Genomic DNA, 56108 nt, shown 5'->3' with positions numbered 1-56108 from the left:
ATGACCGATTTATCACCATACCTCGACGTTGAGCAAGCAGTCATTGTGCATTGCTGGCTGGATAAAGTCCTGGCGATTGTCGATATGGCCAGAATTGATGCGGAGGTCAGGGTATGAGCGATATGCAGCTTATTGATGCCCAATGTCGTGTTGAACAAGCACAGGCACTGCTCTCAATATGGTTAGAGGGCACGAAAGCATCTGAACGGGATATGCAGTTAATTTGTGCTCTGATCTCGTTACTCCAGGATGTACCAGAAACGATTAAAACGGCGGATGAAGAACTTGCTGATTACGTCTTGCGTGCACATCGGGAGAAGCGTCAATGAAACTGGCACCTAACCTGAAACATTTGCCAAAAGAAAAATTTACTGAAGCAGTTATTTTTGCTGGAACCGATGCGTATGCACATGCAAAAGGGTGGGAAGAGGGCATGGGTAAACAAGTCGCTGAGGACAGAACACCTCCCATTTATCTTGGACCGAAGCAGCTGGCGGAACTGGAGAACCTGCAAATTATTGATAAAGGGCGTCGCAGTGCTCGTGTTTATCTGGCTGGAAGCATTGAGCCAATAATGATTAATGCCATTGGGGAAAAACTTGCACAGGCAGGTGTACTGGAAGCGAAATTATATAAGGGAATTCCTGACCAAAAACCGGAAAACTGGAGGCAATATCTGGCCAGGCTCAGAGAACAGGGCGAGCACACAACGACATCAATTCTGAAAGCCAATAAATCTGCGAATAGTGACAACCTGAAGCCACATGTTGAAAGCCGAGCTGACGGTATTTTTTGGGTTGAACCCAAATCAGACAAAGATACCGGGGAAATAACTACCCGTGAAAGCTGGCTGTGTTCTGCTCTGGAGGTCATAGGCACTGGCATAGATGACAGTAAAACCCGGTATCTGATCCTGCGCTGGCGCCCATTCGGTTCGAATGGGGATACTGTCCAGGCAATACCATTTGCTGATATTGGTGAACGCGAAGGCTGGCGAACGCTTAAGGCTGGTGGGTTGAACGTCACAACCAAAAGTGGTCTACGTGCAACGTTGGCCGACTGGCTGCAGAGCTGTGCCAATGGTGAGGTATGGCGCATTGCGCATGCTACGGGCTGGCAGTGTGGCGCCTACATCATGCCGGATGGCGAGATCATTGGTACTCCAGATCAACCGGTGCTGTTTAACGGACGAAGTTCTGCCGCATCCGGTTATACCACCAGCGGTACTGTTGAGAGCTGGCGAGAGAGCGTTGGACGTCTGGCCTTTGGCAACTACTCGATGATGACTGGCGTGGCCGCAGCGCTGTCAGCTCCTTTGATTGGCCTTGCCGGCGCTGATGGTTTTGGTATCCATCTCTATGAGCAGTCGAGCGCCGGTAAGACCACCACTGCCAATGTGGCATCCAGTCTCTACGGCAATCCTGATGTATTGCGCCTTACCTGGTACGGTACCGCGCTGGGGCTGGCGAATGAAGCTGCCGCACACAACGACGCGCTGATGCCGCTAGACGAAATCGGGCAGGGCGCTGATCCGGTGGAGGTCTACAAATCTGCCTACGCGCTATTTAATGGTACGGGTAAGCTGCAGGGCGCGAAGGAGGGGGGAACCGTGATCTGAAGCGCTGGCGTACTGTGGCCATCAGTACCGGTGAGATGGATCTGGAAACCTTCATTGCGAGCGCCGGTCGCAAGGCTAAAGCAGGCCAGCTGGTTCGCCTGCTGAATATCCCGATGCGCCGGGCTGTTCGTTTCCATGAGCATGCCAACGGCAAACACCATGCCGATGCCCTCAAAGATGCATACCAGCATCACCATGGAGTGGCTGGGCGTGAGTGGGTGAAATGGCTGGCTGACCACCAGCAAGAGGCGGTGAACGCCGTCAGAGCAGCGGAAGAGCGCTGGCGTAGTCTGATCCCGTCGGATTACGGGGAGCAGGTCCATCGTGTTGGCGCCCGGTTTGCCATTCTGGAAGCCGCACTATTGTTAGGTAATGTGATCACCGGCTGGGATGAGCAGACGTGTCGGGATGCTATTCAGTACAGCTATAACGCCTGGCTGCGTGAATTCGGTACCGGCAACAAAGAGCATCAGCAAATTATTGAGCAGACAGAGGCATTCCTGAACGCTTACGGCATGAGCCGCTTTGCACCGTTCCCGTATGACCCGACCAGTCTCCCCATCTCCAACATGGCGGGATACCGGCAGAAGGGCGGTCATGAGACTGACCCGATGGTGTTCTACACCTTCCCGGCAGCCTTCGAAGGGGAGATCGCCCGCGGCTTTAACACTCGTCAGTTTGCGGAGGTATTGAAGAAAGCTGGCATGCTGACACCGCCGACTTCAGGCCGGGGGTTTCAGAGAAAGTCACCACGCATTGATGGGCGACAGATTCGGGTTTATGTCCTGCAGTATCTGCCGGACGATGGCCAGCCAGAGTAAAAGCACTCTTTCATGTGTGTAGATTAAGTGTTGGTTCAGTTGGTTCAGTTGCCTCAGTAGTTATATATATCTGTTTAATAAGGTTTCATGTTTAAAAAATGAACCAACATTGAGGCAACAAACTACCAGTTTGAACCAACACTGAATCAGGTACAGGGTATCAGAAGAGAGGATCACTGCGATGACAGCTCAAATTTCAGCGTATGGCCGGCTGGTGGCCGACCCGCAGACCAGAACAACGGGAAAAGGTACGAACATGACAATGGCCCGCCTGGCGGTAGCTCTGCCCTGTAATGCGGCAGATAACGGAGAGGCTACTTTCTGGTTGGGCGTGATTGCCTTTGGTAAGCAGGCTGACGCGCTGGCCAAACACCATAAAGGCGACCTTGTCAGCGTGGCGGGCAATATGCAGCTCAATCAGTGGACTGGTCAGGATGGTGGTATGCAGCAAGGTTATCAGGTTATTGCGGACAGTGTACTCAGCGCCAGAGCGGTCCGCCCAGGCGGTAAAGTAGGTCAACAAGGACAGGCTACTGATGCCCTGCGCCGGGCCCAGGAGCAGCAACCGCCCGCGAACGGGTATGAAGGATACGACCAGACACCTCCGTATGACGATGATTTTTGACATGGGTATGGATCAGTAACATGCGACTGACTACAGAACAGAAGGCGGAAATCGCTCGCCTCAAACGTAGTGGTGTAGGGTATCGCACCATCGCGAATAAAATGGGACTTAAGCCCAGCACTGTGAGTAGCTTCTGCCAGCGCAGTGGATTGTTCGCTGATAATCCGGCTCACAAGGTTCTTTTCACTATCCCTGAGGCGCGCTTTTCGAACGTACCTGCGTTAACAAAGGCACTGCCGCCCCAAAAGGTCATCACTGGTCATAAGCAGACCGATGCTTATTTGTGGGTGCTGGAAGTGATTAAGCTGAATGAGCCAGCACATCTGGATGCTGCAGAGGTAGCACTTGAGAAGCTTACCATTAGCCCAAAAGACGTAGAGAAACGGTATCGTGACTGGATGGTCGCTAATGGTGCTGACATATTGCAAGCCGCTTTCGGTACCTTTTTCATGGATGATCCTCAGCACTACCTCAAGCTTGCCAGGGAGAATATCAGGAAGGCCAGCGAAGTTCGTGCTGTGTTTGGTAGTTATGAAGCTGCTATGGAACCAGTAGAAGCAGAGTTACTCATCTCACGATCTGCATTTCTGGTAGATGAGGATTTTGGGCTGACGAGGGAAGAAGTCGCCGATGGAAGTATTTCAGGTATCGAGCGATATCTGGAACTGGATGATGCTCGGAAAGATGCACATCATGGTTTCACGGATGTACTGCCTTCACCTCACACACTATCCGATGTTGTCCGCGAATTTGATTACTGGACGTGGCTTTATTGGATACGCGATGCTGCTGGGCGAGAGTTAGGTCACCAGTATTCTGAAGGGCTGAGTCAGGAGGTCTATGATCGAGAGGACTGGCTTGATACCCAACTTGCTACGATCAGTCCTATCCACCAGCAGGAGGCTATTGATGTGCTGAAATGGCTACTCAAAAGTGACCGACACGAAGGGCGAGATGAGATGGATGCTATACTGATGAACCTTATTGGTAAAGACTATTACCAATAATAGATATTTGATAAGCCCGCGAATATTCGCGGGTTTGAATTTTGCAATGTTTATTTTTTTATCTCTTTAATAAACTTGATTTGTAGGTTTCTCAGTAGCTCGTTTGTCCTGATTGTTGCTACACCAAACTTATCACATATATCGGGGATTTTCGGTTTGAAACTCCCGTTCCCAGCTCTCACTTCATGGGTAACGAGTGTAGCAGAAAGAGTTTTTGCTTTTGCAATGAGCCAAGGATCCGCTACGCTTAAGAATGATGCAATATTAGGGTTGTTAGGCTTTCTTGAAGAATACTCTTTCTGAACGTAGTTTGCTATGGCAGCAAAATTTTTCTGTGTATTCTCATCATCAACACTATCGAAATAATGCTTGCGATCTCTAAGCCAATCGAATATGACATCATCTTTATTAGCAATCTCATCGTATACATTGCGTATGCTAATGAGTTCACCGGAATGAAATCGTTCAGAAAGGAAATCCCAAAAACCAGGACAGATATCAAAGCAGTAGTAAGTGTTCTGCGCTTCGATAAATATGTTTGAGTCGATGATGTATGTCAAAGCCCTAGTTCCTTCTGCGCAAATTCATTTAATTTACTGGGTCTGATGCCAGTTAGCCTTTGGGCTTCACGAAGAAGTAATTTACCTTCAAGAGCTTGTGTGACAACAGCTTTTGCGAATGTTTCACTGACCCTACCTTTTTGTGTTCTCGGATAGCTACCCCCACCACCGGGAGTCTTATCGTTAATCCTTCTTACATAAGACAAATATTCATCATCTCTGATATAGCCAAGAGACAAAGCTCTCCTTGCAACTACCCAGCGACTAACTTTGAAAATATTTATTAAATGAGGAATGTTCTCCTCCCAGTCTTCTGTACGAACCCATTGCTCTTTGAAAATAGACTCAGGAACTAAATACTCTGCTGCTACAGCATTACAAAGAACTTCTTCACTAGACTTAGCTTGATATGCCAGATCACTGATAGCAGATTCACCGATCATCAAATGAGATAATTCGTGAATTAGGGTGAATAGTTGGGCGGATTTTGCATCATTATTGTTAATGAATATCACCGGAGCTCGTTTATCTGCTATGCAGAACCCGCGAAAATCATCAACACTAATAGGCCTATGAGTGTTGTTTTTTACAACACCATTTTTCATAACTAAGATGCCATTCCTTTCAACTTCTTTTATTAAAGTTGAAAAAAAGTCCTCCCATTTTCCTGAACGAGGTGGGATCGTGACCCTAAGCTTATGTCTCAGTTCGTTAACAAGCGTGGTATATGCTGTGTTTTTATTGTACTTTCCTACTAGTTCGACAGTATCCAGCCCACTCTCAATAGAGTATTCCTTGTACCAGTCAATTTTAATCATTACATCGCTAAGGGTATCCCTTAACTCAGCAGAGACATCAATGTCTCTGCTGCCTACCGTCCGACGGTCTGGTATTGGCAGTGTTTCAACGGTTGGCTCATCCAGATAAAGACATCCAAAAGGGGTGTGAGTCAAATCGGCAAATTTTTGTGCTTCGTTAAAAGTGATGGGGCGTGTTCCATTCTCCCATCTCTCGATGAGCTCAGGATCTTTTTTCATTTTTAATGCTATATAACTAGTTGAAAGATTGGCTCTTTCTCTAGCCCATGTCAGCATTTTTGTATTTATAAACGCCTGCGCCATGCTTCACCAATTTCTATTAACATCCATTAACCGCAATTCATTCTGGTTCAATAGCAAAGTAGCGTCAACTTGGCTCAATCTCAAAATGACCAAATTTTCTCATCTTTTGTAAGACACATAAACGCACCTAGCCAGCCAAATCACTATGCATACCAGCCCCATCAGTCAGATGAAACTCCTCACTAAGATTAAGATCCTGGATTGGCATAACCACTCAGAATGAACCACGCCAGAAACACGACGGCAACGATAAACACGATCACCGGGAAGGCAATGCCTATCCTCATAGATCCTCCTTGAATCGATTAATTTAAAGCAGGATTCCAGCACCATAACTCTCATAGCGAGTACCACATAGCAATGCAGAGAACCACGATTTTGAGCTGGCGCAGAAGAACAGTCAGAGCTATGCGTACGGGGTATGCAGATGATATAGCTCAATATTAGATCGGAATCAGGAGTGGCGATACCTGTGTATTTATCAGGGGTACGTGTTAACGCCGTGCTACATCGACACGGTGATCCATTCGTTTCTACCTACTACAGGAATTGGCGGTGATTTTTTGCTGCTTCGATTGATGTTAGGATAAATCCGAGGTGACATAATGAGATTAGGGATATGAAAAAGACACTTTTAGCATGCGTTATTGCCACTAGCCTCTTGGCTGGGTGTGGGCCAAAGGATTTAACCCCTGAGCAGAAGCAGGAAGTTGCAAGTCTCCGTAGCGAACTAGCTAAGGCTGAACAAGAAATTGTCGAGGCTAAATCACAGCAGGGGCAGTATACTGGGGGGTTAATTAGAAATCTTATAACAGCCAGGCTTGAAGTCTTAGGGACTAATAAAGCCCTTTTGGAGCAGCGTATTAACGCGATTGAGTCGGGGGCTAAGATTGAGATATCTGTTAGCGGTGTTAAACCAAATCCTGAAGCAGCGGCGGCATTAAAAACTGAAATTGAAACTCTTGATACACAGATTGCCGATGCTAAGAAAGATGCAAGTCAGTACAGTGGTGGTCTGCTACAGGCACTGAAACTATCTGCTATTGCGACGCAGGAGCAAACAAGGGCGATGCTTCAACAGAGATACCTTTCGGCAACGTATGGGTTAGCTGAAGTGAAAGTACCTAATGAGCAAGCAAACGAAGCAATCACAGAAAAACAAGCAGACAAAGCAGAACCCCATTCCACCAGAACGCCGTTACTTCCACCAGGTGAAGGACCATTCGGTTTAGAGGCCGGTTTGTCTAAGAAAAATATTGAAGACATGATTGGTGAAGAGCTTGAGCCAATGGCGAATAATGTCAATCTTTATACGGCTAACTCTTTACCCAAAATGAATGCTGGCTTTGATGCGTATGGGCTGTTGATATCTCCAACAGTAGGGCTATGCCAAATAAGAGCTCTTGGGAAAGATATTGATACAGATAGTTATGGCTTTACTATCAAGTCAAGATTTAAAGAGCTCATGGAGTCACTATCTTCTATCTATGGAAAGGCCAAGGAAAATGATTTCCTTCTGGCCGGTTCAATATGGAAAGACCCCAGAGACTGGATGATGGGATTGTATAAGCATGAAAGATATTTGTCAGCTGAGTGGAAAGGAACTGCAGAGGCTCCACTAAAAAGTAAATTAACTTCCGTATCGATCGAAGCTAGAGCAAACAGTTCTGATAAAGGATATATCTTCCTTCAGTATAATTTCAATAACTATGATGTTTGTGAAGCTGAGGTTGAAGCAGCGAAAAAAAGCTCTCTTTGAATAACCAGAAAAATGCGAGCCCTGTTATCACAGGGCTCTGATTATGTTTTGCTAATTAGCCTGTTATGTGTTCGGTAGTTACAAAAACCCTGAAAGAAAAAGAGATATAAGGTTTGACAAAGGATTACCTGATAGCGGCCTACTTGTCAGCAATTGCTATCTGGCCAGTCACACTGGCGTTAATTGGTCTCTCTGCAGGAGCGGCATTCTATATGAGACGCAGGGGGCTGGGCGTAGTCCTCGTCGTTCTGTTCATGCTGGTGACCATTGCTGCGCGACAGTTTGAGCATCACATGTAGAATCATACCGCCCCATGAAAATGCTCATATCTTATTTATAGGCAGAAACGGTGTGTTCTGGCTATGTATGGCAGAAATGGTGTGTTCTGCCTATAAGGGCAGATAGCGCTCGAAAATGGTCGTAGAGAGCGTGCTATGGCAGGAGATGTTTAAGCGCCCACCAGCCCGCGCAGAAGATTTCGGTGGGCTTCACAAGGCAGCGAAGGAGACCCAGCACCGCATGGGAATAGCTCAGCCCAATGGGGAAGCGTTCAGGTTAAAAACAAGCCGATGAAAGTGATTGTATTGGATTAATCTTCTTCGATGTTACGATAATACTTTATTTACTTTTGGGGATAAGTTGATGTCAGTATGGAACATCATTGTTTTGATATTCGCTATTATTATCTATGTTCTTCCCGGCGTTATCGCCAGTTCAAGGGAGCATAAAAACTCAACGGCAATATGGGTGCTAAATATTGTCTTGGGCTGGAGTTTCTTGGGGTGGATAGCCGCGCTTGTATGGTCTTTCACAAGCCCAGGAGTGGTAAAGATAGAACCGCAGGCATTTGGCGTAGAATCTATAGATGCCGGTTCAGTAGATGATACTAAAAAATGCCCGTATTGCGCCGAAACAATAAAAAAAGAAGCAATATTGTGCCGATTTTGCGGAAAAGACCTACCATAAGTGTTAATCATCCAGAAATAGAACCCCGCTTCGGCGGGTTTTTTTGTACCTTTGTGTTTCACAAAACGCAATGCTTGCCATTTATGTTGCATAAACTACAATACAAATTGACTGTATAAATATCAGGGGTAAGCAGATGAACCGATCACAAATCACGGTAGCACTTTGCCGGGAGCATCTTCAGTCCATTCGTGAAATTCAGGAAGAGGAGCGCAAGCGTTCTCCGATTGGTGTAGCACCAACGGTAAACGCTATTGCCCGCGCATTGGTCGCTAAGGGCCTTGAATCCGTTAAGCGGGGTGGGTGATGGAGCAACTACAGAGACTGGCTGAAGTTATTGCCGAAACCTATATTCGCGATCTGCGCCGGGAAACTGGCTCCAACATTCTTAGCATTGACGGTGTAAGTGGCAACGTTGAAAAACACCTGCTCGCCGCGGGGCTTGTCGATAACACAATATATGCCGCTAAAGATGAATATGGCGCGACATTTGAACGAGAAGCCTATCGCATGTTAATGAATTTTATATCATTTGATGGCCCTGAATATCGCCTTACCGAACATGGTCGATTAGTCATAACTCTTCTGAACACCAACGCTCTGAAAAAAAACAAAGTAAGAACCCTACACTGAGGCGCTCATGACAACTGATTTTGGCAAATACACCATTGAGATTGAAGCCGATGCGGCCAAACTGCTGGCTGGTCAGGCGAGCGCAGATACAGCTTTAAAGCAAATTGAAAACTCAGTCAAAAAGACAGCTAACTCTGCTGACAAGCTAGATAAAAGCCTGGATAACTTGGGCGGAGGGTTTTCGCGCCTTGCTGTGGCCGTGAAAGGATACATATCAATTCAGGCGTTGATAAAGCTCCAGCAGCTTTCTGAGGAATTCACGCTACTTCAGGCGCGAGTAACGCGTTTATCCTCTAGTTCAGAGGAAGGGGCGCGGAGCTTTCAGCAGCTTGTGAGTATTGCTTCGACAACCGGGGCCAGCCTTGGGGATACCGTCAACCTCTGGCAGCAACTCACCGCCACACTGAAAACCGTAGGTGCTACTAACAGCGATGTTAACCGGCTCGTGATGACGCTGCAAAAGATTGGCACTATCGGTGGCTCATCGGCTCAGGAAATGGCTAACGCTCTCAGGCAATTTATGCAATCGGTAGCGTCAGGAAGAATTCAGGCGGAAGAGTTTAACTCGGTACTGGAACAAATGCCTGAGTTGGCTCGACAGATTGCCGACGGCATGGGAATTCCGTTTAACGAGCTTCGACAATTGATGCTGGCCGGCAAGTTAGATATTGGTGAAGTTCTTGCGGCAATTGAAAAGCGTTCTGACGAGATCAACCAGCAGTTTGAGAAGATGCCTCGCACCGTTTCACAGGCTACTAATGCCCTGGTTACTCAATTTGGCGTAGCAGTGTCAAAAATAGATGATGCTATTGGGGCTTCTCGCTATTTGGCGAAGTTATTGGACGGAGCCGCGCTCAGTATCAGCGTCGCAACCGGAAGCGCTCCAGATGCTGTGATGCTGACTCAAAAGCTTGAGCAAAATACTGAGCAACTAGCTGTCGCTGAGTCTGATTTAGCTAAGGCGAGAAAGGCGGGCTTGGGCTGGGGAGTAAAACAAACTGAGCAAACGGTTAAGAGGCTTAAGGCGGAGCGTGCCTTGATCCTAATGGCTCAGCAGGCAAGTAAAGACTCACAAAGTGTATACACGCCGTCTAAAGGGGAAAAGCCAGCCTATATCACCAATCTCGAAAAGAAAACGGCAGAGAATAACGCGAACTCCATTATCAAATCAGGTCAAACAGTAGTTGATAAGCTCACCCAGCAGCGTGAACAGCTAAGCAAAGACAAGTCCAAAGGGCTAATTGATGATAAGAAATATGCTGATGCTGCTGCTGTTCTAGATAAGCAAATTGCGGACGCCAGAAAAAAACAGGATAAAACCCCGAAGAATGCCTTTGCTCGCGGCGACGATTCAATCGACAACCTGCAGCGGCAGATTGCCGTTTTGACAATGCGCTATGACGAGAACACCAGAGAGGCCGCGCAGTTTAATGCCGTGGCCGCTCTCGGAGCTAAGGCTACCGATGCACAGAAGGAAAGAGTGCGTGAGTTGGCCGGGCAGTTATTTGACGCTCAGCAGCGACAGAAAGACCTTAATGATGCGATCAGCAATGACCCGCTCAGGAAGGAAAATAAAGCCTATTCTGACGGCAGAGATCAACTTAAACGCCAGCTCGATGGCCAGATGATTGATCAGAAGACCTATAACCAGCAATCGGAGTTGATGGAACAGCAGCATCAGGTCAACCTAGCCAAAATTCGTGCGCAGCAGGTCGTTACGCCACAGCAACAGGCAGCCGGCGAGGTAGATCCAGTACAGCGCCTCGCTAACCAGCATGCTCAGGAACTTGCGCTTATTCAGCAGTTTGAACAGCAAAAGACAATCACTGAACAGGAAGCTTTAGCTCTCAGGAACGCTGCAAACAATACCTATGAAAAACAGCGAATTGAGGCTCAATGGGAGATATTCCGCAACCAAAGCACAACTAACGAACTTATGGCGGCGGCAGTTGATGGTTTTGCCAGCCAGGCCGCCAGTTCGATGACGGGATTAATCAACGGTACGCAAAGCGCCACAGAGGCTTTCAAGAATCTGGGGAACGCCATTCTTAATAGCGTCATTCAGGCTCTGGTTGAAGTTGGTATTCAATACCTGAAAAATGCTGCGATGGCGATGATAGCCGATAAGATGACATCTAACTCATCGCAACAGGCCGGTGCGCAAACTGCTGCCGCGTGGGCTCCTGCCGCAGCCGCAGCTTCTATCGCCACATTCGGTGGGGCTGCCATTGCCGGTATTGCCGGCATGGTAGCTGCGTTCGCCATCGGTGCCGCTCTGGCCGGCAAACGAAAAAATGGCGGGACGGTAGGCGCTGGTGGGGCGTATCAGGTTGGCGAAGGGAATATGCCTGAACTCCTGCAGACCAAGAACGGGTTAATTATGATTCCTGGCGACCGTGGCCGGGTGTTCAGCAATAAGGATGTTACCGGCAGTTCTCCGACGATCCAGAAGGCGTCTACAGGTAAGGAATATCTACCTGCTTCATCGGCATCATCCAGTCAATCGGGAGATAGCTCTAAACGGTCGATACAGGTAAATATCCAGCTGATAGATCAGACAACCGGCAGTCAGCACAACATCACGGGCACTGAAGCTTTCCAGCAAGGTGACGTGGTAACAGTTACTGGATTTCTCAATGACGTGGATACCGGCGGCCCAATGTCCACAGCGATCGCAGATGCGCACGGGCTTAGACGGCAGGCAAGGGGCGCCTTTTAATGTGCCCTAAGGGGGGGAGGTAAACCCTCTCCCTCATGCTTTACAGGACTGCCAGTTTAAGAGCATTTTCACCCGTCGGAAATAAGAACTTTTTTTCGTGTGAACGCAGCCAGTAAACAACCTACCCCATGAGAGTGTGACAAAAGTTGACATCGAAGGGCGATCCCGTGACTAACGACGAAAAGCGAAAACTATACCGTGCGTGGGCTGATGATATCGGCGGCGAAACACCTTTCCCGGAAGCCTGCAGGGATATGACGTGCGGAGCGACGACGAGGAAAGGGACACCGTGCAAAATGACGGCGCTCTACGCTTCTGGGCGCTGCAAGTTACACGGCGGCATGAGCACCGGCGCAAAGACGCCAGAGGGTAAGGCCCGGCAGTTAGAGGGATTCCGTCGCTGGCTGGAGAGACAGCGGCAGGCTACCAGCCAGGGTGACAATACGCAGTAAGGTTCGCGCTGATGGTACGCAGTACGCAGAAAGGTACGCAGCAGAATGGAGCTTTTTGCTGCGCGTACCTGGTAGAGATAAGAGGTGAAAAATGGGTATTAATGGCAGGGGCATGAACAACATCCGGCGCAACATGAATGCGCTGGTGAGGGACATTACTGGGCGGCGCTTACCTCGCGCAATGACAGCCGCTTTGCATGAGGCCGGACTCGTAGCCGCAATCTATACGCCAGTTGATACCAGCACGCTGATTAATTCGCAGTTTAAAGAGGTCATCACTAACGGGACGCGCATCACTGGACGCATCGGATATTCAGCAAATTACGCAATCTATGTAGCAGATCCGAATATCCCGCAGAAATTCACCCTCCCCAGGGCCAGGAAAGAGTTTTTGCAGCATGGCGTTGCTGATGCAAAACCGCAGATGGATGCTGCTTTCCTGCGGGAGTTATCAAAGCCATGATTGCGCAGAAAACGAAACCGATATATGCACAGAAACCGCTTACCCCGTGAGTGGTTAAGAATTGTTAATGTTGCGGAACTCATATTATTTCGTATTCATTTTCGGCTTTTTTTAGCGGAGATCTGAGGCAATGAGAGAGCCGACGCGGGTTTACACCTCTGCGCTACCACGGATTAACCTCCAGTTTCTGGCAGATATGCAAAGAAAGCTGGTGGATTCAAGCCCGAAAACACAGATTTTTTGTGACACCGAGAGCGGAAGGGTGTACTTCTCGATGGTCTCTGGTGGCTACAGCGCGACAATCAACGGGGTAATGCGGGTTATTGGCATCACGATCACCCGGGCAGGTTTTGGCTACCGGCGATGGTACATTTGCCCGCATTGTGGTGGCCGGGCTGCGAAATTATTCATTGGCCGGAAGGATGTAGGGTGTCGCAAGTGCTGGAGCCTTCACTATGCCAGCCAGAGTGAAGATGAGCTCGCTCGCTTACGGCGCAGCGTGTGGAAGCAGAGACATAATATTTGGGGGGGTGAGTACCCGCCCGCGGGCAGCCTGTTAAATAGCCCGCTAAAGTTTCCGAAGCCTGCCGGCATGCGATGGGAAACCTTCGAAAAAAAGCGCTCTCGGCTGCTAAAGACTGAATCAGCTTACTGGCGGTTGAAAGAACCGAGGGACGCTAAAGGGTTTGCCCGGGTGATGCGCAAAGCGGAGGCGTCAATTAGGTCATTTGAACGGGCATCCAAAAAGGCTACCCCATGAATACGGTAAGATCACGGTAAGGTAATTGTCTATCTGGTGTTTCAGCCAACAACAGAGAGCAAACTGCTAATGACAAGAATATCTGCCGTACCAGAATCACTAGTTGCTGGATTGCGCAGATGGCCAGCGTTTCCGACTCCTTTCCCTTCACCTGTTACTGAGATTGGTACTCCCAAAGGCGGCGCACTTTATCGCTATGAAGAGGTAATGGGTTTCTTCAGTAAAATGAAACTGTTGTAGCAAGTCTTAGAAATAACATCCACCAGCTGATATGCTTGCCTCGGGAAAAGTCAAAATTAGGTGTCATGCCTTACACAAAATTCGTCAAATTTTGATGTTATGTTCCTCAAAAATGCGTCAAAATTAGATCAACATAACGTCAAAAAAAACCGTCAGTTAAAGCCACCAGCCTTATACATAAATTCGTGCTTGATATCTGTGGAACCGCGCTAAATCTGGTCTGAGCATTTTTTTCTGTAAGGTATGACGGTAAACAACACTGCCGTTTGAAGCACGTAAAAATCAATCTTCCAGATTTTTTTTCTTGATCTCAGAATGAGACGGGTAAATGCCTTTGCTAGGCCGTGAGATAACAGAGCTAACAATACCCAGGCTGAACGGTGAAGTACTTGATAACCATACCCACTACACCATTCACAATGGGCCGGCACAGTCACTACAGACCAAAGAGCGCCACCGCCGCAGGATGGTAGCACTAGCCTACCAGTGGAAGAAAGCGAAGTATGATAGATAACCTCCTTTATAAAATTGGATTAATAGGCAAAAGTTATTGACTACCTTCTGTAGTAGTTAATTAGCTGAATAAAATCAACATATAGTGTTTTTACTGCATTTTTACTGTTATGTAGGCGGTAGAGGGGTTAGCATTTCGTGACATGTCACATTGACATACTGATATCTTCAGGTAGATTTACCAGCAACTGAGCCCGGCCCCCTGGCTTGATCTCATCCCAGATGAGCGATTGTTATGGCCGGGCCTTCTTATATCTGGAGGTAGGGATACTGTTGCATGGCTGATCCGGTTAAAGTTCATAAAGAATATGACGAACTTATCGATCTGTTACTTTCGCGTGGCATGGATGTGCCAGACCGGGATCATGCAATAAAGAAAATCTCTCAAGTAGGTTACTACAGACTCTCCGGATTTTGGTATCCGTGCCGAATCCCTCACATAACTCCCGAGAACATCAGGACGCGTTTAGATCAAGTACGCCCAGGTACGAACTTTCGGGCAGTATACGACCTATACTTATTCGATAAAAAAATGCGTTTATTGATGATGAATGCCTTGGAACGAATAGAGGTTTATGTCCGTTCTGTTATTGCGCATGAAATTGGTAAAATTTCACCTCTCGCATATCTTGATGACTCTTTAATAAATCCTAAGCATCTAAGAGGTCGTCCTCGTGGGCGGTGTAGCGCGAGGGAGGAGTGGCTTAGCAAGCACACAAATGAAATATCCAAAAGTCGAGAGGACTTTATAAAGTGGCATGAGGGTAAGTATGAGGGACTCCCATTCTGGGTTGTTATCGAGGTGTGGGATTTCGGTCTGATGTCGAAGTATTATGCGATGTTAAAAGACGGGCATCGTAACGGGATTCTATCTAGGCTGGGTATTGCTGCGGGTAATGGGGCTATTTTCCAGAACTGGCTCAGCGCCATGAATGTAATGAGAAATCGTTGCGCTCACCACTCACGTATCTGGAACAAGGTTAATGAGCCGAAGTTGATGCCCCTGCCAAATCATCCATATTTTGAACGCCTGAATATGAATGATGATGCCTATGAAAGAATGTACGGCATGATAGCAGTGCTATGGTTTTTGGTGAAAAAGATTGGCCCGGGCTCAAACTGGATTAGGCATGTCGCTGAATTAGTAGACAACAAGCCATATCTTCCCGGTTGTAACTTAACTGCGATGGGACTTCCTGATAACACAGGATTTCCAAGAGCTCTATTCGGTATCGAATAGTAGGGCACATTAAATAATTATGAATGCTACGATCATAGCGCCGCTACTATCTTCTCAGCATTGTGCCCCTGACGCTTCCAGGCGCTGTAAATGTCCTTATCCCACGCTTTGCCCGCTTTTGTCTGATAACCGGCCGCATTGAGCCTCTCAGCGATAATGCGGCCATTGTCGAACCCTTCCCGGATAGTATCAGCAACAATCCCGATAACAGCCGCTTCATTGTACAGGGTCGGCGGGATCCCCTGTTTGCCACCCGCCAGCGCAGCCGCCGCCATTTCCATTCGCTCCACCAGCTCAAGCATGCGCTGCTGTGGGTTGCTCTCTGGCTGGTTCAGTTTGCTGCGAAGGGCATCGAGAAGCCATGCTGTTTTGTCACCGCCCGCCGCCGCTACAGCCTGATTAAATGCGTCATGCAATTCAGCCGGAACGCGGAATGCTACAAGATTGGATTTGCTCATGAGGGGCCGCCATATCAGTGTTTTCGGTCTATACAGTATACAACTGTATAACGATGTTATACGGATTAGGTTTCGCATAACTGACTATTTTCTCCATCCATCCTAACCTTGGGTGTGAGGCGCTGGTGGTCATAAATTTTGGAATGCTTTGGAAATTTGATAACTACTGACGCAGAAGGAACCGCGCTGGCGATAGTCTGGAGTTGAAATACTTACAGGAGCATCCAAAAAAGATGCGTGTTAAATTTATACTGTTTGATACGGATTTGGATTGCGCTGATTGGTAAACGTGCGTCGTGGTTGGCGCTGCATACTATAGGGACGATCGGCCGTATTAAATTTGCCTGGCCCGTACATGCGGGAAAATCCCGGATGTAAGAGGGAACCTTCCAGGAGAACAGGGTAACCAACGGTTATCCTGTTGTTGGCTAGAGGTGGGAAAATATCACCTTTAGAGCCATATCTAGAGTACATGAAGGGCTGTCCCGTATGTAAAACCGACTTAGTCGGTACCTCTATCTCGATGAGATATATGCCCATTTATCCATGCCTCAATTTCATTAGATGGCCAGCGGACACTGCGCCCAATCTTCACTGGATAAGGGAAAGTACCTTTGCCCATCCATTTGTAGATAGCTGTCTTCCCAAACCCGGTTGCTTCACATACCTGTTTCAGGTCCATAAGATAAATTTTCATCGGTTTCACCTCATAAACTGGATGCATGTTGGTTCACTCAGCTAAATGTTGGTTCAAAATCTGGTGGTGTTGGTTCACTTTTTTGATAAATATCCAAATAAAACAATGGACTTTACGTTTTGAGGCAACTGAACCAACCGAACCAACACATTTTGCATGTATATAGAGAAATTTTTACCAAACTTACAGAAGGAGATCAGCACACCATCGCGAGGCGGATATGGCATTTTATCAAAGAGGCAACATTTGGTACGTTGACTATAAAAATTACGAAGGTAAGAGAGTCCGCAAATCTATGGGGACAACCGATAAAAAACTTGCTTCAGAGTTGTATGACAAAGTTAAGTACGAATCATGGTGCTCATCAAGGCTTGGATACATACCACGTGTAACTTTTGAAAAGGCATGCATACGCTGGCTGAAAGAGAAATCGGGTAAAAAAACGTTATGTGATGACAAAAAAAGAATTATGTTCTGGCAGGCATTCTTTGGGACAAGATACCTTGATGAAATAACAGTGGATATGATTTACCAAGCTGTTAACTCAATGATTAATCAGAAGTATGAACAGAACTGGAGAGCCAAGTATCTGGCTTGTAATGCCTCAGCACTGGCCCCATCAAAGTATGTTCCAAAAGCCGTCTCGATGGCGACAAAGAACACTCACCTTGCATTTATGAAGGCTCTACTTCGCAAATCATGGCTTGAATGGAGATGGCTCGAAAAAATGCCTTACATTCGTCTTTATCCTGTCAAGAATACTCGCGTACGTTGGTTGAAACCTTACGAAGCCAAAAAACTTATAAATGCTTGTAGTGAACCATTAAAATCAGTTGTTGAATTTGCTCTTGCAACAGGGCTTAGACGTTCAAATATCATTAATCTTCAGTGGCAGCAGGTTGACATTTCTCGTCGGGTCGCATGGATTCCATCTGAAGAGTCTAAGTCTGGTCAAGCAATTGGCGTGGCTTTGAATCAAAGTGCTTGCGATATCCTTGAAAGGCAGGCGGGAAAACATTCCCAGTGGGTGTTCGTTCACACCACGGCAAAACATCGACCGGATGGAACGCTGACGCCCGCAGTTAGAAAAATGCGGGTGGATGACAATAACGCCTGGCGCGCCGCGCTTAAAAAAGCGGGCATCGAGGATTTCCGTTTTCACGACCTCCGGCACACTTGGGCAAGCTGGCTTGTGCAAGCTGGCGTTCCACTTTCTGCCTTGCAGGAAATGGGAGGATGGGAAAGCATTGAGATGGTTAAAAAGTACGCTCATTTGTCTCCAACGCATTTGCTGATCTATGCTCAGAAACTGGATAGTATTTTACGTGAAGGTTGAAGCACCATTCAAAATCACGTACACAAGGGTGTACACAATTAGTTTATAAATAAAATAAAAATCATATTAATCAATGTTATTGGTGTTTTAGTTGTTTTTCACATCAAGAAAAGCAAATAATCATTAAACCCGCTTCGGCGGGTTTTTTGTGGCCGCCATGCCGGTAAATGTCAAAACCTTCCGCCATAATCCCGCGATACTTCGCCGGGAACAGAGCGGCTCAAAGGTGGACTTACTATGCAGATTGGTTTTATCGGCCTCGGCGCGGTGGTGGAAACCGCCTATTTACCGGCGCTGCGTCGCCTGGGGGACGTCATCGACCGCTGCCAGGGCTATGACCTGGACTGCAGCAGAGCGCTGCCGGGGATCCAGCGCTGTAGTTCGCTGTCGGCGCTGCTGGCCGAACCCCTGGATACGCTCTTCATTACCACCTCATCACTTCAGCATCTGCCCGTACTGGAGAGGGCGTTAGCCAGCGGCATTTCCCGCATCGTGGTGGAAAAGCCGATCGTGGCCAACCTTGAGCAGGCCGCCCGGCTGCGGGCGCTGCTGGCGCCGACTGAGCAGGCCGCGCGGGTGCTGGCTCTTGACCACTGGATGGCGCGAGGCGTTGCGCTGAACGCTCCTGGCCCGCTGTGGCGGGCGGAAGGGGAGGCCAGCGGCCTGCCTCCGCCGCACCTGTCAGCGCAGGATATCGTCTGGCTCGAAGGCTCTTTGCAGGAGCCAAGCGGCTTTAACAGCGCTGGTGAGCCGGTCGCACTCAATTTTGCCACCGGGGAGCTGGATACCCGGCAGCTGCGTCACCCTGATGGGGTGATCCTCGATATCGGCACCCATGTCCTGGCGATGCTCCGCGAAACCCTGCACGCCAGCGGAAGCGATACGGCGCTGAGCCTTTTCCTTCGGGTGGCGAAAGACCGCCTCGGCCATGACATTGCTCCAGGGGATACCAGCACTGCCGAGGGGGTGGCGCATCTGCAGGGAACCCTGGGCACTATCCCGCTCAATATCTGGCTCAACAAATACGCGGGTCCCGCGGGCGGGCAAAAGGGAATGCGAATAGGACTGCGGGACGGGCGAGTAATCACCCTCGATCGCGCCCCTGAGGGCGAAGTGGTGACGCTACAGGACGGCGAGCGGGTGCAGCGCTGGACCCGGCCCGGGGCGATCTATACGCACTGTCTTGATGAGCAGATCCTCGGCGCGGATAATCTGTTTATCCGGGCGCCGGACAGCGTGGCCGGGCTAACGCAGCGTAGGCTTGAGGAAGTGGAATGGCTGCTCAGGTTGCAGCAGCAATTACGCGGCCCGCATTAAACCCGGAACATGATAAAATAGGTGCAGATAAACGTTGAAAGGAATGGTTATGGAACTTGATTGCCCTCAGTGCCACGCGCCGTTAGATGTCAAAGGCAGTAGCGCGCATTGCGCCCAGTGCGAAAGGGTGTTTGCCCTCGAGGCCCGCTGCCCGGAATGCCACCAGCCGCTGGAGGTGCTGAAGGCGTGCGGCGCGGTGGATTACTTTTGCCAGCATGGGCATGGCCTGATCTCGAAAAAACGGGTGGAATTTATTCCGCTGGTTTAGTGGGCGAAGGCTTTCTGGCCCGCGTTTTTTTCACCGGCGCGATCTGCTTCACTTCGCTTTCGACCCAGCCGTCTTTCAGGCGGGTGGTGAGCCGATCGCCGGTTTTGACCTGTTTTGTCTGCTTCAGCACCGTACCGTCGCTCACCGAGGTGACGCTGTAGCCCCGCGCCAGGGTGGCTAAGGGGCTCACCGCCTCCAGATGGGTCACCGCGTTGCCAAACCGTTCACGCCGCTCGCTGAGGCGGCCACGCATAATTTCCGCCAGCCGGTATTCCAGCTGCTGGATCCACGACTGCGCGCGGTGGATCCGCGGCTGCGGGTTGTAGTGATTCAGACGCTGAACGGTGCGCTTTTGCCGCTGTTCTGCGCGCTTAAGCTGTGACTCCACGGCGATACGCATCCGCTGGCGCAGGCGTTCCAGGGCGGTCTGCTGGCGGGCCAAGCGCAGCTGTGGATGCTGTTGCTGCAGGCGATGGAACAGCTGGGTAAAACGGCGCTGGCGACTGGCGAGGAAATAGTCCATCGCCATTTCCAGCCGCTGCTGTCCGGACTGCAGCTGGCGCAGCAGCTCCTGCTGGTTGCGGCTGACGATTTCCGCGGCGGCTGAGGGAGTCGGTGCCCGCAGGTCGGCAACAAAATCAGCGATCGTGACGTCGGTTTCATGGCCGACGGCGCTGACGATAGGGATCTGGCTGGCGAAAATAGCCCGCGCCACCCGCTCATCGTTAAAACTCCACAGATCCTCCAGCGAACCGCCGCCGCGTCCGACAATCAGTACGTCACACTCCTGGCGCGCGTTGGCCAGCGCGATGGCGCGCACAATCTGCCCGGGGGCGTCGTCACCCTGGACCGCGGTTGGGTAGATGATCACCGGCAGCCCGGGATCGCGGCGCCTGAGGACATGGAGAATATCGTGCAGCGCGGCACCGGTTTTCGAGGTGATGACGCCGACGCAGTGGGCGGGAGAGGGGAGTGCCTGCTTATGTTTTTGCTCGAACAGTCCTTCCGCCGTTAACTGCGCTTTCAGCTGCTCATACTTCTGCTGCAGCAACCCTTCGCCGGCGGGCTGCATGCTTTCGACGATAATCTGGTAGTCGCCGCGCGGCTCATACAGCGTGATGTTGGCGCGAACCAGCACCTGCTGCCCGTGCTGCGGGCGGAACGTGGCCCGGCGGTTGCTGTTGCGGAACATCGCGCAGCGCACCTGGGCATTATCGTCTTTTAAGGTGAAGTACCAGTGGCCGGAGGAGGGCTGGCTGAAGTTAGAGATCTCGCCGCTGATCCAAACCCGGCCCATTTCGCGCTCAAGCAGCAGACGCACCGTCTGATTGAGGCGGCTTACGGTAAAAATTGCGGGGGATTGAGAGGGTAACATGTGAGCAAGATCAAACTTTAAATCAGCAGGTTATTCAGTCGATAGTAACGCGCTCAGAGGGGATGGCAAGTATTATTTGCAAAAAAGGGTAGATGCAATCGGTTACGCTCTGTATAATGCCACGGCAATATTTATCCACCCTGGTCGAGATATTGCCCATGCTACGTATCGCTAAAGAAGCCCTGACGTTTGACGACGTCCTCCTCGTTCCCGCTCATTCTACCGTTCTGCCGAATACTGCCGATCTCAGCACTCAGCTGACGAAAACCATTCGTCTGAATATTCCTATGCTCTCCGCAGCCATGGATACCGTAACGGAAGCGCGTCTGGCTATTGCCCTGGCACAGGAAGGCGGCATCGGCTTTATTCACAAAAACATGTCCATCGAGCGCCAGGCGGAAGAAGTTCGTCGCGTGAAGAAACATGAGTCCGGCGTGGTCACCGACCCGCAGACTGTTCTGCCGACGACCACTCTGCGTGAAGTGAAAGAGCTGACCGAGCGCAACGGTTTCGCCGGCTACCCGGTGGTTACCGAAGAAAACGAGCTGGTTGGCATCATCACCGGCCGCGACGTGCGTTTCGTCACCGATCTGAACCAGCCGGTCAGCGTCTACATGACGCCGAAAGAGCGTCTGGTCACCGTTCGTGAAGGCGAAAGCCGTGAAGTGGTATTCGCTAAGATGCACGAAAAACGCGTTGAGAAAGCGCTGGTCGTGGATGAGAGCTTCCACCTGCGCGGCATGATCACCGTCAAAGACTTCCAGAAAGCAGAACGTAAACCGAACGCCTGTAAAGATGAGCAGGGCCGTCTGCGCGTAGGCGCGGCGGTCGGCGCTGGTGCCGGAAACGAAGAGCGCGTAGACGCGTTGGTAGCGGCAGGCGTTGACGTTCTGCTGATCGACTCCTCGCACGGTCACTCAGAAGGCGTTCTGCAGCGTATCCGTGAAACGCGCGCGAAATATCCTGACCTGCAGATCATCGGCGGCAACGTTGCCACTGGCGCAGGCGCACGCGCGCTGGCGGAAGCCGGCTGCAGCGCGGTGAAAGTGGGCATCGGCCCGGGCTCCATCTGTACTACCCGTATCGTCACCGGCGTGGGTGTGCCGCAGATCACTGCTGTTTCCGACGCGGTGGAAGCGCTGGAAGGGACCGGTATTCCGGTTATCGCTGACGGCGGTATCCGTTTCTCCGGCGATATCGCCAAAGCGATCGCCGCCGGTGCGGCGGCGGTGATGGTTGGCTCCATGCTGGCGGGTACCGAAGAGTCCCCGGGTGAAATCGAACTCTATCAGGGTCGCTCTTACAAATCCTACCGCGGGATGGGCTCCCTTGGCGCGATGTCCAAAGGCTCCTCTGATCGCTATTTCCAGAGCGATAACGCCGCTGACAAACTGGTGCCGGAAGGTATCGAAGGCCGCGTGGCCTATAAAGGCCGCCTGAAAGAGATCATTCACCAGCAGATGGGCGGCCTGCGTTCCTGTATGGGTCTGACCGGCTGTGGTACCATTGACCTGCTGCGTACCAAAGCTGAATTCGTACGCATCAGCGGTGCGGGCATTCAGGAAAGCCACGTTCACGACGTGACCATCACCAAAGAGTCCCCGAACTACCGTCTGGGCTCCTGATTTCTTCGCCCGACCTTGCGTCGGGCGATTTATTTACTCTGTTTCACTTGCCTCGGAATTAGCGTCAATGACGGAAAACATTCATAAACATCGCATCCTCATCCTCGACTTCGGGTCTCAGTATACTCAGCTGGTGGCGCGTCGCGTGCGTGAGCTGGGCGTCTACTGTGAGCTGTGGGCATGGGATGTCACGGAAGCACAGATCCGCGAATTTAATCCAAGCGGCATCATTCTTTCCGGCGGCCCGGAAAGCACCACCGAAGAGAACAGCCCGCGCGCGCCGCAGTATGTGTTCGAAGCCGGCGTGCCGGTATTTGGCGTCTGCTACGGCATGCAGACCATGGCGATGCAGCTGGGCGGCCATGTAGAAGGTTCTAACGAGCGTGAGTTTGGTTACGCACAGGTTGAAGTGGTTAACGACAGCGCGCTGGTGCGCGGTATCGAAGATTCCCTGACCGCAGACGGCAAACCGCTGCTGGACGTGTGGATGAGCCACGGCGACAAAGTGACCGCCATCCCAGCGGACTTCGTAACCGTCGCCAGCACCGACAACTGCCCGTTCGCCATTATGGCCAACGAAGAAAAACGCTTCTACGGCGTGCAGTTCCACCCGGAAGTGACCCACACCCGTCAGGGAATGCGTATGCTGGAGCGCTTCGTGCGCGACATCTGCCAGTGCGAAGCGCTGTGGACCCCGGCGAAAATCATTGACGACGCCGTTGAGCGTATCCGTCAGCAGGTTGGCGACGACAAAGTGATCCTCGGCCTCTCCGGCGGTGTGGACTCTTCGGTGACCGCGATGCTGCTGCACCGCGCTATCGGCAAAAACCTGACCTGCGTATTCGTGGACAACGGTCTGCTGCGCCTGAACGAAGCGCAGCAGGTGATGGAGATGTTCGGCGACCACTTTGGCCTGAACATTGTTCACGTTGAAGGCGAGCAGCGTTTCCTCGACGCGCTGGCGGGTGAAAGCGATCCGGAAGCGAAGCGTAAAATTATCGGTCGCGTTTTCGTGGAAGTGTTCGACGAAGAAGCGCTGAAGCTGGACGACGTCAAATGGCTGGCGCAGGGTACCATCTACCCTGACGTTATCGAATCTGCCGCTTCCGCCACCGGTAAAGCGCACGTCATCAAATCTCACCACAACGTGGGCGGCCTGCCGAAAGAGATGAAGATGGGCCTGGTTGAGCCGCTGCGTGAGCTGTTCAAAGACGAAGTGCGTAAGATCGGCCTGGAACTGGGCCTGCCGTACGACATGCTCTACCGTCACCCGTTCCCGGGCCCCGGCCTTGGCGTGCGCGTGCTGGGCGAAGTGAAGAAAGAGTACTGCGACCTGCTGCGTCGTGCGGACGCTATCTTCATCGAAGAGCTGCACAAAGCTGACCTGTATAACAAAGTCAGCCAGGCGTTCACTGTGTTCCTGCCGGTTCGTTCCGTCGGCGTGATGGGCGATGGCCGTAAATACGACTGGGTGGTTTCCCTGCGTGCGGTGGAAACCATCGACTTCATGACCGCGCACTGGGCGCACCTGCCGTATGATTTCCTCGGCCGCGTCTCCAACCGTATCATCAATGAAGTGAACGGTATCTCCCGCGTGGTGTATGACATCAGCGGCAAGCCGCCAGCAACGATTGAGTGGGAGTAATCCCCGGCGTTAGCTGAGTAAAACGAAACCCTCTGTGTTTACAGAGGGTTTTTTTATAGCTGCTACATTAAGGTCTCCGTAAGCGTACAGCGTGAACCGTCTGGTCATAATCTGAAGCATCCGACAAAGTGGTGTCCACCAAATAAGTAGTGGGAACCAAAGTGTTAGATATGCAGAAAAATATGACTCCCGGCAGGCGTAAAGGCTGCCCTAATTATTCTCCTGAGTTTAAACAGCAACTCGTTGCTGCCTCCTGCGAACCCGGGATATCCATCTCAAAACTGGCGCTTGAAAATGGCATTAATGCCAATCTGCTCTTTAAATGGCGCCAGCAGTGGCGCGAGGGAAAGCTGCTATTACCTTCCTCTGAGAGTCCTCAGTTACTTCCTGTGACTCTCGATGCCACCGCCGTACAACCAGAACCGCCCGCTGAGGACTCAGAGCTCAGCATCTGCTGTGAGGTAACGTTCCGGCACGGGACACTCCGCCTCAACGGCACTGTCAGCGAAAAGCTTCTGACTCTGCTGATACAGGAACTGAAGCGATGATCCCGCTACCAACAGGCACCAAAATCTGGCTGGTTGCCGGTATTACCGATATGAGAAACGGCTTCAACGGGCTGGCTGCAAAAGTGCAGACGGCGCTGAAAGACGAACCGATGTCCGGCCATGTCTTCATCTTCCGGGGCCGCAGCGGCAGTCAGGTTAAACTTCTGTGGTCCACCGGCGACGGGCTGTGCCTGCTGACCAAACGGCTGGAGCGCGGGCGCTTCGCCTGGCCGTCAGCTCGCGATGGCAAAGTGTTCCTGACCCCGGCGCAGCTGGCAATGCTGCTGGAAGGCATCGACTGGCGACAGCCGAAGCGGTTGCTGACCTCCCTGACCATGCTGTAGGCTTCTTTATCCTGGTTGTCGCAGAATAAGCCTGGTAAAATGCTGGCTTATGAATGACATCTCTTCTGACGACATCCTTCTGCTGAAACAGCGCCTTGCCGAACAGGAAGCGCTGAACCGTGCCCTGCTGGAAAAGCTGGCAGACCGGGAGCGCGAAATAGACCATCTGCAGGCGCAGCTGGATAAACTTCGCCGGATGAACTTCGGCAGCCGTTCCGAAAAAGTCTCCCGCCGTATCGCACAAATGGAAGCCGATCTGAACCGGCTTCAGAAAGAGAGCGATACGCTGACCGGTCGGGTGGATGACCCGGCAGTACAGCGCACTCTGCGTCAGACCCGCACCCGCAAACCGTTCCCCGAATCACTCCCCCGCGATGAAAAACGCCTGCGGCCAGCGGGTTCCTGCTGCCCGGAGTGTGGTGGTGCGCTGAGTTACCTGGGTGAGGATGCCGCTGAACAGCTGGAGCTGATGCGCAGCGCCTTCCGGGTGATCCGGACCGTACGGGAAAAACATGCCTGCACAAAATGTGATGCCATCGTGCAGGCCCCCGCGCCTTCGCGCCCCATTGAGCGGGGTATCGCCGGACCGGGGCTGATGGCCCGCGTGCTGACCTCAAAGTATGCAGAGCACACACCGCTGTATCGTCAGTCTGAAATATACGGTCGCCAGGGCGTGGAACTGAGCCGTTCACTGCTGTCGGGCTGGGTGGATGCATGCTGCCGGCTGCTGTCCCCGCTGGAGGAGGCGCTTCAGGACTATGTCCTGACTGACGGTAAACTCCATGCCGATGATACCCCGGTCCAGGTGCTGTTGCCGGGCAATAAGAAGACGAAGACCGGGCGGTTGTGGACGTATGTTCGTGATGACCGCAACGCCGGGTCAGCGCTGGCACCGGCGGTGTGGTTCGCCTACAGCCCCGACAGAAAAGGCATCCATCCGCAGACCCATCTTGCGGGGTTCAGCGGTGTGCTACAGGCGGATGCGTACGCCGGGTTCAACGAGCTGTACCGCGATGGCCGGATAACGGAAGCCGCCTGCTGGGCTCACGCCCGCCGTAAAATCCACGATGTGCACGTTCGCACGCCGTCAGCCCTGACGGAGGAAGCCCTGAAGCGTATCGGCGAACTGTATGCCGTGGAGGCGGAAATAAGAGGAATGCTGGCGGAACAACGGCTTGCTGAACGTCAGCGGAAAACGAAACCGCTGCTTAGTACCCTGGAAAGCTGGTTGCGTGAAAAAATGAAAACGCTGTCGCGACACTCGGAGCTGGCAAAGGCGTTCACGTACACCCTGAACCAGTGGCCGGCCCTGACGTACTATGCAGAAAACGGCTGGGCCGAAGCCGATAATAACATCGCTGAAAATGCGCTGCGGATGGTCAGTCTGGGTCGTAAAAACTGGTTGTTCTTCGGCTCAGACCACGGTGGTGAGCGGGGAGCGTTGCTGTACAGTCTGATCGGGACGTGCAAACTGAACGGCGTGGATCCAGAAAGCTACCTTCGCCATGTCCTTGACGTCATAGCTGACTGGCCGGTCAACCGGGTCAGCGAGCTGCTACCCTGGCGCATCACACTGCCAACTGAATAACACATCCCCGTCAATACGGTTCTCGCTGTACGCTTACAGGTCTCCCACCTGACGGCAAGCGCTAATCGCGCATATATTGATGCATCTGGGCCGCCGTCAGATCCCACTGGCTTCCTTCAAACGGGGGCATATAGCTGCCATCATCTTCGCCAATCTCAGCGGCAGTGAGCTGATTGAGTTTATCGTTCATTGTCATTAACAGATCCCGGTATTTCTCTGGCTCCCGGGCGAGGTTATGATTTTCTTCGGGGTCGTTAACCAGATCGAAAAGTTCAACATCATTATTCTCCAGCAGCTCGGCCAGGGTCGCAGGAATATGATGCTGCTTGAGCGAAAAGTAGCGGGCAAATTTATAGTGTCCATCGTTGATCATACGGATCCCTGAGCGATGGGAAAAATCAGGATGGAGTGACGCGATCGCTTTTTTAAATTGATCGTGCGGGAGTTTTTCTCCAGCCAGCTTTCTGAATTTTGCCGTGTATTGCGCATCCATATACAGGATCATGCCGTAACAATAAAGCGAACCCGGACGCAGCGCATTTAAGCCCGCTTGCTCAGGATGCGCCAGTAATGGGCTCATATCCCGGCCTTTTCTGCCCTCCAGGACTTTCTCTCGCAGCGAGCGATCGCGTCCAGTCAGACCAATCAGGGTCGGTACTAAATCCAGATGATTGGTCAAACTGTTGCAGCGGATATTTCCCGGATACGCCGGATGGCGAATGATCATCGGCACATGGATCTGCTCTTTGTACACCGAGGAACCTTTACCATGCATCTGGTGGGAGCCACCGAGCTCCCCATGGTCGGCGGTAAAGACGATAATCGTATTTTGCGTCAGCTGCAGGTTATCCAGCTCATTGAGAATCGCCTCAAGATGCTGGTCATTATCGCGAATACAGTTGAAATAATAATCCAGTAATTTGCGCCAGCGCCGGTCTTCATCGGGGAACTGTCCCTCCATCACCGCCCTGGCATTCTGGTACTCTTTATGGGCGGCAGGTCTGCCAGGCTCATCGAGCGGCTGGTGGCGGTTTGCAGGCAGCGGATAGTCTGGCCAGCTTTGCTGATAGATTTGGTTGTGCGGGGGTTGGGTTGGCAGCAGGGTGTGGTTTTCTTTATCCATTGGCCCTTTCCACTGCACCTGCTTACCATGCTCATCGGTGTCGATAAACATGACATCGTGGGGGTTAACCAGGTTTACTGCCGCGAACCAGGGCTTATTTTCATCATTCAGCGGGCGGCCGGTGTTACGTAGCCAACTAATGGTCTGCCCCGTGGTGACTGAATCAAAGAAATAGCCGCCCTTACTTTTCCCGATGACATCGCCAATGCCGTGATAATCAGAGAAACCATACTTTTCCATAATTTCATGCAGTCGCGGCGTCGGGATCTCGCCCAGGTCCATTTCTTCTACCGATTTACCAGCGACCGGCTGATCGATCTCCCGGGTAAGATGCCATTTACCTTTATACGCCGTGTAATAACCCAGTTCACGCATCATATGGCCCACGGTACGTAATTCCGGGTCCAGATCGTAATTCATCCAGGGGAAGCCAAGATTATCAAACATCCGGGTGTGCGGCATATGGAGCCCGGTGTACATGACAGAGCGCGATGGCGTACAAACGTTGGCCGTGTTCTGATGATTGGTAAAAGTGATACCCGTTTTCATCAGGCGTTCCCGGCCCGGCACCGGAAAGGGATACCGCTCGAAATAACGTTCCTGATCGCAGGTTATGAGTAAAATATTGTAGCCTTCGGGCAGTGTGTCAGGGATTTCGCCGGTGAAAGGAATATCCCATGCCGCTTTCGGGGCGGCATTATTTTGCGCGGCGTTTCCCGTCTCTGGTAACAGGCTCACGACAGCGGCAATCCCCAGACCTTTCAGGAGATCGCGGCGATTTCCATCTATTTTATTTGGTTCTTTCATCTTCAGACTCCGTTAATTGTAATATATTTTGCCGAATCTCCGGGATAAGACTCATAATGAGCGCGGGCGGCTGGCAATTTAATAAAAGCCTTCGCATGACGTTCATATAGGGCGTGATATGGCCGAAAAATGCTAAATAGCCGCTGCACAGGTAATTCTGTGCTTCGTCGTCATGGATGGTAAAACGGTGTTTAGGGCATCCCCCATGGCAGGCAAAGCGCCAGTGGCAGCCCTGACAGCGCGCAGAGAGTTGGCCCTTTTGCTTCCCGAACTGTTGCTGAAATGGCGAGCTCGCCATCGCTGCCATAGCATCTTGCTTCAGATTACCCAGCTTATATTCCGCTGAGACAAAGTGATCGCAGCTGTAGACATCGCCGTTTTGCTCCACCAGTAAACTCTGCCCACAGACAGGCTGCATGGTGCAGAGCGTGGCGGGCTGGCCGGCCCATACGCCGAGCAGATTATCAAAGTACTGGATAAACACCCTGCCAACATCGTTTTCCAGCCAGTCGTCGAAAACACTGCACAAAAATTTGCCCCAGCCCTCAGGGGTAACTGACCAGGGAGCAGGGGAGTCAACGAGAGGAATAAACTGGAGATGGTGAAGGTTTAGCTCGCGGCTCAGGCAGCGATAGAGACTTTTCCCCTGGCTTGCAGACTGGCGGCTGACCACCACCATGGCATTCACCGGAACGTCATGCTGCTGCAGGCAGCGTATGGCCTGCACAACTTTTTCCCAGGTGGGTTTTCCGCAGCCCGTCGTACGCCAGGTGTCGTGGAGTGACGCAGGGCCATCAATGGATAATCCGACCAGAAATCCATGACGACGCAAAAAACGAGCCCATTTATCGTTCAGCAAGATGCCGTTGGTTTGCAGGCTGTTGGCGATGATTTTGTTACCACGGTAACGCTGCTGGAGCTCGACCACCTTTGCAAAAAAATCCAGCCCGCATAAGGTAGGCTCACCGCCCTGCCAGCAAAACTCGACGTTTTGCGAGGGGGTCGATGAAATGGTGTTGTGAATGTATGCTTCCAGCGTGAGGTCGTCCATGGTGGCATACCCTGGACGCGGAACCTCGTTTTCCAGATAGAAACAATACCGACAGGCCAGATTGCATCGATTGCCGCCGGGTTTTGCTACGGTATTAAAATTAGCGCTCATTCTTTGCTATGCTCGAACGGTTTCGATGAGGAAGAGAGTAAGGCTAATTGTGTTACCGGAGGTGTGGCTAATGTTACCGATGGCGACTGGCTTTATTTTTTGGATCATTATGCAAGCGAAAAATACAGGCGGTATCGTTATTTTTCGCAGGTGACAGCATGCCCTGCTATTCTCTTAAAAATTTCATCATTGATTTGGTGAATGTATTTTCATTAAAAATTTATAATATGAATAATGCCTGCCATATGGCTATAAGGGCAGGCGTAAATTATCAAGGGCGTAGTGATCCACGTTTACTCTTCAGCAAGGTTGTTTTTGGCTATCGGTTGGTCAACGGCCGCTGCCGGATATTCTACATTACGTTCATCCTGCGCCTTACCCGCCTCGCGCACAATCGCCAGCGCCAGTCCGGCAACGATCAACGTTAACCCGGTGGACACCCACATTCCGCCGATAATGCCCAGCCGGTGGTTCAGCCATGCGTAGGCAAAGGGTGAAACAGCTGCCATCAGTTGCCCGGGGATCAGCAGGAGACCCGTGCGGCTGGCGTAGCTTTCTGCGCTAAACAGCGCCAGCGGCAGCGTCGCTTTGACAATCGTCACCAGCCCGTTAATCGCGCCATAGCCCAGCACAAACCCGGCTGCGCATCCGGCAAAGGTCGTGCTGCTCAATCCAAGGAGAAAACAGAGCGGCATGGCGAGCGCAGTAAAACGCGTTAGCGTGAGTGAGGTGACCCGGGGACCGGCCAGCACTTCCCCCAGCCGGGCGCCGGTCTGGCCGAATCCCCACAGCATACCGACGGCAACCGGCAGACCAAAGTGGCTGATAAACTCCGGCAGATGGGTAGAGGTACCGTTAGAGATGAAGGTGATCAGCGCAATAAAGATCGCGTAACGCGCCCCGTTACGCCGGTCGCCCTCTGCTGTCGCTGGCGAGGCTGGTGATTTCGCCGCTGAATTGAGCCGCTGGCGAGGCAGTTGATAACTCAGCCATGCGCTCAGCAGGGCAAACAGCGCATAGATCCGCAGGGCATTCTGCCAGGGCATGATGGTTAATAACGCCTCGCCCAGCGGCCAGAAGAGGGCAGAGGCCAGACCGCCAGCGAGAGTGATATGAGAGATAGTTTTCCGCGCCTGCTGACCGTACAGATTCACCACTGCGGCGAACAGCGCATCATACAGTGAGAGCCGCATGCCGATGCCGGTCAGCAGCCAGGCGCCGTACCAGCCGGCCAGCGAAGGGCGCCAGGCCATCATGGCGCAGCTGGCGGCTATCAGTAAGGTACCGCTGGTGACCACCAGTCTTCCGCCAAAGCGAGCCAGCAGCCTGGCAACGAACGGGGAGACAGCGGCCATCATCAGCATCGCAAGCGTCAGGCCGAGATAGATCTGCGGCAAGGACCATCCTTTGTCGGCGGCGATAGCCCCGGCAAAGGTGCCGGGCATATAAAAAGAGATCCCCCAGTTGATGAGTTGCTGACCGCCCGCGGTGAAGGCAAGGCGTCGGGGAATAGCGTTTATTTCCATGGTTTTTCATTCCGTTAAGACAGTTGTCCTGAGCATACCCGGCAGGCTATTGTTCTGGCAGAGCGGCCACCTTATGCGCGGTATAAGAGAAACTTTTATGACAACACTGAACCTGGGAAATCTGGCGACCTTCCGGCTGGTCGTACAGCGCGGCAGCTTTTCTGCCGCCGCCGACGCGCTGGGGATCTCCCAACCTGCCGTCAGCCTGCAGGTACGTCAGCTGGAGCAGTTTTTACAGACCAGGCTGCTGGAGCGAACCGGACGTGGGATCAAGGCGACGGCGGCAGGAATGGCATTGCTGGCCCACAGCGAGCAGATCGATCGGGCGGTGAATAGCGCGGTGCAGTCGGTCAGCGCATTCAGTCAGGAGGTTAATGGATCGTTGACGCTGGGGACAGGCGCGACGGCCTGCATTTATCTTCTTCCACCGCTGCTGCAGCATCTTCGTCAGCAGCACCCGCTGCTGACGGTGGGGGTAACCACCGGCAACACGCTGGATATCGTCCGGGCGGTGGAAGAAAACCGGCTCGATCTCGGGCTGGTCACGCTGCCCGTGCAGGGGCGCAGTCTGGCGGTGACTGCGATGTTAGATGAGGAGTTCGTGACCATCTATGCCAGCCGCGAGACGGAGATGCCGGCGGTTTATACTCCCGCCGAGCTGCAGGCGCAGCCGCTCATTGCCTTCGAGGCGGGTAGCGGCACGCGGGATCTGATTGACCGCTGGTTCCGCTCGGCGGGACTGGCGGTGACGCCGGTAATGCAGTTGGGGAGCATCGAGGCGATTAAGCGCATGGTGCGGGCAGGGCTGGGCTACAGCATCGTGCCCCGCATGGCGGTGGAGCGGGTGGAGGATCGCGACGGATTACGCGTACACTCGCTGGCGCCGCGGCTATACCGACAGCTGGCGGTAGTCATGCGTCAGGACAAAATTGTGACAAAAGGTATCGCTGAAATGCTGCGCCTGCTGCATACCGTGCGCTTATAAATCGCCGACGGCAAAATTACCGCATCAAAGACAGTACTTCAGCAGCGAGCGGCTCTGCCTGCGGAGTGTGGCGCTTGCAGTATTAGAATCAAAGGATTACTCGCGGGGGGAGGGCTCGACGGTGAGCGATGACTCCTGCGACGCTTTTTTATCCTGATGATGGTACCAGGCGCCGATGGAGGAGTAGACAAAGCGTCCAAAGAAGAAGAGAAAGCTGATAAGCAGTACGATACGGGTCATGCGACGGTTAAATCGATGTCGTTTACGCATACTGGGTGCCTGACTCACAAAAGGATCCTTGAAGTATACCCGAAGATGGGCGATGGGGGTATTAAGGCACAGGAACGAGATGGGGTCAATTGATGCAGATGTAAAAGTGCGGCAGTGAAAACATTAATTAATGTTATATAAGATAATCGTCGTATTTACATGCTCACTTTATTAGCCGTGAAATGTCGGGAAAAATAAGATTTATTAATGTTGGCGTCAGCATTTGTTGATTTATATCAATAGTCTCCTTCTCTTGGCCACTAAAATCAGCGGACGTTACCGTATCGTTATTATTTACGCGGTCAGCATGGGTGGTTGGATGCCTGCCTGAATATGCCTCGCGGGAGCAGAGGCACTCTGTAGAGCACCTATGAATTTATTAAAATACTATCAACAATATCGCGACAAGTGGTGGGCTTTACCGCTCGTTCTGCCTGCGCTGTTATTACCGGTCGCCAGATGGGCGAATACCTACACCATGCTCAATGGTCATATGGTATTTTTGTATTATCTTCCCCTGGCGCTGGTGCTCAGCCTGATGATGTTTTTTGGTTGGGCGGCGATCCCTGGCATTATTATTGGCCTGCTGTTAACTCTGGCCCACGGCATGTTGCTTGAGCAGTCCATCGGTGTACTGTTCCATTTCCTTATCCCCTGCGTGCTCTGCTGGGGCGGCTACCGCATTTTTGTCCCCCAGCGTCAGCAGGTCTCACACGGCAACGTCCGACTGATGCCGCATCGTCTGTTCTGGCAAATGCTGCTCCCCTCGGTCATTTTTCTGATTTTGTCACAGATTGCCGAATATCTTGGACTCCATCCGCGCACAACGGAAATGACCGGCGTTACGCCATTTAGTTTACGTTCATTAATCACCTTTCAGGCGCTAATGGTAGGGTGCCTGACCGGCATGCCGCTGTGTTATTTTGTGTTACGGGTCATTCGTAATCCTTTTCATTTACGCGGCTTTATTTCTCAGGTTCGCTTACAAATTGATCCAAAAATAAAAAAAATTGAAATCATTTGCTGGGCGACGGTATTAATTCTGCTACTGTGGCTATTATTGATGCCGCTTAATGATAGCAGCACCATATTTAGTACGAATTATACGTTGTCATTGCTGATGCCGGTGATGCTCTGGGGTGCCATGCGTTTTGGCTATCGCTTTATCTCACTGATCTGGACGCCGGTGCTGATTGCCGTGATCCATTTTCATTACCGTTACTTACCAATTTACCCAAGCTATAACACCCAGTTGGCGATCACCTCATCAAGCTATCTGGTATTCTCGTTTATTGTCGCCTATACGGCGATGCTGGCGACACAGCAGCGGCTGATCTACGCTCGCGTCCGGCAGATGGCCTTCCTCGACCCGGTGGTTCATATGCCGAACTTGCGGGCGCTGAGCCGGGCGCTCAACGGCACGAGCTGGTCGACGCTCTGTTTTCTGCGCATTCCTGAGCTTGAACTGCTTGGGCGCCACTATGGGGTACTTTTGCGAATCCAGTATAAGCAAATGCTGGCGAACCACCTGAGAACGCTGCTGCAGCCCAACGAAGCGGTATATCATCTTGCCGGTCACGATTTAGTGTTCCGTCTCAATAGCGAAGGGCACCAGGCGCGCATTCACTTAATTGACCGCTCCCTGCGACAGTTCCGTTTCCACTGGGACGGGGTCCCCCTGCAGCCGCGGATCGGCATGAGCTATTGCAACGTTCGCTCGCCGGTCAAGCATCTGTATTTACTGCTTGGCGAGTTGAACACCATTGCCGACATGTCGTTAGCCAGCGGCCATCCGGAAAATTTACAGCGCCGCGGCGCGGGCCATGTTCAGCAGGATCTGAAAGATAAAGTCGTGATGATGAACCGCATTCTCAAAGCGCTGGAACATGACCATTTTGTCCTGATGGCGCAGCCTATCCAGGGCATTCGCGGCGATCGCTATCATGAAGTGCTGGTGAGGATGGAAGGGGAGTCGGGTGAGCTAACGGGGCCAAACGAGTTCTTGCCGGTGGCGCACGAGTTTGGGCTGTCAACGCGGGTGGACCAGTGGGTTATTGAGCATACGCTGGCCTTTATGGACGCCAACCGGCGGGCGCTGCCCGGTCTGCGGCTGGCGATCAATCTTTCTCCGGTGTCGCTGAGCCGCAGCCAGTTTCCTCAGGAGGTCGAAGCGCTGCTGCAGGCCTACAACATTGAGCCATGGCAGATTATTTTCGAGCTGACCGAGAACTACGCGCTCAGCAATCCCGAGCTGGTCTGCCAGACTTTAGAGCATCTGCGGGCGCTGGGCTGCCGGGTGGCGATCGATGATTTTGGTACCGGCTACGCCAGCTACGCCCGGTTAAAAACAATGAACGTCGACATTCTTAAAATCGACGGCAGTTTTATTCGCAATCTGCTTGCCAGCAGTCTTGATTACCAGGTCGTGGACTCTATTTGTCGTCTGGCGCGTATGAAGAACATGCAGGTGGTGGCCGAATATGTGGAGTCGCCGGAAATACGTCAGGCGGTCATCACGCTGGGGATCGATTATATGCAGGGCTATGATATCGGGGTACCGGTACCTCTGACGCAGTTGGCGGAGGAGATGACCGGCTGAACAGCAAAAAGCCGGGCGTAAGCGCCCGGCTCGGTTGATAGCCAAAGATACGATCAGGCGTCTGGCTCTTCTTCAGCAATCTTCAGCATCCATTCCGGCACGCCTTCCCAGTACTGTTGCTCTTTTTCCAGATCCAGCAGCACCAGCGCATTCTGGCTAAACCAGTTGTGCGGAAACGTCAGCGTCCAGTGGTGAGCTTCCGTCTGCAGGCGCAGCGTCGGCGGCGTAGTGGTAGCCTGACGCTGGTTATTCAGCAGTACGCCCAGGCGCAGTAGCTGAATTAGCGGCAGAAACTGCTTTTTCCTGAATAGCGTAAAGCGCGGCAGATCGTCGAGCTTGATCGCTTTGCGATGATAGCGTACGAGGGTGGCCATCAGCATCTGCTGCTCCTGATTGAAGCCCGGCAGGTCGCTATTTTGGAGAATGTAGGCCGAGTGACGATGCATGCCGCTGTGGTTGATATTCAGCCCTACCTCATGGAGCATCACCGCCCATTTCAACAGCGCCGCGAGGTGCGGATTGGCCAGCTTGGGATTCTGCTCCTGCCACTGCTCCAGCATCTGGGTGGTAGTTTCCAGTACCCGGCGCGCCTGTTCGCGATCGATGTTGTACTGATTTGCCAGACTCTGTGCCGTGCGGCTACGAATATCCTGGTGGCGGAAGCGGCCTTCCATCTCGTACAGGACACCTTCGCGCAGCGCGCCATCGGACAGACGAAGTTCTTTGATGGCCAGCGCGTCAAACACACCGCAGAGGATCGCCAGCCCAGGCGCAAAGACCGCTTTACGGTCTTCTGAGAGACCGGGCAGACTGAGCGCGTCGAAGTTTTTATGCTTCAACAGCTCATTTACCAGCATCTCGAGGCGCTCCGGCGTAATAAATCCGTCCTTCTCGCCCATCGCCACCAGCACTTCCTGGGCGGCTTTAATGGTGCCGGAGGCGCCCAGCGCTACGGTCCATCCCTGAATACGGAACTGCCAGGCCAGCGTCTCCAGTTTCTGCACCGCCGCCAGGCGCGCGCGCTGGAAGTTCTCTTTATTGATAACGCCGCCAGGGAAATAGGCCTGCGAGAAGCTCACGCAGCCCATGCGGCGGCTTTCCACCAGGCGGGGCTCAAAATCTTCGCCAATGACCAGCTCGGTTGAACCGCCGCCGATATCAATCACCAGCTTGCGGCCGCGCTCCGGCTGCGTGTGCTCAACGCCCATAAAAATCAGGCGCGCTTCTTCATTACCGGAGATGATCTCGATCGGGTAGGGGATCACTTTTTCCGCGCGTTTAAGAAACTCCGCCGCGTTGGTCGCCTGACGCAGCGTATGCGTCCCGACGATACAGACGCTGGAGGGGGAGAACCCCTGCAGGCGTTCGGCAAAAAGCGACAGGCAGTTCAGCCCACGGGTCATGGCTTCTTCGCTCAACACCGAGTTTTCATCAAGGCCATCGGCCAGATGTACGCGCTGTTTCAGGCGTCCGATGATCTGCATGGCGCCGTCGACGACACGGGCGATCACCATATGAAAACTGTTCGAACCAAGGTCAACCGCAGCGAACTCCTGCGGCCGAGGGGTGTTATCGTTTATTGGCATAGGTTAGTCGGGTTGTTCGAGTGATTTGAGATAATCGTAAATCGCCATTTGCGCGCGCACTTTACGGCGATTGCCGCGCGGCACATAGCGGTTACTCAGTTCTTTATCAAGATAGCGCGCTTTTACCGTATCGTTGAACAGGATATCAAAAATATCCAGCACCCGCTGCTTCAGACGCGGATCGAGCAGCGGAGCGGCAACTTCGATGCGATAATCGATGTTACGCGTCATCCAGTCGGCAGAGGAGAGCCAGACCTGTTTATCGCCACCGTTTTCAAAACAGTAGACCCGGTCGTGCTCGAGGAAACGGTCCACAATACTGATGACGCGGATATTTTCGCTGATACCTTCCAGACCCGGGATCAGCGAGCACATGCCGCGGATCAGCAGATTAACCGGCACGCCGGAGCTGGAGGCGGCATACAGTCGGTCCACCAGACCTTTATCCACCAGGTTGTTCAGCTTCAGCGTAATCCCGGACGGTTGCCCGTTTTGCGCATTGGCGATCTCGCGATCGATCATCTCATACAGCAGACGACGCGAGTTCTGCGGCGACACCAACAGGTAGTCGAAGCTAACCGGACGATAGGGGTTCTCGATAAAGTTAAACACCCGGCGGACTTCATTGGTAATGCGCGCATCGGCGGTTAACAGCGAATAGTCGGTGTAGATCCGCGCCGTCTTCTCGTTAAAGTTACCGGTGCCGATGTGGGCGTAGCGCACCACCTCATCGCCTTCTTTACGCGAGATAAGGAACAGCTTGGCGTGGATCTTCAGACCTGGCGCAGAGAAGATAACGTGGACTCCCGCTTCCGTCAGGCGTTTCGCCCAGTGAATGTTAGCCTCTTCATCGAAGCGCGCCTGCAGCTCCACCACTACGGTGACTTTCTTACCGTTGTGGGCGGCGTGGATCATCGCGTCAATAATGCGCGAATCCTTGGCCACGCGGTAAATGTTGATTTTGATCGCCAATACGCTGGGGTCGAAGGAGGCCTGACGCAGCAGCTCCAGCACGTGCTCAAAGGTGTGATAGGGATAGTAGAGCAGCACGTCGCGTTCGCGAATGGCGTCGAAGCCGTTGCGGAATTTATCAAACCACAGATGACGCAGGCGCGGCATGGGTTTATTGACCAGATTGGCCTTACCGACGTTCGGGAAGCCGATAAAGTCTTTAAAGTTGTGATAGCGGCCGCCCGGCAGCATTGAGTCGTAGTTGGAAATGGAAAGCTTATCGCGCAGCATTTCGACCATCGCATCCGGCATATCGCGCTGGTAGACGAAGCGAACCGGCTCGGCGGTCAGGCGCTGCTTGAGGCTGGAGGACATCAGCTCCATCAGGCTCGACTCCATCTCATGCACCAGATCGTACTCGGCGTCACGGGTCATCTTCATCGAGTAGGCGTTCAGCGCATCGTAATCAAAGAAGCCTTTAAAAATATCGTCCAGGCAATAGCGCAGGATGTTATCCAGGAGGATCATTGGCTTGCGGCGACGCGGCGCTTCCGGCGGCAGGTTCACGAAGCGCGGCACTTTATCCGACGGTATTTCCAGCAGAGCATAGTTGATGTTTTCCCCGCGGATAATCTCCACCGCCAGATAGGTGTAATCATCTTTCAGGAACTGCACGAGGTCCGTTTCGCGGTTGATCAGGATCGGCGAGATATGCTGGCGTAAATACTGCTTGAAGTAGTTGCGCAGCCAGGCCTGCTGATTGACGGACAGCTGGCGCTCGTTGATCAGGAAGATCTGGTTACGCGCCATCTCCAGCAACAGTTCATTATACAGACTATCGAATTCCTGATCGGCCTTCAGAACGCGGGCCTGAATTTTGCCTAACAGGTGGCGAGAATGGGCGGTACTGCCTTGTTCTTCACTGATAATAATCCGGCGCTTCAGCTCAGCGAAGCGCACTTTGTAAAACTCATCCAGGTTGTTGGAGTAAATCCCTAAGAAGCGCATGCGCTCAATCAGCGGGTTACTCTTGTCCGCCGCTTCCTGCAGCACGCGTTCGTTAAAAGACAACCAGCTGAGTTCTTTTTCGATGTATAGCTTTTCCTGGCCCATTACCGCTCACACTCCGTTTTACTCACAGGACGTAGACTATTATGACGAATTTTTCTGCGTAGCGATTTACTGTGTCACAACAATATGACAGTAAGAAGAATTATTTCTGTGAGATGTTTGATTAGTAAACACTTTTAATTAAAAAAAAGCCCCGCGATGCGCTCATGCGGGGCTGGTTGTTCATTCGTCGGCGGCATAGCCCTGCGGGGGAAGCTGTCGCTCATCCAGCCAGGCGTGGTTGCCTGCCATGCGCAGACGTCCATCGACGAACCAGCTGATGACCAGCGGATAAATGGCATGTTCCTGGGCCTGAACCCGCGCCGTGATTTCTTCCTCGCTGTCGCCAGCGAAGACCGGCACCTTGGCCTGCAGGATAACCGGCCCACCGTCCAGCTCATCGGTGACGAAGTGCACCGAGGTACCGTGCTCCTCGTCACCGTTCTCCAGCACCTGACGATGAGTATGCAGGCCAGGATACTTCGGCAGTAGCGAGGGATGGATGTTCAGCAGACGTCCCTGATAGTGGCTGACGAACGCCGGGCTAAGGATACGCATATAGCCTGCCAGCACCACCAGATCCGGGGCGTAGGCGTCGATTTCATGCATCAGCTGACGATCGAACGCTTCCCGGTCGGCAAACTGACTTTGCGCCAGCGCATGGGCCGGGATGCCGGCCAGGCGCGCGCGCTCAAGGCCGAACGCATCAGCCTTGTTACTGAATACCGCACGCAGGGTGCCGTTTATCTGTTTCCGGCCGCAGGCGTCGATGATCGCCTGCAAATTGCTGCCGCTACCGGAAATCAGCACCACGATGTTTTTCATGCAATGACCACACGCTGTTCGGAATCGGAGGCTTTGATATACCCGATTTTCCACGCGTTTTCACCTTTGTCATTCAGCAGGGCAATCGCTTTGTCCGCTTCCGCTGCCGGCAGGGCGATAATCATCCCTACGCCGCAGTTAAAGGTACGGTACATTTCATGCTGGCTGACGTTACCGGCGGTTTGCAGCCAGTTGAAGACGGATGGCCACTGCCACGAGGACTCATCGATGGTCGCCTGGGTGTTATCCGGCAGCACGCGCGGAATGTTTTCCCAGAAGCCGCCGCCGGTCAGGTGAGCAATAGCGTGGACGTCAACGCTGGCGATCAGATCAAGCACCGATTTCACATAGATGCGGGTTGGCGCCAGCAGATGGTCGGCCAGCGGTTTACCGTCAAGGTCGGTAGTTTGTGGGTCAACGCCGCTAACCTCAATGATCTTACGCACCAGCGAATAGCCGTTAGAGTGCGGGCCGCTGGACGCCAGCGCCACCAGCACGTCGCCATCGGTCACTTTGCTGCCGTCGATGATTTCTGATTTTTCCACTACCCCGACGCAGAAACCCGCCACGTCGTAATCTTCGCCGTGGTACATCCCGGGCATCTCTGCGGTTTCACCACCGACCAGCGCGCAACCGGACTGCAGGCAGCCTTCGGCGATGCCGTTGATGACGCTGGCTGCGGTATCGACGTCCAGTTTACCGGTGGCGTAATAGTCCAGGAAAAACAGCGGCTCAGCGCCCTGAACCACCAGGTCGTTCACGCACATGGCGACCAGGTCGATACCAATGGTGTCGTGACGCTTCAGATCCATTGCCAGACGCAGCTTGGTACCAACGCCATCGGTACCGGAGACCAGTACCGGCTCGCGGTATTTCTGCGGCAGTGCGCACAGCGCGCCGAATCCGCCCAGTCCCCCCATCACTTCCGGGCGACGGGTTTTCTTCACCACGCCCTTAATACGGTCGACGAGAGCGTTGCCTGCATCAATATCCACGCCGGCATCTTTATAGCTGAGAGAGGTTTTATCGGTCACTGCGAAGTCTCCACGCGTTTGCGGTAAGCAAGAAAAATCGGCGCAATTCTAACAGGGAAAGCAAACGTTTGCGAGCCTGCTTTACAGTTGGCGTAAAACCGCTGATGAATGGTTAAATTTGATACTGCTCACGAAAATGAAACCGGGTACAGTCTGGTGCTTGCCTCTACGTAAAGGAATCCCCATTATACGACTGAAACCGGTTTCCGTGTTGGTTTGCCACGCATTTTGTCGGTGATTGACGCGGGTCAGGAGAGGGATGAATGAAGATTGCGGCATTTGATATCGGTGGCACCGCGTTAAAGATGGGCGTGATGGCCCGCGACGGCAGGCTGCTGGAAACCGCCAGGCAGTCAATCAATGACAGCGATGGCGATCGGATCTTACAGGCAATGCTGTCGTGGCTGGCGGCCCATCCGTCGTGTGAAGGAATAGCCATCAGCGCGCCGGGCTATATCGATCCGCACAGCGGTTTTATCACCATGGGCGGCGCTATCCGTCGATTTGATAACTTCGCCATGAAATCGTGGCTCGAGACGCGAACCGGGCTGCCGGTCTCGGTGGAAAACGACGCCAACTGTGTGCTGCTGGCCGAGCGCTGGCAGGGCAAAGCGGCGGAGATGGCCAATTTTCTGGTGCTCACTATCGGTACTGGCATCGGTGGGGCGATTTTCTGCCAACACCAGCTGATCAACGGGGCGCGTTTTCGTGCCGGCGAATTCGGCTACATGCTTACCGACCGTCCCGGCGGACGCGATCCTCGTCGCTATTCGATGAATGAGAACTGCACTCTGCGGGTGCTGCGCCATCGCTATGCGCAATATATTGGCGCGCCGCTGGATAGCGTGACAGGCGAACTGATTTTCGACCGCTATGACGCCGGCGACCCGGTTTGTCAGCGTCTGGTCGCCGAGTTCTTCAATGGCCTGGGCCATGGCCTTTATAACCTCGTCCATATCTTCGATCCGCAGACCATTTTTATCGGCGGCGGCGTTGTGGAACGCCCAGGATTTCTGACGCTACTGCGCCAGCATCTGGCTTGGTTCGGCATTGCCGACTATCTCGATACCGTCAGTCACGGCAACGATGCCGGCCTGATTGGCGCGGTTTACCATTTTAATCAGCTGTATCGTTCGCCAGACGACGATCGACATTAGGGAGAGACTATGTCCGGATTTAAAGCAGGTTTTCTGTGGGGCGGCGCGGTCGCAGCGCATCAGTTAGAGGGCGGCTGGCAGGAGGGCGGCAAGGGGATCAGCGTGGCGGATGTGATGACCGCCGGCGCCCACGGCGTGCCGCGGGAAATTACCGACGGCGTGGTGGCCGGGAAAAACTACCCGAACCATGAGGCGATCGATTTTTATCATCGTTATCCACAAGACCTGGCGCTGTTTGCCGAGATGGGCTTCAAATGTTTTCGCACCTCGATTGCCTGGACGCGTATTTTCCCGCAGGGCGATGAGCTGGAGCCCAACGAGGCTGGCCTGAAGTTTTATGATGATCTGTTCGACGAATGCCTGAAACACGGCATTGAGCCAGTCATTACGCTGTCGCATTTTGAAATGCCTTATCATCTGGTCACCGAGTACGGCGGCTGGCGCAACCGCAAGCTAATCGACTTTTTCGTGCGCTTTGCCAGGGTCGTCTTCACCCGCTATCAACATAAAGTGAAGTACTGGATGACCTTTAACGAGATCAACAACCAGGCCAACTTCCATGAGGACTTTGCCCCCTTCACCAACTCCGGTTTGAAATATTTGCCGGATGAAGACCGGGAACCGGTGATGTACCAGGCCGCGCACTATGAGCTGGTGGCCAGCGCCCTGGCGGTGAAAGCGGCGCGCGAGATCAACCCGGCGCTGCAGATTGGCTGCATGATCGCTATGTGCCCCATCTATCCGCTGACCTGCGCCCCGGACGATATGATGATGGCGATGAACGCCATGCACCGCCGTTACTGGTTTACCGACGTCCACGTGCGCGGTCGCTATCCGCAGCATCTGCTCAACTATTTTGCCCGCCGCGGCTTTACTCTGGATATCACCGAAGCCGATCGTCAGGCGTTAACCGAGGGCTGTGTCGACTACATTGGCTTTAGCTACTATATGTCGTTCGCTACCAAAGCCACCGAAGACAACCCCTTGCTTGATTATGATGAAACCACCAGCCTGGTCTCCAACCCGTACGTCAAAAAGTCGGACTGGGGCTGGCAGATTGACCCGGTCGGCCTGCGCTATTCGCTGAACTGGTTCTGGGATCACTACCAGCTGCCACTGTTTATTGTCGAAAACGGCTTTGGCGCGATTGATGTCCGCGAAGCGGACGGCAGCGTCAATGACCAGTATCGCATCGATTATCTCTCCGCCCATATCGCGGAGATGAAAAAGGCGGTGGTCGAGGATGGCGTCGATCTGATGGGCTACACCCCCTGGGGCTGTATCGATCTGGTTTCTGCCGGCACGGGGGAAATGAAAAAACGCTACGGCTTTATTTATGTCGATAAAGATAATGAAGGCAATGGCACGTTGGCACGCAGCCGGAAAAAGTCCTTTGCCTGGTATCAGCAGGTAATTGCCAGCAACGGGGAGAACCTGTCGTAGTCGGGTGGCGCTAACGCTTAACCGACCTACAATACACGTAGGCCCGCGTAAGCGTATGGACTGCACCCCGCACCCAAGCCGGAGCCTCGCCTCCGGTTTTTTTGTCTCTAAATCACTTTGCTTGATATACGTCAAGCAAGATGGGTATGGCACAATCCGCAAAAAGCGGTATAATCCCGCGATTTTTTTTGTGGCTGCCCCTCAGAGGAGAAAGAGAATGAAGATTGTGGAAGTCAAACACCCACTCGTCAAACACAAGCTGGGCCTGATGCGCGAGCACGACATCAGCACCAAACGCTTCCGTGAACTCGCCTCAGAAGTGGGCAGCTTACTGACTTATGAAGCCACCGCCGATCTGGAGACTGAGAAAGTCACTATTGAAGGCTGGAACGGTCCGGTGGAAGTCGAGCAGATCAAGGGCAAGAAAATTACCGTTGTGCCTATCCTGCGCGCTGGCCTCGGCATGATGGAAGGGGTGCTGGAGCACGTGCCAAGCGCGCGTATCAGCGTGGTCGGTATCTATCGCAATGAAGAAACCCTCGAGCCGGTGCCTTACTTCCAGAAACTGGTGTCTAACATCGATGAACGTATGGCGCTGGTCGTTGACCCGATGCTGGCCACCGGTGGGTCGATGATCGCCACTATCGATCTGCTGAAAAACGCCGGCTGCACCAGCATCAAGGTGCTGGTGCTGGTGGCGGCGCCGGAAGGGATTGCCGCGCTGGAGAAAGCCCACCCGGACGTTGAGCTGTACACCGCCTCTGTCGATAAGGGACTGAACGAGCACGGGTATATCATTCCCGGTCTCGGCGATGCCGGCGACAAGATTTTTGGAACGAAATAAAATATACCGCGAAAAAAGCCGACTTTGAGAGTCGGCTTTTTTTTGAATAAAAGTAATCCACAGCAAATAACAGACGACTCTCAGAGGAATACACTATGACGCGCCGTGCCATCGGGGTGAGTGAAAGACCGCCGCTTTTACAGACAATCCCGCTTAGTTTGCAACATCTGTTCGCCATGTTTGGCGCAACGGTACTGGTGCCTATTCTGTTCCACATTAACCCGGCCACCGTCCTGCTGTTCAACGGCATCGGTACGCTGTTGTACCTCTTTATCTGTAAAGGCAAAATACCCGCTTATCTGGGATCAAGCTTCGCTTTTATCTCCCCGGTGCTGCTGCTGTTGCCGCTGGGCTACGAAGTGGCGCTGGGCGGCTTTATTATGTGCGGCATGCTGTTCTGCCTCGTCTCCTTTATTGTCAAAAAAGCCGGTACCGGCTGGCTGGATGTGATGTTCCCGCCGGCGGCGATGGGCGCCATCGTGGCGGTTATCGGCCTCGAACTGGCGGGCGTGGCGGCTAATATGGCCGGGCTGCTGCCGGCCGACGGCCAGTCACCGGACAGTAAAACCATTATTATCTCGATGGTGACCCTGGCGGTGACGGTGTTCGGATCCGTGCTGTTCCGCGGCTTCCTGGCGATTATCCCGATCCTGATCGGCGTGCTGGTGGGCTATGCGCTGTCGTTTGTGATGGGCGTGGTCGATACCACCCCGATCGCCGAGGCGCACTGGTTCGCGCTGCCGACTTTCTACACTCCGCGCTTTGAGTGGTTTGCTATCTTCACCATACTGCCCGCCGCGCTGGTGGTGATTGCCGAGCACGTGGGGCATCTGGTGGTGACCGCTAATATCGTTAAGCGCGATCTGATCCGCGACCCGGGCCTGCATCGTTCGATGTTTGCCAACGGCCTGTCGACGATCGTTTCCGGCTTCTTCGGTTCGACGCCCAACACTACCTACGGTGAAAATATCGGCGTGATGGCGATTACCCGGGTCTACAGCACCTGGGTAATCGGCGGCGCGGCGATCATTGCGATTCTGCTCTCCTGCGTCGGCAAACTGGCGGCGGCTATCCAGATCATCCCGGTGCCGGTGATGGGCGGCGTTTCCCTGCTGCTGTACGGGGTGATCGGCGCCTCGGGGATCCGCGTACTGATTGAATCGAAGGTGGATTACAGTAAAGCGCAGAATCTGATCCTCACCTCCGTGATCCTGATCATCGGCGTTAGCGGCGCTAAAGTGCACATTGGCGCCGCCGAGCTGAAAGGGATGGCGCTGGCGACTATCGTGGGCATCGCCCTCAGCCTGATTTTCAAGCTTATCAGCGTCCTGCGTCCGGAAGAGGTGGTCCTCGACGCGGCGGATAGCGAAGAGTTTAAATAACGATCGCCTGACCGGGCGGCGATCCCGCCCGGTTCTCTCCTGACCTAAATCTGTGGTAAACTCTTCGCGTTTTTCTGTAAGCCTATGTTGAGGTCCATCTGAACGCACCGGCACAGCTCTCTTTGCCACTGTATCTTCCTGACGACGAAACCTTCGCGAGTTTCTGGCCGGGTGATAATCCTTCCCTACTTGCCGCCCTCCAGAACGTACTGCGCCAGGAACACAGCGGGTACATTTATATCTGGTCACGTGAAGGGGCAGGTCGTAGCCACCTGTTACACGCCGCCTGCGCGGAGCTTTCCCAGCGCGGGGATGCGGTAGGCTACGTGCCGCTGGATAAACGGACGTGGTTTGTGCCCGAGGTGCTGGAGGGGATGGAACAGCTGGCGCTGGTGTGCATCGATAACATCGAGTGCGTCGCCGGCGATGAGCCCTGGGAGATGGCCATCTTTAATCTCTATAACCGGATCCTGGAATCAGGCAAAACCCGGCTGCTGATCACCGGCGATCGGCCGCCGCGGCAGCTGAATCTTGGCCTGCCGGATCTGGCCTCACGGCTGGACTGGGGGCAGATCTATAAGCTGCAGCCGCTGTCGGATGAAGACAAACTGCAGGCGCTGCAGCTGCGCGCCAGACTGCGCGGCTTCGAGATGCCTGAAGATGTGTGCCGCTTCCTGCTGAAGCGGCTGGATCGCGAGATGCGTTCGCTGTTTATGACCCTCGATCAGCTGGATCATGCCTCGATTACCGCTCAGCGCAAGCTGACGATCCCCTTCGTGAAAGAGATCCTTAAGCTTTAGTCCGCCAGGGGAGTCAGCTCCTGCTCCGTCAGCCCGGTCAACCGGGCGACCAGGTCGCGCGGAAGGCCGCTGTGCAGCATAGCGACAGCGATGCGCTGCGCCTCTTCTTTCCGTCCTTCCTGACGGCCTTCCTGTCGCCCCTGCGCCAGGCCCCGCTCCAGCCCCTGTTGTTCCAGATATTCCGCAATCGTCATCAACGTCTCCTTATGCTGCGGCGTACGTAACGCCAGCTCGCGAATGAATTTAATCGGCTCGCGCGTGTTGCCTGCCTGCACCAGATAGTGCATCAGGGCTTGTACCTGCGATTCCGTCGCCAGTCCAGTCAATAATAATTCGCTCAGCTTGTCGAGGAGCTGCGCCAGATCGCGTTGTCGAATATGTTTTTGCAGTAACTCCAGCGTTGCCATGCGCTGGTGGGTGGCAATCTCGTCATCCGGAATGACGGTTATGTCCGCCAGCGGAAACGCCCCGTGATAAAGGTGACTGGCCAGCTCCGGAGCGACGAATTCATCGAGCCAGCGCAGAGAGAACGGATAGGGGCTCACCAGACCGTGGTAGAAGAGAACAGGGATCACCAGCGGCAGGCGATCGTGGCCGGCATCGAGATGGCGCTGCATGGCGGCGATGGCGTAGCGCATCAGACGAAAGGCCATATGCCGGTCGGGCGTGCTCTGGTGTTCGATAAGCGCATAAATATAACCGTCGCCCGCCGTGGTTTTCAGGGAATACAAAATGTCGGCGTAAAAGGGACGCAGATCGTCTTCGACAAAATGCCCGGACTCGAGATGCAGCGTACGCAGATCGCACACTTTAAGCAGCGTCTCGGGCAGATACAGTTGCAGGAAATCACGGGCGGTATCGGGATGGGAGAGGTAGGTCTTAAACACGGCGTCATGGGGCGTGGAGGTCGGCTTTTTCATGTTCATCCGTCCAGTGGATTGAGCGATGGATGAACAGTAGCACCGTCCGGCGGGCGGGAGATATTGGCGTGAAAGATCTGGAATCGCCCACGTAAAAAAAGCGCCGCGCAAGCGCGGCGCGGGTGAGTTAGCTTACGATCTCAAGAACCTGTTCCGGCGGGCGGCCAATACGCGCCTGGCCGCGGCTGACGACGATAGGGCGCTCGATGAGTTTCGGATTGTCGACCATCGCCTGTATCAGCGCTGCGTTGCTGAGAGCCGGGTCGGCCAGATTGAGCGATTTATACAGATCCTCTTTCTGGCGCATGAGCTCGCGGGGGCTCTCCATACCCAGCAGCTGCAGCAGCTGGCGCAGCGTCCCGGCATCCGGTGGCGTCTCAAGATAAAGCACCACCTCAGGATCGATGCCGCGGCTCTGCAGCAGGCTCAGCGTTTCGCGGCTCTTGGAGCAGCGTGGGTTATGGTAAATTTTTACCGCGTCGGTCATAGGGTCTCCTTACATTTTTTGATAGGGACGGAAGCGAGCCTGCAGATCGCGTAGCTGATCGATACGGGCATCGTAACGTGCCTGCTGCAGGCTACCGAGTTTCACCTGCGAGCTGGCGCTGCTGAGCAGGGAAATCGCCTGCTCCAGCTGGCCGACCAGCGCCATGCTTTCAGCCCGCGCCGCCAGCTCCTGATCGCGATTGCCCAGCGCGCCTTCCGCCTGGGCCAGCAGGTCCCAGCCGTTGCCATCCTCTTTATAGGTAAAGGTATACCGGTTCAGAATGGTCGCCGCTTCCCCGGGCTGCCCGCCCTGCAGCAGGGCGTTGGCCAGGTTCAGCTGCAGCACCGGATTAGTACGCAGCTCGCGGGCGTTTTTAAGGCGATTGATGGCGTCGCTGGTTTTCTTCTGTCCGAGGTCGATATCAGTGGCCAGATCGAGATACCAGGCATTTTGTGGGTCGGCGTTGAGCAGCGGCTGCAGCGTTTTGCGTGCCTGGTCAAAGTTGTTGCTTTCCATCGCCAGCAGAGCGCGACCATACTGGGCGGCATGCTGTTGGCGGATATTGCCTTTATCCCAGGCGTTCAGCAGATCGGTGCCCAGCTTGTTGTCGCCGTTGGTGTACATCCCGAGGGTACGCGCCTTCGCCAGATAGAAGTCCGCCGAGGACTGTACCACCACCGGGCGCATCTGGTTGGCGCGGTTACGGGCATCGGCCAGTCGGCTTTCCGGCAGGGGGTGGGTGAGCAGCATTTCCGGCGGTCGCGTCGAGTAGCGCGACTCGTCAAGCAGTTTACCCATAAACATCGGCATGGCCTGCGGGTCGAAACCCGAGCGCTGCAGAACCTGAATGCCAATCCGGTCGGCCTCTTCTTCGTTCTGGCGGGTGAAGCTGATCATACCCTGCTGGGTGCCGGCCAGCGTCCCGGTCAGGGCCGCCATTCCGGCCTGCGGGCTGGCCATCGCCAGCAGAATCGAACCCAGGGCACCGACCCAGGTCAGCGGCGCATTGCGCTTCTGATCTTCCATCGCGCGGGCGAGATGCCGCTGCGTCACGTGGGAGATTTCGTGCGCCATGACAGAGGCCAGTTCGCTTTCGTTATCAGAGTAGCGGAACAGGGCGGAGTGGAGGACCACATTGCCGCCGAAGAAGGCGAAGGCGTTGATCTGGTCGTTATTAATCAAATAGAAGTGGAACGGGGTACGCACCGAGTTGGCGTGAGCCACCAGACGCATACCCAGCCCGTTGATATATTGCACCAGCAGAGGGTCGTTGATCAGCGGCGCGCTACCGCGCAGTTGGCGGACGTAGTAATCCCCCATCTGCATTTCCTGACCGATTGACAGCGTGCTTCCTGCGGAGGTTCCCATGTCCGGCAGGGTATCTGCGGAGTCAGCAAAAGCAGGACCTATCGAACCCAGCGTCAGCGACGCGATCGCGGTCGCCACCAGCGTTTTCTTCAACTGCCTGAACATAACCTCTGTCCTGTAATGTGGGTGTGCCAGTTTGACCGATTGTGCGGCGTAATGTTCCCTGGCCGCATCCCAGCGAGTTTAGCTGGCGTTGGCCGCCTTGAAAATATGTTCTTCATGGCGGAGAACGGTTTGACTGCGGCGCATCAAAAAGCGAAGTCTTTTTTGTGACATTTCGATACAATTCCCCGGATTGTCGCCGCTTGGCCCTTCAGGGAAGGTTTTATGCTTGAGATGTTAATGCAGTGGTACCGCCGTCGATTCAGCGACCCTGAGGCGATAGCGCTGCTGGTTATTTTGCTTGCCGGTTTCGGCATTATGTTCTTTTTCAGCGGCCTGCTGGCCCCGTTGCTGGTGGCTATCGTGCTGGCCTATCTGCTGGAGTGGCCGACCGTTCGTCTGGAGCGCATCGGTCTGTCGCGCACCTGGGCCACCTCGCTGGTGCTGATCCTCTTTGTGGGCATCCTGCTGTTGCTGGCCTTTGTGGTGCTGCCGGTAGCCTGGCAGCAAGGGATCTACCTCATCCGCGATATGCCGGGCATGCTAAATAAGCTCTCTGATTTCGCCGCCACGCTGCCGCGGCGCTATCCGGCGTTAATGGATGCCGGCATTATCGATGCGATGGCGGAAAATATGCGCACCCGGATGCTGACGGTGGGCGACTCGGTGGTTAAGTACTCTCTGGCCTCGCTGGTGGGGCTACTCACCCTGGCGGTCTATCTGGTGCTGGTGCCGCTGATGGTCTTCTTCCTGCTGAAGGATAAAGAGCAGATGCTCAACGCGGTGCGCCGCGTTCTGCCGCGCAATCGCGGGCTTGCCGGGCAGGTGTGGAAAGAGATGAACCAGCAGATCACCAACTACATTCGCGGCAAGGTGCTGGAGATGATTGTCGTCAGCGTCGCCACCTGGATAGGCTTTATTCTCTTTGGCCTCAACTACTCGTTGCTGCTGGCGGTGCTGGTCGGCTTCTCGGTGCTGATCCCCTATATCGGCGCGTTTGTGGTGACCATTCCGGTGGTGGGGGTGGCGCTGTTTCAGTTTGGCGCTGGCACCGAGTTCTGGAGCCTGTTTGCGGTCTATCTGATTATTCAGGGGCTGGACGGTAACCTGCTGGTTCCGGTGCTGTTCTCGGAAGCGGTCAATTTACACCCGCTGGTGATTATCCTGTCGGTGGTGATCTTTGGCGGACTGTGGGGATTCTGGGGCGTCTTCTTCGCCATTCCGCTGGCCACGCTGATTAAAGCTGTGGTGCATGCCTGGCCGGATGGTTTGGCGGTCGACGACTAAGGCAATGAGAATAAAAAAAGACGCCGGGCGAGGGCTTCCTCTCCCGGCGTCTTGCTTTGCATCAGGCGTTTTCTTTCAGCCAGTTCAGCACCACGTCGTGGTGATTGCTGGTTTTGAAATCATCAAAGACGTGTTCGATTTTGCCATCAGCATCGATGAGGAAACTAATCCGGTGGATCCCGTCGTAGGTTTTCCCCATAAAGGATTTTTCACCCCAGACGCCAAACTGCTCGCAAACCTGATGGTTTTCATCAGACAGCAGCGTAAAGTTCAGCAGCTCTTTTTCGGCGAAACGGGAGAGTTTTTCCGGTTTATCGGTGCTGATGCCCAGCACTTCAACGCCGGCTTTTTTCAGGTCGTCCATATTATCGCGCAAGCCGCACGCCTGTACGGTGCAGCCCGGGGTCATGGCTTTCGGGTAAAAATAAACCAGGACACGTTGTCCCTGGAAGTCGGTTAAATTTACTTCCTCGCCGTCCTGGTCCGGTAAGCTAAATTTCGGTGCGATATCACCGGCTTTCAGTGGGGTCATGGGTTAAACTCCATCCTGTTCATCATGCTGTGAATAATTAACGATGTTAATACTGCCTTGTGCGTTCAGTTCTGTACATAGGGCTTTGAACGCTTGTTCGATATTTGCTGCATTTTGCGTCGCAGGACTGTGGGCAGTTATCTGGATAAAAAGCTGCGCGGAATCGCCGTCTCCCGGCTGCGTGCGGGACACCAGCTCCGCAATATTCATATTCCATGTATCGCACAGGGCAGTAAAGCGCTCGATGATATGCGGTGAGTCCGGCACCTCAACCTGGACCCAAACGGTGTTTGGCATGGCCTGCGGTGGGCGCGCAGTGGTGCGTTTCATCACGATCAACAGCTCCAGCTCCGCGCCTTTCAGCGGCAGCGTTGATTCGATCAGGTTAATCGCATTCCACGACCCGGAAAGCAGCATGATAAACGTAAACTCATCACCGAGCATGGCCAGCCGGCTGTCTTCGATATTACAACCGCAGCTGCTGACGTGGCGAGTGATCGTATTCACGATGCCGGGACGGTCAGCCCCCAGGGCGGTAATAACCAGATAGTGTTGTAATGAGGCTGTCAAACCTGTTCTTCCTTTAAAAAGGTGAGGTAACATTAGGAAAGCATAAAAAAAACCGCCATACAACATCCCTGATGGCGTCGGGTCTCTTGCTTTTATTACAGCTCCAAACGTAACATTGAGAATCTTGTCGCACTTCTGCTCTGAGGATGGCCCATGTTCACGGGAAGTATTGTAGCGCTTGTCACGCCGATGGATGAAAACGGTAATGTCTGCCGGACAAGCCTGAAAAAACTGATTGATTACCATGTCGCCAACGGAACCTCGGCGATCGTTTCGGTAGGGACTACCGGTGAATCCGCAACGCTGAGCCATGAAGAGCATGGCGACGTGGTGATGATGACGCTGGAGCTGGCTGACGGGCGTATTCCGGTTATCGCTGGAACGGGAGCCAATGCAACCGCAGAGGCGATTAGCCTGACCAAACGTTTTAACGATAGCGGTGTTGTTGGCTGCCTGACGGTCACTCCTTATTATAACCGTCCGACCCAGGAAGGCCTGTTCCAGCACTTTAAAGCTATCGCCGAACATACTGACCTGCCGCAAATTCTGTATAATGTGCCGTCCCGTACCGGTTGCGATATGCTGCCGGAAACCGTTGGCCGTCTGGCGGAAATTAAAAATATTGTCGGTATTAAGGAAGCAACAGGGAACTTAAGTCGCGTTCACCAGATCAAAGAGCTGGTTTCAGACGACTTTATTCTGCTGAGCGGTGACGATGCGACCGGTATGGACTTCATGCAGCTCGGCGGCGTAGGCGTGATTTCTGTTACGGCCAACGTGGCGGCGCGCGAAATGGCCGACATGTGCCGTCTGGCGCTGGCGGGTCAATTTGCCGAAGCTCGTGCGATTAACCAGCGTCTGATGCCACTGCATACAAAATTATTTGTCGAACCCAATCCTATCCCGGTGAAATGGGGATGCAAGGCGTTGGGTCTTGTGGCGACCGATACGCTGCGCTTGCCGATGACGCCTATCACCGATCATGGTCGTGAAGCCGTCACTGCCGCGCTGAAGCATGCCGGTTTGCTGTAAAGTTTAGGGAGATTTGATGGCTTACTCAGTACAGAAGTCGCGCCTGGCGAAGGTTGCGGGTGTTTCGCTGGTTCTACTCCTCGCGGCCTGTAGTTCTGACTCGCGCTATAAGCGTCAGGTGAGCGGTGATGAGGCCTATTTACAGGCATCACCGTTGAGCGAACTTCACGCGCCGGCGGGGATGATCCTGCCGATTCAGGTGGGTGATTACAATATTCCGGTGGCTAACAGCACCGGCGCGGTCGGTAAAGCGCTGGACATTCGTCCGCCGGCGCAGCCGCTGGCGCTGGTGAGCGGTGCGCGGACCCAGTTTAACGGCGATACCGCGACGCTGATGGTCGAGAACGGCCGCAGCGGTTCGCTGTGGGCACAGGTCACCAGTATTCTTCAGTCGAAGAACTACGTTATCGCCAAGCGCGATGATGCGAGCCAGACGCTGAACACCGACTGGGTTGAGTGGAACCGTCTTGATGAAGATCAGCAGTATCGCGGTCGTTATCAAATCTCCGTCAAACCGCAGGGTTATCAGCAAGCGGTGGTCGTTAAGCTGGTGAATCTGGAGCAGGCGGGTAAACCGGTTGCCGATCCGGCATCTCTGCAGCGCTACAGCACCGCTATGCTGAACGTCATTTCGGAAGGCCTTGACATGAATGCCACCAGCGCCCAGAACGCCGCCCAGCGCAGCGCGGGGGCCACCTTCGACGTGCAGAGCGCCGCCGACGATACCGGCTTGCCGATGCTCGTAGTTCGCGCGCCGTTTAACCTGGTGTGGCAGCGTCTGCCTGGCGCCCTCGAGAAAGTGGGGATGAAAGTGACCGACAGCACGCGCTCTCAGGGCAGCATGGCGCTGACCTATAAGCCGCTGTCTGACAGCAGCTGGCAGGAGCTGGGCGCACGTGACCCGCAGCTGGTCTCCGGCGACTACAAACTGCAGGTCGGCGACCTCGATAACCGCAGTAGCCTGCAGTTTATCGACCCGAAAGGCCACACCCTGACGCAGTCGCAAAATGACGCCCTGGTAGCCGTATTCCAGGCCGCATTTAACAAGTAATCAAAAGGGCTGGAGCAATCCGGCCCTTTTTCATGTATAGTGACGCAAACGTGTGCGTGGCCATATAATCCTGTAAATCGCCGCGTTAAGGCTGCTCCAGTCGCCTGACTGCAGTTCGCCCCGCAAGCGTACAGCATCCGCTCCAACGCCCGTTGCAGGATGTTATGTAAGACCGACACGTCATTTTTTGGCTCAATATCACTGGAGTAGTGAAAGATGAAAAAGCAAGCTGAGTTGTATCGTGGTAAGGCGAAGACAGTATACAGCACCGATAATCCGGACCTGCTGGTACTGGAATTCCGTAACGATACGTCAGCAGGTGATGGCGCGCGCATCGAGCAGTTCGATCGTAAAGGCATGGTGAACAACAAATTCAACCATTTCATTATGAGTAAACTGGCAGAAGCGGGCATCCCTACCCAGATGGAAGCGCTGCTCTCCGATACCGAATGTCTGGTGAAAAAACTGGATATGGTGCCGGTAGAGTGCGTGGTGCGTAACCGTGCGGCAGGCTCGCTGGTAAAACGTTTAGGCATTGAAGAAGGTATCGAGCTGAATCCGCCGCTGTTCGACCTGTTCCTGAAAAACGATGCTATGCACGATCCGATGGTCAACGACTCCTACTGCGAAACCTTCGGCTGGGTGAGTAAAGAGAATCTGGCGCGGATGCGCGAGCTGACCTACAAAGCCAACGACGTGCTGAAAAAACTGTTCGATGACGCCGGTCTGATTCTGGTGGACTTTAAGCTGGAGTTTGGTCTGTTCAAAGGCGAAGTGGTGCTGGGCGACGAGTTTTCGCCGGACGGCAGCCGCCTGTGGGATAAAAACACCCTCGATAAAATGGACAAAGACCGCTTCCGCCAGAGCCTTGGCGGCCTGATCGAAGCCTACGAAGAAGTGGCTCACCGCCTGGGCGTTAAGCTCGACTAACCCGCCCGCCGCCAGAAGATGGCCTCATCTTCTGGCGTCTCTTGCTGTTTCCTGTGGTAATCCTGCGCTGAACCGCCTACGATCTCTGCTATTGATACATAACAGGGAATGAGGTGCTTATGCGCTGGCAAGGGCGTCGCGAAAGCGACAATGTTGAAGATCGACGTGGACAATCAGGCTCGCCGTTTGGCGGCGGCGGGGGCGGCGGCTTCCGTCTGCCGAGCGGGAAGGGCGGCATTGTACTGCTGATTATTGTGCTGGTGGCGGGCTACTACGGTGTGGATTTGACCGGCATGTTGACCGGCGAACCGATGCCGCAGCAGCAGACCTCCACGCAGCGCTCCATCAGCCCGAAAGACGATGAAGCGGCGAAGTTTACTTCCGTCATTCTGGCTACCACCGAAGATACCTGGGGGCCGATCTTTGAAAAGATGGGCCGCCAGTACCCGCAGCCAAAGCTGGTGCTCTACCGCGGCGCGACCCGTACCGGCTGCGGCACCGGTCAGTCGGTGATGGGCCCCTTCTATTGTCCTGCCGACAGTACGGTCTATATTGACCTGTCATTCTACGATGAGATGAAAAATAAACTGGGCGCCGACGGCGACTTTGCCCAAGGGTACGTCATTGCTCATGAAGTGGGTCATCACGTACAAAAACTGCTGGGCATTGAGCCGAAGGTCCGCCAGCAACAGCAGCATGCCACGCAGGCCGAAGCCAACCGCCTGTCGGTTAAGATGGAGCTGCAGGCAGACTGCTTCGCCGGCGTCTGGGGTCATAATATGCAGCAGCAGGATATTCTGGAAACTGGCGATCTGCAGGAGGCGCTGAACGCCGCCGAGGCCATCGGCGACGATCGTCTACAGCAGCAGAGCCAGGGACGCGTGGTGCCGGACAGTTTTACCCACGGCACCTCGAAACAGCGCTACACCTGGTTCAAACGCGGTTTCGATAGCGGCGATCCGGCGCAGTGCAATACCTTCGGCAGCGCGCTGTAATCGTCCCCCATGATGGACGCGCTGCTTGACCTCACCGCGCAAATGGCGCGGGAGGGGATCCGTCGCCTGCTGGTGCTCAGCGGCGATGAGAGCTGGACGCTGCAGCAGGCGCAGGCGCTACGGGAGAGGCTCGGCGGCGATGGCCTGTGGGTTGGCCCCGAGCCGGGTTCTGCGCCCTGCGTGGCGCCCGGCGCGCTGAAAACGCTGCTGGGGCGGGAAGTGATGCACGCCTTTTTCGATGCCCGGCGCGGGTTTGATGTGGCCGCCATGGCGGCCCTGAGCGGCACGCTGCGGGCGGGAAGCTGGCTGGTGCTGCTGACGCCCCCCTTCGCCGACTGGCCGACCCGGGCGGATGAGGACTCTCTGCGCTGGAGCGATACGCCTGACCCTATCGTTACCCCTAACTTTGTTCACCGCTGCTGTCGGCAGTTTATCGCCGATCCGGAGGTGTTGCTCTGGCGGCAGTCGGACCGGCCACGTTTCCCGCTGGCCGCCCCGCGTCCAGACTGGCATCGCGCCGATGGCCGCCCGC

General features: G+C 53.8%; 53 protein-coding genes and 2 pseudogenes (1 of these 55 cut by a window edge). 36 read left to right on the top strand and 19 right to left on the bottom strand.

Annotated elements, in window-relative coordinates:
* From BHE81_RS12425 to BHE81_RS12405, 5 genes and pseudogenes are all read left to right on the top strand, one after another.
* A protein-coding gene (locus BHE81_RS12425) for a hypothetical protein (protein ID WP_004202353.1) crosses the window boundary here: on the top strand, nt 1–117 show its 3' end. It extends 147 nt beyond the left edge of the window; the window shows 117 of its 264 coding nt (coding positions 148–264); the start codon falls outside the window, past its left edge; it ends in the stop codon at nt 115–117.
* Entirely contained in the window at nt 114–329 is a 216-nt protein-coding gene (locus BHE81_RS12420) for a hypothetical protein (RefSeq protein WP_004177030.1), read from the top strand. The genes BHE81_RS12425 and BHE81_RS12420 overlap by 4 nt, the downstream gene beginning before the upstream one ends.
* Nucleotides 326–2439 (top strand): annotated as a pseudogene (locus BHE81_RS12415) (DUF927 domain-containing protein). Before BHE81_RS12420 ends, BHE81_RS12415 begins: the two are co-directional and overlap by 4 nt.
* 181 nt (nt 2440–2620) lie before the next feature.
* Nucleotides 2621–3064: a single-stranded DNA-binding protein gene (locus BHE81_RS12410; protein WP_032743373.1), complete on the top strand. Its 444-nt coding sequence runs from the start codon at nt 2621–2623 to the stop codon at nt 3062–3064.
* 20 nt (nt 3065–3084) lie between these two features.
* Nucleotides 3085–4071, top strand: a complete 987-nt coding sequence (locus tag BHE81_RS12405) for a helix-turn-helix domain-containing protein (protein ID WP_038423068.1) — start codon at nt 3085–3087, stop codon at nt 4069–4071.
* A 50-nt stretch (nt 4072–4121) separates the two neighbouring features.
* Here BHE81_RS12405 and BHE81_RS12400 read toward each other — a convergent pair whose 3' ends face one another.
* The 3 genes from BHE81_RS12400 to BHE81_RS12390 form a co-directional block, all read right to left on the bottom strand.
* Complete coding sequence (locus BHE81_RS12400; protein WP_032416302.1) at nt 4122–4631, bottom strand: DUF4411 family protein; 510 nt, start codon at nt 4629–4631, stop codon at nt 4122–4124.
* On the bottom strand, nt 4628–5752 hold the full coding sequence (locus tag BHE81_RS12395) for an XRE family transcriptional regulator (RefSeq protein WP_032416300.1): 1125 nt from the start codon (nt 5750–5752) through the stop codon (nt 4628–4630). The genes BHE81_RS12400 and BHE81_RS12395 overlap by 4 nt, the downstream gene beginning before the upstream one ends.
* A gap of 188 nt (nt 5753–5940) precedes the next feature.
* Nucleotides 5941–6039 carry a YoaK family small membrane protein gene (locus BHE81_RS12390; RefSeq protein ID WP_032416298.1) on the bottom strand — a complete coding sequence of 33 codons (99 nt, stop codon included), beginning with the start codon at nt 6037–6039 and terminating at the stop codon, nt 5941–5943.
* Between the two features lie 332 nt (nt 6040–6371).
* Between BHE81_RS12390 and BHE81_RS12385 the strand changes: the two genes are divergently transcribed.
* From BHE81_RS12385 to BHE81_RS12335, 9 genes and pseudogenes are all read left to right on the top strand, one after another.
* Nucleotides 6372–7511, top strand: coding sequence for a hypothetical protein (locus tag BHE81_RS12385; RefSeq protein ID WP_032743370.1), 1140 nt, complete (start codon nt 6372–6374; stop codon nt 7509–7511).
* 441 nt (nt 7512–7952) lie between these two features.
* A pseudogene (locus BHE81_RS12375) lies at nt 7953–8084 on the top strand (PerC family transcriptional regulator); the annotation flags it as partial.
* 69 nt (nt 8085–8153) lie between these two features.
* The gene (locus BHE81_RS12370) at nt 8154–8477 is read left to right on the top strand and encodes a superinfection immunity protein (RefSeq protein ID WP_162833786.1); all 324 of its coding nucleotides are present in this window, start codon (nt 8154–8156) and stop codon (nt 8475–8477) included.
* 306 nt (nt 8478–8783) lie between these two features.
* On the top strand, nt 8784–9110 hold the full coding sequence (locus BHE81_RS12365) for a hypothetical protein (RefSeq protein WP_029497059.1): 327 nt from the start codon (nt 8784–8786) through the stop codon (nt 9108–9110).
* A 7-nt stretch (nt 9111–9117) separates the two neighbouring features.
* Nucleotides 9118–11829 carry a tape measure protein gene (locus BHE81_RS12360; RefSeq protein WP_149888807.1) on the top strand — a complete coding sequence of 904 codons (2712 nt, stop codon included), beginning with the start codon at nt 9118–9120 and terminating at the stop codon, nt 11827–11829.
* Between the two features lie 254 nt (nt 11830–12083).
* Entirely contained in the window at nt 12084–12281 is a 198-nt protein-coding gene (locus BHE81_RS29025) for an HGGxSTG domain-containing protein (RefSeq protein WP_048290035.1), read from the top strand.
* Between the two features lie 91 nt (nt 12282–12372).
* Complete coding sequence (locus BHE81_RS12350; protein ID WP_149888806.1) at nt 12373–12744, top strand: hypothetical protein; 372 nt, start codon at nt 12373–12375, stop codon at nt 12742–12744.
* A 130-nt stretch (nt 12745–12874) separates the two neighbouring features.
* Nucleotides 12875–13504 carry a hypothetical protein gene (locus BHE81_RS29130; protein ID WP_032743365.1) on the top strand — a complete coding sequence of 210 codons (630 nt, stop codon included), beginning with the start codon at nt 12875–12877 and terminating at the stop codon, nt 13502–13504.
* A 1030-nt stretch (nt 13505–14534) separates the two neighbouring features.
* A complete protein-coding gene (locus tag BHE81_RS12335) occupies nt 14535–15497 on the top strand; it encodes an Abi family protein (RefSeq protein ID WP_016831724.1) in 963 nt (320 codons plus the stop codon).
* Nucleotides 15498–15529: 32 nt separating this feature from the next.
* On the opposite strand, the gene BHE81_RS12330 is transcribed toward BHE81_RS12335, so the two are convergent.
* A complete protein-coding gene (locus tag BHE81_RS12330; protein WP_038423071.1) occupies nt 15530–15955 on the bottom strand; it encodes a hypothetical protein in 426 nt (141 codons plus the stop codon).
* Between the two features lie 502 nt (nt 15956–16457).
* Nucleotides 16458–16652 carry a helix-turn-helix transcriptional regulator gene (locus BHE81_RS12325; RefSeq protein WP_071889553.1) on the bottom strand — a complete coding sequence of 65 codons (195 nt, stop codon included), beginning with the start codon at nt 16650–16652 and terminating at the stop codon, nt 16458–16460.
* 220 nt (nt 16653–16872) lie between these two features.
* Here BHE81_RS12325 and BHE81_RS12320 point away from each other — a divergent pair, with 220 nt between their 5' ends.
* From BHE81_RS12320 to BHE81_RS12310, 3 genes are all read left to right on the top strand, one after another.
* Nucleotides 16873–17988 (top strand): site-specific integrase, encoded by a 1116-nt coding sequence (locus BHE81_RS12320; RefSeq protein ID WP_048289948.1) that lies wholly within the window; start codon nt 16873–16875, stop codon nt 17986–17988.
* Between the two features lie 237 nt (nt 17989–18225).
* Nucleotides 18226–19305: a Gfo/Idh/MocA family oxidoreductase gene (locus BHE81_RS12315; RefSeq protein ID WP_023301584.1), complete on the top strand. Its 1080-nt coding sequence runs from the start codon at nt 18226–18228 to the stop codon at nt 19303–19305.
* A gap of 49 nt (nt 19306–19354) precedes the next feature.
* A complete protein-coding gene (locus BHE81_RS12310) occupies nt 19355–19573 on the top strand; it encodes a zinc ribbon domain-containing protein (RefSeq protein WP_023301585.1) in 219 nt (72 codons plus the stop codon).
* On the opposite strand, the gene xseA is transcribed toward BHE81_RS12310, so the two are convergent.
* Nucleotides 19557–20948 (bottom strand): exodeoxyribonuclease VII large subunit, encoded by a 1392-nt coding sequence (gene xseA, locus BHE81_RS12305; protein WP_023301586.1) that lies wholly within the window; start codon nt 20946–20948, stop codon nt 19557–19559. The genes BHE81_RS12310 and xseA overlap by 17 nt on opposite strands.
* Before the next feature lie 158 nt (nt 20949–21106).
* Here xseA and guaB point away from each other — a divergent pair, with 158 nt between their 5' ends.
* From guaB to tnpC, 5 genes are all read left to right on the top strand, one after another.
* On the top strand, nt 21107–22573 hold the full coding sequence (guaB, locus tag BHE81_RS12300) for an IMP dehydrogenase (RefSeq protein ID WP_004151980.1): 1467 nt from the start codon (nt 21107–21109) through the stop codon (nt 22571–22573).
* Nucleotides 22574–22640: 67 nt separating this feature from the next.
* The gene (gene guaA / locus BHE81_RS12295; protein WP_004151979.1) at nt 22641–24218 is read left to right on the top strand and encodes a glutamine-hydrolyzing GMP synthase; all 1578 of its coding nucleotides are present in this window, start codon (nt 22641–22643) and stop codon (nt 24216–24218) included.
* Between the two features lie 170 nt (nt 24219–24388).
* The gene (gene tnpA, locus BHE81_RS12290) at nt 24389–24766 is read left to right on the top strand and encodes an IS66-like element accessory protein TnpA (RefSeq protein ID WP_004114613.1); all 378 of its coding nucleotides are present in this window, start codon (nt 24389–24391) and stop codon (nt 24764–24766) included.
* Entirely contained in the window at nt 24763–25110 is a 348-nt protein-coding gene (gene tnpB, locus BHE81_RS12285) for an IS66 family insertion sequence element accessory protein TnpB (protein ID WP_004114612.1), read from the top strand. The genes tnpA and tnpB overlap by 4 nt, the downstream gene beginning before the upstream one ends.
* 49 nt (nt 25111–25159) lie before the next feature.
* A complete protein-coding gene (gene tnpC / locus BHE81_RS12280; RefSeq protein ID WP_016808813.1) occupies nt 25160–26698 on the top strand; it encodes an IS66 family transposase in 1539 nt (512 codons plus the stop codon).
* A 61-nt stretch (nt 26699–26759) separates the two neighbouring features.
* Here the strand turns inward: tnpC and BHE81_RS12275 are convergent, their stop codons facing one another.
* From BHE81_RS12275 to BHE81_RS12265, 3 genes are all read right to left on the bottom strand, one after another.
* Nucleotides 26760–28628, bottom strand: a complete 1869-nt coding sequence (locus tag BHE81_RS12275) for a sulfatase-like hydrolase/transferase (RefSeq protein ID WP_110246595.1) — start codon at nt 28626–28628, stop codon at nt 26760–26762.
* Nucleotides 28612–29790: an anaerobic sulfatase maturase gene (locus BHE81_RS12270; RefSeq protein WP_019705969.1), complete on the bottom strand. Its 1179-nt coding sequence runs from the start codon at nt 29788–29790 to the stop codon at nt 28612–28614. The genes BHE81_RS12275 and BHE81_RS12270 overlap by 17 nt, the downstream gene beginning before the upstream one ends.
* 293 nt (nt 29791–30083) lie before the next feature.
* Nucleotides 30084–31316 (bottom strand): MFS transporter, encoded by a 1233-nt coding sequence (locus tag BHE81_RS12265; protein WP_023301617.1) that lies wholly within the window; start codon nt 31314–31316, stop codon nt 30084–30086.
* A gap of 73 nt (nt 31317–31389) precedes the next feature.
* Here BHE81_RS12265 and BHE81_RS12260 point away from each other — a divergent pair, with 73 nt between their 5' ends.
* Complete coding sequence (locus BHE81_RS12260; protein WP_073545757.1) at nt 31390–32301, top strand: LysR family transcriptional regulator; 912 nt, start codon at nt 31390–31392, stop codon at nt 32299–32301.
* A gap of 96 nt (nt 32302–32397) precedes the next feature.
* On the opposite strand, the gene BHE81_RS12255 is transcribed toward BHE81_RS12260, so the two are convergent.
* A complete protein-coding gene (locus BHE81_RS12255; RefSeq protein ID WP_004174861.1) occupies nt 32398–32571 on the bottom strand; it encodes a YfgG family protein in 174 nt (57 codons plus the stop codon).
* A gap of 370 nt (nt 32572–32941) precedes the next feature.
* On the opposite strand from BHE81_RS12255, the gene BHE81_RS12250 reads away from it, so the two are divergent.
* Nucleotides 32942–35170, top strand: a complete 2229-nt coding sequence (locus BHE81_RS12250) for an EAL domain-containing protein (protein WP_023282900.1) — start codon at nt 32942–32944, stop codon at nt 35168–35170.
* A gap of 53 nt (nt 35171–35223) precedes the next feature.
* On the opposite strand, the gene ppx is transcribed toward BHE81_RS12250, so the two are convergent.
* From ppx to purM, 4 genes are all read right to left on the bottom strand, one after another.
* Entirely contained in the window at nt 35224–36756 is a 1533-nt protein-coding gene (gene ppx, locus BHE81_RS12245) for an exopolyphosphatase (RefSeq protein WP_002913839.1), read from the bottom strand.
* A gap of 3 nt (nt 36757–36759) precedes the next feature.
* Nucleotides 36760–38820 (bottom strand): polyphosphate kinase 1, encoded by a 2061-nt coding sequence (gene ppk1 / locus BHE81_RS12240; RefSeq protein ID WP_002913838.1) that lies wholly within the window; start codon nt 38818–38820, stop codon nt 36760–36762.
* A 180-nt stretch (nt 38821–39000) separates the two neighbouring features.
* Nucleotides 39001–39642, bottom strand: coding sequence for a phosphoribosylglycinamide formyltransferase (gene purN, locus BHE81_RS12235; RefSeq protein WP_004145656.1), 642 nt, complete (start codon nt 39640–39642; stop codon nt 39001–39003).
* Entirely contained in the window at nt 39639–40676 is a 1038-nt protein-coding gene (purM, locus tag BHE81_RS12230) for a phosphoribosylformylglycinamidine cyclo-ligase (RefSeq protein ID WP_110246597.1), read from the bottom strand. Before purM ends, purN begins: the two co-directional genes overlap by 4 nt.
* Nucleotides 40677–40939: 263 nt before the next feature.
* On the opposite strand from purM, the gene bglK reads away from it, so the two are divergent.
* From bglK to BHE81_RS12205, 5 genes are all read left to right on the top strand, one after another.
* The gene (gene bglK, locus BHE81_RS12225; RefSeq protein WP_021440552.1) at nt 40940–41833 is read left to right on the top strand and encodes a beta-glucoside kinase BglK; all 894 of its coding nucleotides are present in this window, start codon (nt 40940–40942) and stop codon (nt 41831–41833) included.
* A gap of 9 nt (nt 41834–41842) precedes the next feature.
* Nucleotides 41843–43276, top strand: a complete 1434-nt coding sequence (locus BHE81_RS12220; RefSeq protein WP_021440551.1) for a 6-phospho-beta-glucosidase — start codon at nt 41843–41845, stop codon at nt 43274–43276.
* 217 nt (nt 43277–43493) lie between these two features.
* Entirely contained in the window at nt 43494–44120 is a 627-nt protein-coding gene (gene upp / locus BHE81_RS12215; protein ID WP_002913827.1) for a uracil phosphoribosyltransferase, read from the top strand.
* A gap of 95 nt (nt 44121–44215) precedes the next feature.
* Nucleotides 44216–45502, top strand: coding sequence for a uracil permease (gene uraA, locus BHE81_RS12210; protein ID WP_023301619.1), 1287 nt, complete (start codon nt 44216–44218; stop codon nt 45500–45502).
* Between the two features lie 98 nt (nt 45503–45600).
* On the top strand, nt 45601–46302 hold the full coding sequence (locus BHE81_RS12205; RefSeq protein WP_020947395.1) for a DnaA inactivator Hda: 702 nt from the start codon (nt 45601–45603) through the stop codon (nt 46300–46302).
* Here the strand turns inward: BHE81_RS12205 and BHE81_RS12200 are convergent.
* The 3 genes from BHE81_RS12200 to bepA form a co-directional block, all read right to left on the bottom strand.
* Nucleotides 46299–47222: an Rpn family recombination-promoting nuclease/putative transposase gene (locus tag BHE81_RS12200; protein ID WP_023301620.1), complete on the bottom strand. Its 924-nt coding sequence runs from the start codon at nt 47220–47222 to the stop codon at nt 46299–46301. The two genes, BHE81_RS12205 and BHE81_RS12200, sit on opposite strands and share 4 nt — an antisense overlap.
* A gap of 127 nt (nt 47223–47349) precedes the next feature.
* On the bottom strand, nt 47350–47709 hold the full coding sequence (gene arsC, locus BHE81_RS12195; RefSeq protein WP_002913810.1) for an arsenate reductase (glutaredoxin): 360 nt from the start codon (nt 47707–47709) through the stop codon (nt 47350–47352).
* Nucleotides 47710–47718: 9 nt separating this feature from the next.
* Entirely contained in the window at nt 47719–49182 is a 1464-nt protein-coding gene (gene bepA, locus BHE81_RS12190; RefSeq protein ID WP_002913807.1) for a beta-barrel assembly-enhancing protease, read from the bottom strand.
* Between the two features lie 51 nt (nt 49183–49233).
* On the opposite strand from bepA, the gene BHE81_RS28225 reads away from it, so the two are divergent.
* Both BHE81_RS28225 and BHE81_RS12185 read left to right on the top strand, forming a co-directional pair.
* Nucleotides 49234–49350 carry a hypothetical protein gene (locus BHE81_RS28225; RefSeq protein WP_004221267.1) on the top strand — a complete coding sequence of 39 codons (117 nt, stop codon included), beginning with the start codon at nt 49234–49236 and terminating at the stop codon, nt 49348–49350.
* 54 nt (nt 49351–49404) lie between these two features.
* Nucleotides 49405–50466: an AI-2E family transporter gene (locus BHE81_RS12185; protein WP_002913806.1), complete on the top strand. Its 1062-nt coding sequence runs from the start codon at nt 49405–49407 to the stop codon at nt 50464–50466.
* A 61-nt stretch (nt 50467–50527) separates the two neighbouring features.
* On the opposite strand, the gene bcp is transcribed toward BHE81_RS12185, so the two are convergent.
* Nucleotides 50528–50998, bottom strand: a complete 471-nt coding sequence (gene bcp, locus BHE81_RS12180; protein ID WP_002913805.1) for a thioredoxin-dependent thiol peroxidase — start codon at nt 50996–50998, stop codon at nt 50528–50530.
* Between the two features lie 3 nt (nt 50999–51001).
* The gene (locus BHE81_RS12175; protein WP_002913804.1) at nt 51002–51568 is read right to left on the bottom strand and encodes a glycine cleavage system transcriptional repressor; all 567 of its coding nucleotides are present in this window, start codon (nt 51566–51568) and stop codon (nt 51002–51004) included.
* 153 nt (nt 51569–51721) lie between these two features.
* On the opposite strand from BHE81_RS12175, the gene dapA reads away from it, so the two are divergent.
* The 5 genes from dapA to BHE81_RS28725 all read left to right on the top strand — a co-directional run.
* A complete protein-coding gene (gene dapA, locus BHE81_RS12170; protein ID WP_002913803.1) occupies nt 51722–52600 on the top strand; it encodes a 4-hydroxy-tetrahydrodipicolinate synthase in 879 nt (292 codons plus the stop codon).
* Nucleotides 52601–52616: 16 nt separating this feature from the next.
* Nucleotides 52617–53651, top strand: coding sequence for an outer membrane protein assembly factor BamC (gene bamC / locus BHE81_RS12165; RefSeq protein ID WP_002913802.1), 1035 nt, complete (start codon nt 52617–52619; stop codon nt 53649–53651).
* Between the two features lie 216 nt (nt 53652–53867).
* Nucleotides 53868–54581, top strand: a complete 714-nt coding sequence (gene purC, locus BHE81_RS12160) for a phosphoribosylaminoimidazolesuccinocarboxamide synthase (RefSeq protein WP_002913801.1) — start codon at nt 53868–53870, stop codon at nt 54579–54581.
* A 119-nt stretch (nt 54582–54700) separates the two neighbouring features.
* Nucleotides 54701–55576 carry a neutral zinc metallopeptidase gene (locus BHE81_RS12155; protein ID WP_002913800.1) on the top strand — a complete coding sequence of 292 codons (876 nt, stop codon included), beginning with the start codon at nt 54701–54703 and terminating at the stop codon, nt 55574–55576.
* 9 nt (nt 55577–55585) lie between these two features.
* Nucleotides 55586–56108, top strand: a 523-nt coding sequence (locus tag BHE81_RS28725; RefSeq protein WP_228268711.1) for a tRNA(Met) cytidine acetyltransferase TmcA domain-containing protein, incomplete at its 3' end; no start/stop codon positions are given.

The sequence above is a fragment of the Klebsiella sp. AqSCr genome, assembly GCF_008452795.1.
GTDB classification, from domain to species: Bacteria; Pseudomonadota; Gammaproteobacteria; order Enterobacterales; family Enterobacteriaceae; genus Klebsiella; species Klebsiella pneumoniae.
This window is presented reverse-complemented; position numbering and strand designations above follow the sequence as displayed.

Bases quoted from the DNA above. Each gene is read 5' to 3' on its own strand.
- BHE81_RS12420 (WP_004177030.1), top strand. From the start codon at position 114: ATGAGCGATATGCAGCTTATTGATGCCCAATGTCGTGTTGAACAAGCA.
- BHE81_RS12410 (WP_032743373.1), top strand. From the start codon at position 2,621: ATGACAGCTCAAATTTCAGCGTATGGCCGGCTGGTGGCCGACCCGCAG.
- BHE81_RS12405 (WP_038423068.1), top strand. From the start codon at position 3,085: ATGCGACTGACTACAGAACAGAAGGCGGAAATCGCTCGCCTCAAACGT.
- BHE81_RS12395 (WP_032416300.1), bottom strand. From the start codon at position 5,752: ATGGCGCAGGCGTTTATAAATACAAAAATGCTGACATGGGCTAGAGAA.
- BHE81_RS12390 (WP_032416298.1), bottom strand. From the start codon at position 6,039: ATGAGGATAGGCATTGCCTTCCCGGTGATCGTGTTTATCGTTGCCGTC.
- BHE81_RS12385 (WP_032743370.1), top strand. From the start codon at position 6,372: ATGAAAAAGACACTTTTAGCATGCGTTATTGCCACTAGCCTCTTGGCT.
- BHE81_RS12370 (WP_162833786.1), top strand. From the start codon at position 8,154: ATGTCAGTATGGAACATCATTGTTTTGATATTCGCTATTATTATCTAT.
- BHE81_RS12365 (WP_029497059.1), top strand. From the start codon at position 8,784: ATGGAGCAACTACAGAGACTGGCTGAAGTTATTGCCGAAACCTATATT.
- BHE81_RS12360 (WP_149888807.1), top strand. From the start codon at position 9,118: ATGACAACTGATTTTGGCAAATACACCATTGAGATTGAAGCCGATGCG.
- BHE81_RS29025 (WP_048290035.1), top strand. From the start codon at position 12,084: ATGACGTGCGGAGCGACGACGAGGAAAGGGACACCGTGCAAAATGACG.
- BHE81_RS12350 (WP_149888806.1), top strand. From the start codon at position 12,373: ATGGGTATTAATGGCAGGGGCATGAACAACATCCGGCGCAACATGAAT.
- BHE81_RS29130 (WP_032743365.1), top strand. From the start codon at position 12,875: ATGAGAGAGCCGACGCGGGTTTACACCTCTGCGCTACCACGGATTAAC.
- BHE81_RS12335 (WP_016831724.1), top strand. From the start codon at position 14,535: ATGGCTGATCCGGTTAAAGTTCATAAAGAATATGACGAACTTATCGAT.
- BHE81_RS12330 (WP_038423071.1), bottom strand. From the start codon at position 15,955: ATGAGCAAATCCAATCTTGTAGCATTCCGCGTTCCGGCTGAATTGCAT.
- BHE81_RS12325 (WP_071889553.1), bottom strand. From the start codon at position 16,652: ATGAAAATTTATCTTATGGACCTGAAACAGGTATGTGAAGCAACCGGG.
- BHE81_RS12320 (WP_048289948.1), top strand. From the start codon at position 16,873: ATGGCATTTTATCAAAGAGGCAACATTTGGTACGTTGACTATAAAAAT.
- BHE81_RS12315 (WP_023301584.1), top strand. From the start codon at position 18,226: ATGCAGATTGGTTTTATCGGCCTCGGCGCGGTGGTGGAAACCGCCTAT.
- BHE81_RS12310 (WP_023301585.1), top strand. From the start codon at position 19,355: ATGGAACTTGATTGCCCTCAGTGCCACGCGCCGTTAGATGTCAAAGGC.
- xseA (WP_023301586.1), bottom strand. From the start codon at position 20,948: ATGTTACCCTCTCAATCCCCCGCAATTTTTACCGTAAGCCGCCTCAAT.
- guaB (WP_004151980.1), top strand. From the start codon at position 21,107: ATGCTACGTATCGCTAAAGAAGCCCTGACGTTTGACGACGTCCTCCTC.
- guaA (WP_004151979.1), top strand. From the start codon at position 22,641: ATGACGGAAAACATTCATAAACATCGCATCCTCATCCTCGACTTCGGG.
- tnpA (WP_004114613.1), top strand. From the start codon at position 24,389: ATGCAGAAAAATATGACTCCCGGCAGGCGTAAAGGCTGCCCTAATTAT.
- tnpB (WP_004114612.1), top strand. From the start codon at position 24,763: ATGATCCCGCTACCAACAGGCACCAAAATCTGGCTGGTTGCCGGTATT.
- tnpC (WP_016808813.1), top strand. From the start codon at position 25,160: ATGAATGACATCTCTTCTGACGACATCCTTCTGCTGAAACAGCGCCTT.
- BHE81_RS12275 (WP_110246595.1), bottom strand. From the start codon at position 28,628: ATGAAAGAACCAAATAAAATAGATGGAAATCGCCGCGATCTCCTGAAA.
- BHE81_RS12270 (WP_019705969.1), bottom strand. From the start codon at position 29,790: ATGAGCGCTAATTTTAATACCGTAGCAAAACCCGGCGGCAATCGATGC.
- BHE81_RS12265 (WP_023301617.1), bottom strand. From the start codon at position 31,316: ATGGAAATAAACGCTATTCCCCGACGCCTTGCCTTCACCGCGGGCGGT.
- BHE81_RS12260 (WP_073545757.1), top strand. From the start codon at position 31,390: ATGCGCGGTATAAGAGAAACTTTTATGACAACACTGAACCTGGGAAAT.
- BHE81_RS12255 (WP_004174861.1), bottom strand. From the start codon at position 32,571: ATGCGTAAACGACATCGATTTAACCGTCGCATGACCCGTATCGTACTG.
- BHE81_RS12250 (WP_023282900.1), top strand. From the start codon at position 32,942: ATGAATTTATTAAAATACTATCAACAATATCGCGACAAGTGGTGGGCT.
- ppx (WP_002913839.1), bottom strand. From the start codon at position 36,756: ATGCCAATAAACGATAACACCCCTCGGCCGCAGGAGTTCGCTGCGGTT.
- ppk1 (WP_002913838.1), bottom strand. From the start codon at position 38,820: ATGGGCCAGGAAAAGCTATACATCGAAAAAGAACTCAGCTGGTTGTCT.
- purN (WP_004145656.1), bottom strand. From the start codon at position 39,642: ATGAAAAACATCGTGGTGCTGATTTCCGGTAGCGGCAGCAATTTGCAG.
- bglK (WP_021440552.1), top strand. From the start codon at position 40,940: ATGAAGATTGCGGCATTTGATATCGGTGGCACCGCGTTAAAGATGGGC.
- BHE81_RS12220 (WP_021440551.1), top strand. From the start codon at position 41,843: ATGTCCGGATTTAAAGCAGGTTTTCTGTGGGGCGGCGCGGTCGCAGCG.
- upp (WP_002913827.1), top strand. From the start codon at position 43,494: ATGAAGATTGTGGAAGTCAAACACCCACTCGTCAAACACAAGCTGGGC.
- uraA (WP_023301619.1), top strand. From the start codon at position 44,216: ATGACGCGCCGTGCCATCGGGGTGAGTGAAAGACCGCCGCTTTTACAG.
- BHE81_RS12200 (WP_023301620.1), bottom strand. From the start codon at position 47,222: ATGAAAAAGCCGACCTCCACGCCCCATGACGCCGTGTTTAAGACCTAC.
- arsC (WP_002913810.1), bottom strand. From the start codon at position 47,709: ATGACCGACGCGGTAAAAATTTACCATAACCCACGCTGCTCCAAGAGC.
- bepA (WP_002913807.1), bottom strand. From the start codon at position 49,182: ATGTTCAGGCAGTTGAAGAAAACGCTGGTGGCGACCGCGATCGCGTCG.
- BHE81_RS28225 (WP_004221267.1), top strand. From the start codon at position 49,234: ATGTTCCCTGGCCGCATCCCAGCGAGTTTAGCTGGCGTTGGCCGCCTT.
- BHE81_RS12185 (WP_002913806.1), top strand. From the start codon at position 49,405: ATGCTTGAGATGTTAATGCAGTGGTACCGCCGTCGATTCAGCGACCCT.
- bcp (WP_002913805.1), bottom strand. From the start codon at position 50,998: ATGACCCCACTGAAAGCCGGTGATATCGCACCGAAATTTAGCTTACCG.
- dapA (WP_002913803.1), top strand. From the start codon at position 51,722: ATGTTCACGGGAAGTATTGTAGCGCTTGTCACGCCGATGGATGAAAAC.
- bamC (WP_002913802.1), top strand. From the start codon at position 52,617: ATGGCTTACTCAGTACAGAAGTCGCGCCTGGCGAAGGTTGCGGGTGTT.
- purC (WP_002913801.1), top strand. From the start codon at position 53,868: ATGAAAAAGCAAGCTGAGTTGTATCGTGGTAAGGCGAAGACAGTATAC.
- BHE81_RS12155 (WP_002913800.1), top strand. From the start codon at position 54,701: ATGCGCTGGCAAGGGCGTCGCGAAAGCGACAATGTTGAAGATCGACGT.